This window comes from Dendrosporobacter quercicolus (assembly GCF_900104455.1).
Classification (GTDB): Bacteria; Bacillota; Negativicutes; order DSM-1736; family Dendrosporobacteraceae; genus Dendrosporobacter; species Dendrosporobacter quercicolus.
The window spans coordinates 57,672-115,342 of the sequence record NZ_FNHB01000003.1; the positions used below are offsets into that span (position 1 = coordinate 57,672).

Consider the following 57,671-nt stretch of genomic DNA (forward strand, 5'->3'; position numbering starts at 1 on the left):
GTAGGAAAAACAAGTCTGCCGGTGATTTTAAAACGAGGGCTTTCCGCAACGATTGAAGAGTGGCTGGCGGCGGCTGAATACATTATGTGTGAAGGCAACCGGAATGTAATACTGTGCGAAAGAGGAATAAGAACCTTCGAAAAATATACAAGAAATACCTTAGACCTGAGTGCTGTATTGGCGGTCAAGCAGCTTAGCCATCTGCCGGTGATTGTAGACCCGAGCCATGGCACCGGCAGAAGTGATATGATTTTGCCAATGGCCAAAGCGGCGATGGCCATTGGCGCCGACGGCATTATGATTGAGATTCATCCCAATCCGGGGGAAGCTCTGTCTGATGGAGATCAATCGATCAACTTTGCGGGTTTTACGGATTTGATTGGCGAAGTGCAAAAATTAAAAAAAGTATTTAATTATTGCTAGTAACGAAATGCCCAAAATACGAATCATGGAATTTGACGAGCCGCAATTGGATCAGGATGCTCCCCTTAGCTTACCAACCTGTGAAATACAGGTCTGGCAGGCTTATACACCGGCCTTTAACGCCCGGGTTCAGGAATTGGCGGCGCTCCTTTCCGGCGAGGAAAGCAGGCGGATGGGACGGTTTTATTTTCAACAGGACCGTGTCCGGTTTGCCGTAGCTCATGGAATCCTGCGGAAGTTGATCAGCCGCTACCTGAACACTCGGCCCCGGCGAATTGATTTCCGCAATGGTTCTAAGGGAAAGCCCGAACTGTATGGGCCTTGCGCCGTAGCGGATTTTTTCTTTAACATTTCCCATTCTCATCAACTGGTAGCTTTAGCCTTTTCCAAAATCCGGCATATTGGCGTTGATGTGGAGCATATCCGGGCTATTCCGGACTTTGAAGAAATGGCCGGTTATTATTTTCATCCAACGGAGAGCGCGGTGCTGCAAAGTCTGCCCTGCAGCAAAAAGCAGCAGTATTTTTTTGATTGCTGGACCTGTAAAGAGGCGTTTGTTAAAGCGACGGGAGATGGTTTAAGCCGCCCGCTGCATTCATTTTTTATCTGTGCGGACAATAAAACGGCGCATGGCATTCTTCGTATCAAGGGCGAAGGGGCCGCCGACTGGCGAATTCTGCCCTTCGAGCCTGTCCGGGGTTATGCCGGCGCGGTCGCGTTCAGGGGTAACCCGCCGGGCGGTTAGGCAGAGCGCTTAGGCTGTGGAAAAGCTCTGTGACCGGCTCTTGGTTTTTCGGCCTGCGGCAGGCTGTGTTTTTGGATATTGCCAAATCCAAACTGCGGTTCGGCCGCACTTTCCCATGGCTGCGAAGTCATGGGCTTTTACTATTTTCGGCTTTAATCTGCGGCAGGGTGTCCTGGTTCAGTTTATTCCATAATTTAGAAAAATATCTAGGAAAAATGGAAAAAAGTCCATTTGCCATTAGTTTCCATTTTGTTATACTGGTAAAAAACAAACAGTGATAATGAATATCATTGCTGAAACAAAGAAGAAATTTTCCGGAGGATAGCCGGAAAGGGCCGCCAGACATTGGAGGCCGAATCAGCCGTTTGTTTTTGACAGACTCCGGGTTTAAGCCGGGGAACAGCTATGGAGGCAGGGAAAGGAAGGAAACAATGGATTTTTAAACATAGCAGGAAAGATTGCGCTGGTAACGGGCGGTGCGCAGGGTATCGGGGCGTTGTCGTCCGGGCCTTATGCGCAGCCGGAGCCGCACTGGCCGTGCTGGATCAGAACGAGGCCAAACTCAGCAGTTTGGTGAATGAGCTGAAGGCGGCGGGCTGCCAGGCCGCCGCTTTTGCTGTCGATGTCAGTGACAGCGAAGCGGTGGAGCAGGGGCCGATAAAAATTTAAAGGAGTGATTTAATGTCTATTCCGGCTATTTTACCCTATTCAATGCCTCTGGAAGCCGATTTACCCTCAAACAGAGCCTGGTGGAAGGCTCATTCGCAGCGCGCCGTGCTTCTGATTCATGATATGCAGCAGTATTTTCTTAGTGCCTATCAGCCGGAGGCGTCCCCGGTGGCGGAGCTATTGGAAAATATCAGGCTGTTAAAAACCCGGTGCGCAGAGTTGGGGATACCGGTTGTTTATACGGCCCAGCCCGGTGCGCAGCAGCCCGAAGACCACGCCCTGCTCCGGGATTTTTGGGGACCGGGACTGGCTGATGAGCCTGAGCAGGCCAAAATAGTGGACGCCATTGCGCCCGGTGAAAACGACACGGTACTGACAAAGTGGCGCTACAGCGCCTTTAAACGGACCAAGCTCAGGAAATTTATGCAGGAGCGGGGTCGTGATCAGCTGATCATTTGCGGCGTTTATGCCCACATTGGCTGCCTTTTAACGGCCGGGGACGCATTTATGCAGGATGTCCAGACCTTCTTTGTTGGTGATGCGATGGCCGATTTTTCTTTAGCGCATCATCAGATGGCGCTAAAATATGCGGCGGATAATTGCGCCGTGATCACCTCCACCGCGCTGTTGCTTGACGAACTGAAAAGCAGCAGCCCGTCAGCGCAGAAGTTAGCCGGCGAGGCGGAAGCTCCGGGCCTGACGCTGCAGCAGGTACGTAACCAAGTCGCCGAGCTTTTGGGCGAAACAGCAGCCGATATGAAGGATAGCGAAAATTTAATTGACCGGGGCTTAGATTCAATCCGCATGATGAGCCTGGTGGAAAAATGGCGTAGGGTCAGGGCTGACCTGACGTTTGTAAAGCTGGCGAAAGAGCCGACCATTGCTACCTGGTGGCGGCTGTTGTCTGCGGCAAGATAAAAATCCGGTTGATACCTAAAACCATGAGGAGGTAAGGCTGAATGTCTATTTGTCTGGACGCCCGCCGGGCATTGTCCGGCGCGCAGGCCGGCATCTGGTTTGCGCAACAGCTGGAACCGGACAATCCGGTTTACAATACGGGTGAATATATCGAAATTAAGGGCAGGCTTGATTTGCCTTACTTTGAAATGGCGCTGCGGCAGGCGATTAAGGAAGCGGAAGCCTTGCACGTTCAATTCGGTATTGCCGAACAGGGTCCCTGGCAGGTGATCCGGCCGGCCGCTGACTTTCCCTTGCATTTTTTTGATGTCAGCAATAAAGAGAACCCACGGGAGGATGCCCAAAAGTGGATGCAGGAAGATCTGGCCCGGCCGATTGATCTCAGTCGTGATCCGCTGTTCTGCCAGGCTTTGTTTACCGTCGCGCCGGACCGGTATCTGTGGTATCAGCGAATTCATCACATTGTGATCGATGGCTTCGGGTATTCGCTGATTGCTCAACGGGTAGCCGGCATTTATACGGCGCTGGTCAACCGGCGCAGCTTTGAGGAGGGCGCTTTTGATCCCTTGCATTTGCTGCTGGAAGAAGATGCGGCTTATCGCCGGTCGGAAGATTTTGAGCGCGACCGTCAGTTCTGGCTGGCTCGTTTTGCCGATCAGCCGGAGGTGATTGGTTTAGCGAACGGCGCTCCCGGCACTCCGCAGAGCATTCTGCGCCAGCAGGCAAACCTGCCGCCAGCCTCTGCCCGGAAGCTGGAGGACAAAGCGCGCAATGCCGGAGGAAGCCTGTACGAACTGTTGATTGCGGCTACTGCGGTCTATGTACACCGTTTGACCGGAGCGTCGGATATCATTCTTAGTCTGCCGATGATGGGCCGGCTGGGTTCGGCCTCTCTGAACACGCCCGGCATGGTCATGAACCTGCTGCCGCTTCGTTTGCTGGTGCAGCCGGCTATGGGGCTGGCGGAGCTGGTAAAACAAGTGCTGAAGGAAATCCGCAGGCTGAAGCGGCATCAGTACTACCGTCATGAGGAATTGCGCCGCGATCTTAAGTTGATTGGCAGCAACCAGAGACTGACCGGCCCGCGGGTCAACATTATGCCGTTTCCCTATGGGCTGGACTTTGCCGGCAGTAAAGGGATCACCCATAAGCTGACAACCGGTCCGGTCGATGACTTGGCCATCAATGTCTATGATCAGTCCGACGGCAATGGGCTGCGGATTGACTTTGAAGCTAACCCTGAAATTTATAGCGACGAAGAACTGCTTGTTCATCAACGGCGGTTTTTACAGTTTCTGCAAAGCCTTGCGGTTGCCGGACACGAGCAAAACATCGGCAAGCTGGACATTCTTCTGCCTGAGGAACGCGAGCAGGTTCTGGTGCAGTGGAACCAAACGGCGCAGGCGCTGCCGCCGGCCGGCCTGACAGCGCTGTTTGAGTGGCAGGCTGTAAAGAATGCCGGGCTGACCGCCCTGGTATGCGGCGACAGCGCTTTACGTTATGATGAGTTAAATCAGCGGGTAAACCGTCTGGCGCATCTGCTTATCGATCAGGGACTGGGCCCGGAGCAGTTTGTCGCCCTGGTTCTGCCCCGGTCGATTGAAATGGTGATTGCCATGCTGGCGGTCATCAAGACCGGAGCCGCCTACTTGCCCATTGACCCGGATTATCCGGCTGACCGGATCGCTTTTATGCTGGAGGACGCCAGCCCGGCCGGCCTGATTACCAGTTCGGCGGTTGCAGACCAGGCCCCTGGCAAGCGCGGGCAGTTCCGGCTGGTTCTTGACACGGCGGAGACTGCTGCGGCGCTGGCCGGGTATCCTGATACCAATGCCGGCCTGGGCCGCCAGACGGCCGACCGGCTTGCTCCGGTCTATGTGATTTATACGTCCGGTTCTACCGGTGTGCCGAAAGGCGTCGTTGTTACGGCGGAAGGATTATGGAATTTTATGGCATGCATGCAAAACCGGTTTTTGCTGACCGAACAGGACCGGCTTCTGGCTGTGACGACAATCGCTTTTGATATTTCGGCGTTGGAAATATACCTGCCCCTGATCAGCGGAGCGCGCTGCATTATTGCGAAAAAGGAAGAGGTTCATGATTTGCAGGCGTTAAGCAACAAACTTGAGCAAAATCAAATTACCATTATGCAAGCGACGCCAACGCTCTGGCATGCTCTTATCACACATTATCCCGACAAGCTGCGGGGCCTGAGGGTTCTCGTCGGCGGGGAAGCGCTGCCGGCCGGCCTTGCAGCTTCTTTGCATGAACTGGAATGCCAGGTGACAAATCTGTACGGCCCAACGGAAACGACCATTTGGTCCTCCGCTGCTGCACTTGATTCCGCGCAGGCAGGAGCGCCTTCCATTGGGGGCCCAATCTGGAATACGCAATTGTATGTTCTGGACAGCGGGTTAAAGCCTGTGCCGGCAGGCGTAGATGGCGAGCTGTATATTGCCGGCGCCGGTCTGGCCCGTGGTTATTTCGGCCGGCCGGGGCTGACGGCTGAGCGGTTTGTGGCTGACCCGTACGGAGCGGCGGGCAGCCGGATGTACCGAACCGGTGATCTTGTCCGTTGGCGTTCGGACGGTACCTTGGACTACATTGGCCGTGTCGATCATCAGATCAAAATGCGGGGGTTCCGGATTGAGCCGGGCGAAATTGAGGCCGTGCTGGCCCGGCATGACGACATTGAGCAGGTCAGGGTGATTCTCCGTGAGGACCAGCCGGGCGATAAGCGGTTAGTGGCCTATATCGTGCCGGCCGGACAGGCCGGTTCCGATGCAGCCGCACTGCGCCGTCATGCGGGCAGCCATCTGCCTGACTATATGGTGCCGTCCGCCTTTGTGATCATGGATAAACTGCCCTTGACGCCAAACGGCAAACTCAACCGTAAAGCGCTGCCGGCTCCTGACCGGGCGGCAAGCGCGGCGACTGCCCGCGAACCCCGAACGCCGCAAGAAGAAATTTTGCGCGATTTATTCGCTGAGGTCCTTGGCCTTACGCAACTCGGCATTGATGACAGCTTTTTTGACTTGGGCGGTCATTCGCTGCTGGCTTCAAGTTTGGTTATTCGTATCCGTAACGCACTGGGTGTCGAACTGGGCATAGGCAAAATTTTTGAAACGCCTACTGTCGCCGGCCTTGCCGGGCAGCTTCAGGGCGGCAAACAGGCCCGGTTACCGGTGATCAGGACGGCAAGGCCGGACAAGATTCCCCTTTCTTTTGCCCAGCGCCGGTTATGGTTTTTATACCGTCTGGAAGGGCCCAGCCCCACCTATAATATTCCGGTGGTTATCCGTTTAGCCGGCAAGCTGGACCTGCAGGCCTTCCAAAGCGCTCTCAATGACGTGGTTGAACGTCATGAAGCCCTGCGTACCGTTTTTCCGGAAACCATGGGCATTCCGCATCAGGCTGTTCTTGCTGCGGCTGAGGTAGAGCTGCAGGTTTGCCGCATTGCTGAGGCCCGGCTGGAGGAAGAACTGGCTGCTGCGGTGCGCTATCCTTTCGATCTTGCCACAGAGCCGGCGATCCGGGCGCAGCTGTTTGTCCTTGGCCCCAAGGAGCAGGTACTGCTGCTCTTACTGCATCATATTGCCGGTGACGGCTGGTCGCTTACGCCGCTCACCCGTGATCTTAATGAGGCTTATACCGCACGGTGCAAAGGCGAAGCTCCCCAGTGGACGCCGCTAAAGGTTCAGTATGCCGATTATGCGCTGTGGCAGGAACGCCTGTTAGGCAGGGAAGGCGACGGGGACAGCCTGATTGCCCGGCAGCTCGGCTTTTGGCGGGAGACGCTGGCCGGACTGCCGGATCAGTTGGAATTGCCCTTTGATTACAAACGGCCGGAAGAGGCCAGTTATCGTGGTGAAACCCTGCATTTTTCCGTTAAACCCAAACTGCATCAACGGCTGCTTGCTCTGGCCCGTGATCACCATGTCAGCCTGTTTATGGTGCTGCAGGCCGGACTGGCGGCGCTGCTTACCCGGCTGGGGGCAGGAACTGATATTCCCATCGGCAGCCCGGTTGCCGGGCGCAGCGACGATTCTTTGGGCGATCTTGTCGGCTTGTTTATCAATACCCTGGTGCTGCGTACCGACACGGCCGGCGATCCGAGCTTCCGTGAACTGCTGGCCAGAGTCAGGCAGGCCAGCTTAAACGCTTACGACCATCAGGACTTGCCGTTTGAGCGGCTGGTTGAGGTTCTTAACCCGGCCCGCTCCCGGTCCCGGCATCCTCTGTTTCAGATCATGCTGGCCCTGCATAATACGCCGGAGCCCAAGCTGGAAATGCCTGAACTGCAAACCAGCCTGCGCCTTTATGCTGTCGGTGCGGCCAAGTTTGACCTTACGCTGGAGTTCCGGGAGACGTTCACGGCAGACGGACAGCCGGCGGGGTTAAACGGATTTCTGGAATATAGCACGGATTTGTTCCAACAGAATACGGTCGAAGCAATGACCGGAAGGTTGCTGCGCTTGCTGGAAGCCGCCGCCGTCCAGCCCGGTCAGCCGATTGGGCGGCTGGAGATTCTGGCACCTGAAGAACGGCGCAAGCTGCTGGCCGACTGCAACCGTCAGGCCGAAGCCGTGCCGGAGCATTGTCTGCCGCTGCTGTTTGAGGCGCAGGTACGCCGGACGCCAAACGCTATTGCGGCAGGGTTTAAAGAGGCGGCTCTGACGTATGAGGAGCTAAACCGGCGGGCCAATCAACTTGCCCATTTGCTGATTGCCAGAGGCGTAGGCCCCGAGCAATTTGTTGCTTTGGCCTTGCCGAGGTCCCTGGAAATGCTTGTCGGCCTGCTCGCTGTCCTTAAGGCCGGGGCGGCCTATGTACCAATTGACCTGCAATATCCGAATGAACGGATTGCATTTATGCTCGGCGATGCGCAGCCTGCCTGCCTGATTACCAACGCGGACGGCGCGGCTAAGCTGGCCGGCGTTCATCAGGCGCAGCCGGTCGTTCTTGATGAAGCGGGAACGGCAGCGGAATTAAACCGGCATTCAACCGCCAACCCGCTTGACGCCGACCGCCTTCAGCCATTATCGCCCGCTCATCCGGCGTATATCATTTATACGTCCGGTTCAACAGGCGTTCCCAAGGGCGTAATCATTCCTCATCAGAATGTTGTAAGACTTTTTGGCGCAACTGAACACTGGTTTAAGTTCCGGTCGGATGATGTGTGGACGATGTTCCACTCGTATGCGTTTGATTTTTCAGTATGGGAGCTTTGGGGGCCGCTGCTGTATGGAGGGCGTCTGGTTGTGGTGCCGCACGGGATCAGCCGGTCGCCGGCCGAGTTTCTGCAACTGCTGGTTAGTGAAGCGGTGACCGTACTTAACCAGACGCCCTCCGCTTTTTACCAATTGATGCAGGCCGACCGGGAAAACCCGGAACTGGGTCAGGCGCTCTCCCTGCGCTTTGTGATTTTCGGCGGTGAAGCGCTGGAGCTTAGCCGGCTGGAAGATTGGTACAGCCGTCATCCGGAGAATGCGCCAACGTTAGTTAACATGTATGGAATTACAGAGACAACGGTGCATGTCAGCTACCTTGAGCTGAACAAAAGCATTGCCGCCAAGCGGGGCAACAGCCTGATCGGCTGCGGTATACCGGATTTAGAGGTATATGTACTGGACGCATATCTCCAGCCGGTTCCGCCAGGCGTAGTCGGGGAGCTTTATGTTGGCGGAGCCGGGCTGGCCCGGGGGTATCTAGGTCGTCCCGGCCTGACGGCCGACCGTTTTGTGGCCAATCCTTTTGGCGCGCCGGGCTCCCGGATGTACCGCACAGGTGATTTGGCCCGCCGGCAGACTGATGGTTCCCTGGATTATATGGGCCGCGCCGACCAGCAGATTAAAATTCGCGGCTTTCGCATCGAACCGGGGGAAATTGAGGCTGTACTGGCGCAGCATGCCCGGGTTGAGCAAGTGGCTGTGACAGTGCGGGAAGACCAGCCGGGCGATAAGCGGCTGGTGGCTTATGTCACTGCCCCGGGCGGCTTTGATCCGGCAGAGCTGCGCCGCTATGCGGCCGCTTTTCTGCCTGAGTATATGCTCCCGGCTGCTTTTGTGGAAATTGCGGCGCTGCCGCTGACGCCAAACGGGAAGCTGGACAGCAGGGCCTTGCCCGCGCCGGTGTTTGGCGCGGCCGCCAGGGGGCGGGGCCCCAGAACGCCGCAGGAAGAGGTGCTGCGCGACCTGTTTATGGAGGTGCTTCATTTGCCGCGGGTCGGCATTGACGATGGGTTTTTTGACCTGGGAGGCCATTCGCTGCTGGCGGTCCACTTAATGAGTAAAATTCGCGCCGCCTTGGGCGTTCAGCTAAGTATCGGCAATTTGTTCGAGGCTCCTACGGTTGCCGGTCTGGCCGAGCGTCTGGAAATGGGTTCCAGCAAAAGTGCGCTGGGTGTGCTGCTGCCGCTCAGAAAGCAGGGCGGACAGCTGCCGCTGTTTTGCATCCACCCGGCCGGCGGACTTAGCTGGTGCTATGCCGGACTGATGACGTTTCTGGGAACCGACTATCCCATCTACGGGCTGCAGGCGCGCGGTATTGCCCGGCGCGAGCCAGTGCCGCAGACGCTGGAGGAAATGGCCGCCGATTATATTGCTCATATTCGCACCGTTCAACCGGCCGGACCCTATCAGCTGCTGGGCTGGTCGCTCGGCGGCAACATTGTCCAGGTCATCGCCAGCCAGCTGCAGGAGCAGGGGGACTCAGTGCAGCTTGTTGCCCTGCTGGATGCCTATCCCAGTCCCTTATTGCCGATAAACAGCCCGCCTGATGAGGAGGAGGCGCTGATCGCCCTGCTGGCTCTGGGTGGTTACGATCATGAAGCCCTGGGGGATAAACCGCTGAATCTTGCCGGCGCCATTGAAATGCTCCGCCGCGATGGCAGCGCACTAGCCAGTTTGGATGAAGAGACCATTTTGAGTCTTAAGGAGACCTATGCCAATTCCGCCCGTATTTTAAGTGAACACCAGCCCAGGCCGTTTTACGGAAATGTCCTTTTTTTCCGTTCGACTGTGCTGCCGGAGTGGTTTGCACCCATTTATCCGGAAGCCTGGAAACCTTATATTAAAGGCCGGATTGAACAGTATGATATTCACTGCCGCCATAAGGATATGTGCCAGCCGGGACCGCTTGCCGAAATCGGCCGGATACTCGCCGGCAAATTGCATGAGGCGCAACGGGACGCTGTGATCAACAAGGAGGAGCATATTGATGAACAATCCGTTTGAGAACGAACACGTCGCTTATGTTGTATTAATGAATGACGCAGGCCAGTATTCCCTCTGGCCTGACTTTCTGGACGCACCGGACGGCTGGGCCGCCGTATATGAGGGTGAAAGCCGTCAGGTGTGCCTGGACTACATCAATGCCCAATGGGTTGATATGCGGCCCAATCATCTAAAGGCCGGCCCCGGCCGAAAGGAACAGCAAAATGCGGGGCCGGCTTAGCCCGAAATTAGTGGTGAGCATTGTCTATGTAACCGCCATGTTCATGGCGGCGCTGGACGGGACAATCGTTAATATCGCCCTGGCGGATCTTAGTCATGAGTTCCAAATTTCGCCGGCGGCGACGAGTGGCATTAATGTCGGCTACTTAGTCAGTATTACCGTGTTTCTGCCAATGGCCGGCTGGCTGGGGGACCGGTTCGGGACCAAGCGGATGTTTTTGATTGCCCTGAGCCTGTTTACGTTTGCCTCAGTCTTATGCGGTACCGCCGACCGGCTTGAGACGCTGAATGTGTTTCGCGTCATTCAGGGCGCCGGCGGAGGTCTGCTTACTCCGTTGGGCATGACTATGCTGTTTCGGACATTCCCGCCCGAAGAACGGCTGAAGGTCTCCCGCTCTCTCGTATTTCCCATTGCCGTTGCCCCGGCGCTCGGCCCGGTCATTGGGGGATTTCTGGTGGAACAGTTCTCCTGGCGCTGGGTATTTTACATCAATCTTCCCTTTGGCCTGGCAGCCCTGCTGTTTGGGTTGCTGTTTCTCAACGAACATAAAGAGACTGCGGCGGGTAAACTGGACCTGCCGGGTATCTTGCTGTCCGCTCCCGGCTTTTCCCTGCTGATGTATGCCCTTATTCAGGGTTCAGCCACGGGGTGGAGCTCACCGCTCCTTGGCGGCGCAGCACTGGGGGGAATCCTGCTGATTTGTGCGCTGATTTTTGTGGAGCTGCGGGTGCAACAGCCGATGCTTGATTTTCGCTTATTATCCGAACGGTTGTTTCGCACAATGAGCATCATCTCTTGTTTTGTAGCCGCCGGTTTAATCGGGATGCTGTTTATCTTCCCCTTAATGTATCAAAATGCGCTGCAGGCCTCGGCCTGGGAAAGCGGCCTGATTATTTTTCCTGAAGCATTGGGATTGATGCTTGCTTCGCGGGTGATGCCGTGGTCCTGCAAACGATTGGGGGCGCGTCTGGTTATTTTTCTTGGACTGTTCTGCACAATGGTCATTTTTGGGTTGCTAAGCCTGGCCGGGCCGGCAACCAATCCCTGGCTGCTGAGAGTCTTGTTTTTTCATGCCGGTTTTTTCCTGGGGCATAGTGTGGGTGCCGTACAGGTACTGACTTTTCAGCATATTACCGTTGCTTCCATGGGGCGGGCAACCACCCTGTTCAACGTGCAAAACCGGCTGGGGTCAGCCCTGGGGGTAGCGGCGCTGGCCAGCCTGCTTGGCGCAGTGGGCGGAGCTGCCGGTGACGGGCAGAATCTGCTGGCCGCTTACCGGTTGGCCTTGCTCGGGTCTGCGGCCTTTCTGCTGGCAGCCCTCTGTGTTACGCTGGGTATTCGCAAGGCTGATGTCGAGGCTGCTATGCCCAGGCCGCAGCCCGCCAAACCCCTGGATTTAGCGCCGGTTATGAAAGTGGGCGAATAGCGGCTGCTTAAGAAAAGCGGCACAGAATCCAAAACTAATATCTAACCTTGCCAAGGCAATGAATAAAAAAACAGGCACAGCAAAACTAGAGGACTATGATTCCCTACTTTGTTGCGCCTGTTGATTTTTATGCTGTCTTCTTTTGTGCAGCATCTAGCCGCATTTTGATGCAGCGTCTAAAGGTGACTTCTAACCTTGCAATAAACTGGTTTTTCCAGTTTATTAAGTAAGCAAGGCTTTTTTTGATTCCAAAGCAAGATTAAGAAGTAATCAGCATTTTTTTATTGCTCTTTCTTACCCAGTAACTAGCAAGTAAGCTGCCGCTAAAATTATGCCAGACACTAAAAATTGCTCCCGGTATTGCAGCTACCGGATCCAGATGGACAAGCGCTAATGCTACTGCAAGCCCCGAGTTTTCCATGCCAATTTCATAAGCAATTGCCCGGGCCTTGGACTCACTCATCCCCAATAGCGTAGATGACCAGTACCCCAGCAGCAGTCCGGAGAGATTATGCAAAGCAACGGCTGCCAGTGCCATTACTGCTACCCCGGCTAGCTTGGCGGCATTAAGGGCGACTATGGCGCTAACAGTTATAACAATTGCCACTACGGATAAGGCCGGAATGACCGGCTGCAGCTTACTTACCCATCGGTTTGCCCAAAAGCGAATAGCCATTCCAACAAGGATGGGCACAACCACGATCTTGACAATATCCAGCAGCAAGGCCATTGTATCTACCGGAATGACCGTACCTCCTAACACAAGAAACAAGAGGGGCGTCAACAACGGCGATAACAGCGTATTTACGCTGGAAACAGTGATGGAAAGAGCCGTATCTCCTTTAGCAATGAATGTCATTACATTCGACGCCGTTCCGCTGGGACAGCAGCCGACCAATAATATCCCTGCAGCCAAGGCCGGCTCCAGAGCAAGCACTTTTATAACGACCCACGCAACACCGGGCATAATCAGATAGCGTAGCAAAACGCCATAACATACATCTTTAGGCCTGGAAAGCACCAGCTTAAAATCAGCTGTTGTCATGGTAAGTCCCATGCCAAGCATAATAATGCCTAATAAGTAGGGAATAAATTGGCCGATTGGTTTGATCAATTGAGGCTGAAGAAAAGCAACCACTGCTCCCAGCATCACCCATAACGAAACGGATCCGGTGATAAAGCCGGCAAGCTTAAGCAAATTTGCCATGATATTCGCATCCTCTTCTTTCGCCTGGTATTGCATACGTTCCCGGCTGCCGGGCAAACGCCAGGCTGCGGCTAAGCACCAAAGCCGCAGTCCGCTGCTCGGCGATCAGACCGGCATGGCGCGAACTCTTGGCCAGTCCGTCTTTATCACGTACGATCGGCGTCATGACAATAACTGTAACCACGCTATTCTCCTCCTTAAATGCGACAATGAAAACAACCTCCTTGCCCGCACGAGAGTGGACAAGGAGGTGTCATAATAGCAAAGTTAAACACACCTTCCGTCTCAGTCCGCAGCGGATCTAAGCGGCAACGAGGGTATTCTATTGTCGTAGTTTGCCGGTAAACTCTCATTTCGGTATGACTCGAATGATATCATCCTGTCAGAGCAAAGCCAACATCACTATAATACTAAAGCCAACCACTGTTGACAATAAAAATATTATAGGCACGCCTCTCTTGCGGTGTAAAAAAGACTGACTCAAATAGATTTTAAAACCTATTTGAGTCAGTCTTTTGGGGCGGGAATGTTAGCAATGCCTCTTATGCGTCCACTCATGGGAGCGGGCAGCGATTGTTAGAAGGTCAGTGTTTCGCCCGGCTTAACAAGGGTTACGGGAATCTGCAGGCGTTGCTCGACCGCCGCTTTATACTCTTCAGGATTTTGGGCAATGAGCGGCCAGGTGTTGTAATGCATGGGAATGACTGTTTTGGGTTTCAGCATCGCCGCCGCCTCGACGGCATCGGACGGACCCATAGTAAAATTATCGCCAATCGGCAGCAAGGCGTAATCAATTGCTTCCAGGCGTCCCAGTAAGGCCATATCGCCGAATAAAGAGGTATCGCCGGCGAAGTAAACGGTTTTGCCGAAAAAGTTTACGATAAAGCCGCAGGCATGACCGCCTTCGACTCCGGCGCCATGAAACGCGGGCGTGATACGGACATAACCAAAATCAAAAGCATGTTTTCCGCCGATATGCATGGCATGGGTCTGGCAGTCCTGGCTGCCGCATAATCCGGCAATTTCAGCAGTGGCAATGACGGTTGCACCGTTTTGTTTAGCAATGGCAATCCCGTCGCCCAGGTGGTCAAAATGGCCGTGGGAAATTAGTACATAGTTGCATTTGATATCGGGCGGCTGGGCAATGTTAAACGGGTTGTCGGTTAAAAACGGATCAAAGATCATTGAGGTTTGGTTGTGGGTCAACTGAAAACAGGAATGGCCGAAAAATTTCAGGCTGGTCATAATGAAAGATGCTCCTTTCAGCTTATTCATTTCTTTAAACTTATTATTCGAGTTCCCGTCAAAATTACCTTTGCCGATTTTTGGATTTATATGCAGAATAAGGTAAAAAGTGACTTAAAAATAGTTTTAATTTAAAATAGGGTTGACAATGAACTGCCGGTTTGTTATATTTAACGTCAATAACATGTAAATGCAATGAACAGGAAAAGTAATTCAGCGGCGTTTTGCAGAGAGCCAGGGGTTGGTGCGACCTGGCAAGCGTACTGAATGAAATACACCTTGTGAGCAGCAGGTTGAAAACACACTTTGTGAGTAGACCGCGCCGGCGCGCCTCCGTTATCTTGGGCTAGAGTATCAAACGTGTACTCGAATGGAGCGGCTTGCCAAAAGCAAGCAGGGTGGTACCACGGGTGTTCAGCATCCCGTCCCTGATTTTTCAGGGGCGGGATTTTTGCATTTATTTTCAGCCGGAAAGCGGTATAAAAAGCGGTATAAGTTAAAACTAAGGAGGAAATGATGATGATTATTGTTATGCAACCCCAGGCTACCCGGAAGGAAGTGGACGCTGTGATCAAAAAACTGGCTGAGGCCGGCCTTAAGTACCATTTGTCCCAGGGAGAATCACGAACCATTATCGGCGTGATCGGCGATAAAAAAAGTATCGCCAAATTACCGGTTGACGTTTTTCCGGGGGTTGAAAAATCCGTGGCCGTAACGGAAAGCTATAAACTGGTCAGCCGGGAGTTCAGGCCTGAAGATACTGTGGTCGATGTGCAGGGAGCCAAAATCGGCGGCCGGCATCTGGCGGTTATGGCCGGTCCGTGCGCGGTGGAAAGCCTGGAACAGTTACTGGAAGCCGCCGTCATTGTGAAAAGGGCCGGAGCGCAGTTCTTACGGGGCGGCGCTTTTAAACCGCGTACTTCGCCGTATGATTTTCAAGGGTTGGAGGAAAAGGGCCTGGAAATGCTGGCCGCGGCCAGAGAAAAAACTGGTTTGAAAGTTATCACCGAAGTTGTGGACTCCGCCTCAGTCGGCCTTGTCAGCCAATACGCCGATGTGCTGCAAATCGGTACAAGAAACATGCAAAACTTCAACCTGCTTAAAACAGTCGGCAGGACAGACAAACCTGTGCTGTTAAAACGCGGGCTTGCGGCCACCATCAGCGAGTGGCTGAATGCGGCCGAATATATTATGAGCGAGGGAAACTATAACGTCATCCTGTGCGAACGCGGCATTCGCACGTTTGAAACTTATACCCGCAATACGCTGGATCTGGGAGCGGTGGCGGCCGTAAAAACCTTAAGCCATTTACCGGTCATTGTCGATCCCAGCCATGGCACAGGGCGCTGGAAGATGGTCAGGCCGATGGCCAGGGCCGCAGTTGCCGCCGGAGCGGACGGTCTGATTATTGAGGTGCATCCCAATCCGGCGGAAGCTTTGTGCGACGGCAACCAGTCGCTTACACCGGAAAATTTTTCACTGCTGATGAACGAGATTGGCGCTATTGCCGCAGTTACGGGAAAATCACTCCAATGAAGCAGTTGAATATTGCCATTATCGGTCTGGGCTTGATCGGCGGTTCGCTGGGGCTGGCTATCAAGCACCATTACGGCGCTCAGGTTATGGTGGCAGGCGTTGATCAGGATGCAGGCACGCTTGCTTATGCGCTCGGCAGCGGTGCGGTAGACTCTGCCGGAACCGATAGCCGTACGGCTGCCAGCCAGGCCGACATTGTATTTTTGTGCACACCGGTACTGCAAATTGTACCGGTTGTACAAAATATCATTCCTTGCCTGAAACCGGGGACGATATTGAGCGACGTCGGCAGCACCAAGCAGTATCTGTACGAAAAAATTTCCGGGCTGCTGCCAGCGGATATTCATTATGTAGCCGGCCATCCGATGGCCGGCAGTGAGCAGAGCGGCATTATGGCTGCCGACAAGGATTTATTCCGCGATAAATGTTATATTATTATTCCCGAAACGGCCCGGCTGGCGTCGGCCGCAGAGAAAATCTGCAGCCTTCTATCCTGTACCGGGGCCAAAATAACGGCAATGGAGCTGGCGCAGCATGACCGGTGCGCGGCGGTGATCAGCCATGCGCCTCATGTGACGGCGGCGGCGCTCGTTCATTTGCTGGGCTTAAGGCCGGCTGAGCTGGGGAATAATCTGAAGCTGGCGGGGGGCGGTTTTCGCGATACGACCCGGATTGCCTCATCCAATGCCGATATGTGGGCCGACATCTGCCTGTCCAATCCTGAAGCCATTGCCGACAGTCTGACTCATTTGCAGGGGATTATCGGCCAGGTCATTGCCGACATCCGGCGAGAGGACCGGGAGTCGGTTCATGCATTCTTTAAAACAGCCAAGCTCCGCCGGGATTCGCTGATTCAGGCGTCGTTCTGCCCAAGTGCGGGTAATGCGGAGTAAAATAATCCGATACGAGGAATGCGATTTTGTCAGTCCATAAGACTGTCAAACTGGTTTAGGCTCGGGAAGCTAGCACCGTGCGTCACTTGGTCTAAACTTCTTTTTACCATGAAAAAAATCCTGTTTGTCCTAGAATGAAGAGACTATATAAGGTATGATTTCCTTATTGTAGTAAATGAGAGACACTATCAATAACGATGAATGAAAGCGCAATTGCGGATATTGGCAGCGGTCATACCGGCCCGCAGTGCGGCAAGTGCCTGAAGTGTAATTGGCAACAGCCCGACGGGCTGCCGCCGCGGCTTAGTGTATAGGTAAATGAAATGCTATTTGTCTGTAACGGGCAAATAGCGTTTTTATTAAAGGAAAGCCGGAATTGTAAGCTCGTTAAGTCCACTGAATAACGGGGCTTTTCTAAAATAATGGAAATGGTTGTAAATATGGGGAATGTTCGAGGATGTCCGCCGGTTTGTTATAAAACTGGAGCAGGCTGTTTTTTGCTCTATGCTCCACACCCTTCATCAGCAGGGCTTGCTGCTGGACAAAGCAAGAGGATACGGTTTCGACGAAATTATTTCCGTATCAGCTACTGCGCCGAAGTACAGGGCGCTGGCTTGAGCAGCTTATCGGACAGGGCTGGCTGAAGCGCCGGGAGGACAAGTTTTTTGGCGGATGTGCCTGAGGCAATGCCGGACAAATGCTGGAGCGAGGCGAGAGGATCTGGGACGGCCGGCTTGGTTCACCTTTGGCGATGGACTATCTCATCAGTAATGCTCGGCAGCTGCCGGCGTTGATGAGGGGAGAAAGGCAGGCGGCGCTGTTGCTGTTTCCGGAGGGAAAAATGGACTACGCCAACGCGTTGTACCGGAATTCAATCACAGCCAGGTATCTGACTAAAGCAACAGCGGCGGCCGTCAGTCGCATCTGCGCGGAGAAAATTGCCGCAGGCGGGCAAACTGCCCATCTGGTGGAGATTGGCGCGGGGACAGGGGCGACTACGGCTGTTGTGGCTCCGTGCTTAAAGGCTTGCGCCGGAAAGCTTGCAGTGGACTATCTGTTTACCGATGTATCGCAGTTTTTCCTGGCGGCTGCGCGGGAAACCTTCCGGGATTGCCCGTGGATGCGGTTTGGTCTTGTAAACATCGACCGGGAGTTTGAACAGCAGGGCTTAGCGCCGGAAAGCGCGGATATCGTCATCGCTGCGGGCGTGCTCAATAATGCGTTCAATACCGATCAGACGGCAAAGGATTTACTGCAGCTGTTACCGGACGGCGGCTGGCTGCTGGTTGTCGAGCCGACCCGTGAATTTCCGGAAATGCTGATTTCCCAGGCTTTTATGATGACTCAGCCGGAAGACGACAGGAAAAACACGAAAACAACCTTTCTTTCAGTCCGGCAGTGGGAACATGTTTTTTGGCAAGCCGGAGCGGCTGAGGTACGGTCCCTCCCGTCTGATGAGCATATGCTTGCTCCCATGGAGCAAAAATTTTTTGCAGTGAAAAAAGACAGCCGCACAAGGCTGAAACAGGAGGAGAGTTTATGACATTAAGCGGCGGGAGTAGAGTCAGCGAATTGGTGGCGCGTATTCGAAAAGGCGGCGTAGCCTTCCTTATGGGAGGAAAACGGCAAGCTGCGGTACAGAGCGCCGCAGGGGCTGCTGGGCGGAAGTGATTTGCAGCTGCTTAAGGAATATAAGGCCGATATTTTAGGATTGCTCCGGACGGAAGCAAAGCAAAAGTCGGTGGTGTGCCGTCCCGAGGCCAGGTATGAGCCTTTCCCCTGATCGACGTACAGTCCGCCTATCTGCTGGGACGCAGCGAAGTCTTTGAATACGGCGGCAAGTTCGGCTTTCTGCCGGGAATAACGGAAATGACACTTAAAATATGATATTTTATCCTAGAGTCTAATAAATTAAGGAGGAACGTTATTTGTCTGTAACGGCAAATAGCGTGGATAATTGCCAGTGAGTCAGAGATTATTGGTGTGTTAATTCTTTGAATAACAATTGTTTTAATATAAATGGAAATGGTTGTAAAAAAAGAAGATGTTTGCTATAATTATCGATGAAAATGATTATCAATGTATTGTGTGCGTAAATAAGCGAAAAGAAGGGAGCAATAAGCTGTCCAGCATTGATCTTTGTATGAGTATGATTCAGTTGGCTTGACTAAGGAACAGTTGCTTTAGACTTTAGACATAAATTCATAGTCCGGAGGTAGCAATGAAGGAGGAAAACGCCAATTCAAAGGTTTGCATATTTAACCCGGGAGACGAGAATTGTCCATTGTGCAATAGGCTTAACCGTGTTTATACAAACAATTTGTTTGAAACTGAGATTGCAATTCCGGCAGTAGTCGGGCAGGGTTATTATCGTAAAATTGTTCTTAATCCTTCAATGAAAGTGTTAATCGGTGATATGACTTTTCATCAAAAAATAACCATGAGCGGTAAACAAGACAGCTCGCTATATAATTTTGCTTTTTGCCTTGGCGAAGGTTTCCTGTGGAGAGTGGAAGGTAATAACCAGGAATATGAAATAAGCTGCGGGGAAAGTTTCGTTTTTGACCGGAGTCATGGCGGAAGCATTCTGAGCACCTGTTTTCCTGGGCAACGGGTTTTGGGTCTGAACATTGAATTAGGCACTGAAACAATAACAAATTTAATTCAGCACCAGCGAATAAAAGAAGGAAAAAGTTTTTCTTATGGCAGCAGGGTGGTTTGCAGCGGAGAATTTTCCCCCGCTGTCCGGCTTATTCTAAACGAATTAATGAACTGTCATTATCGGGACCAATTAAAGAAAATGTATCTTGAAGGTAAAATAATGGAACTGGTCGCTGTTTATTTAAATGAGGTTGTCTTTGGAAGCAGAGTCTGCTCTCACATCCGCTTATCTTCGTGTGATGTAGAGGCGTTGCGCCAGGCTAGGGGGATTCTTGATAAAAATATTACATCACCGCCAACGATTGGGAAATTGGCAAAATTGATTTGTCTAAATGAATATAAATTAAAAAAGGGATTCAAAGAATTATTCGGTATGCCGGTTCATGCCTACATTATTGACAAACGGCTGGAAATGGCGCGCTTTTTTATAGAGGATAAAAAGCTGCGTGTGACTGAAGCGGCTTTGCTGGTAGGTTATAATGATCTCAGTTATTTTGCAGAGAAATTCCGGAAAAAATATGGCGTTAATCCTTCGGAATATAGTAAAAATTTATCATAGTATAGAGTGAAAGAGCATTTTGGGTGCAGAAAAGAATTTACTTTGCGCATCTAAAATGCTTTTTGCCATTATCTTGATCCTTTTGCCTACAATAAAGAGAAGAACAATAGAAAGTGTAATTGATAAAAAACGATGGAAACCAAAGGCGTTAAACGGGGCAAGGGCAACAGTTCACGTAACTGCTTTTTTTTTGCGGGTAGATACGCAATACAGAGGAGAAACCACATGATCAGTTTCTCATGGATAGAACCAGAAAAATGGCGTTCTGCGCTGATCGCGGCGGCCTTTTTTTCATTGGCTTTTGTCGAAGGAAAAACTATACTGATCGTCTTCAGTCGCGGCCTAGAAGGCTACCTAATACTTTTCACCATACTTTTTATCCCATTTGCCATAGAACAAAATAGGTAAATCATGGTAATATACTAAAAGAATAATGATTATCAATATCAATGCGGGAGTGTATTATGAACAATCAATCAACCGTTACGCCCTGGCTGCTCACCCGCCCTGACGCCAGGGATATCATCCGCGTTTTCTGCCTGCCGTACGCCGGCGGCGGAGCGTCTGTGTACCGGGGCTGGGCCAAGGAACTGCCTGAAGGGGCGGGCATTTATCCCATTCAGCTTCCGGGCCGGGAAAACCGGATTGCCGAACCGCCGGCGCGTGATATGACAACGCTGGTTCATGAGATTTCCCGGGCTATTGTCCCTTATTTGCAGCAGCCGTTCATTTTGTTCGGCCACAGCCTGGGGGCTCGGCTGGCGTTTGAGATTGCCCGGAACATCCGCCGTAAATGGAATTTACAGCCCAGCCGTCTGATTGTCTCCGGCAGCCGTGCGCCGGAAATACCTGAGCCCAAGCCGCTGCACGGCTTGCCGGACAGCGCGTTTATCGAGGAACTGCGCCGTTTTTCGGGAACGCCGGAAGCTGTTTTGCAGAGCCGCGAGCTGATGGAGCTTTTTCTGCCGGTGCTGCGGGCCGATTTTACGGTTGATGAAACTTACGTCTATTCGGCTGATAAACCGCTGGAATGCCCGATTTCGGCTTTCGGGGGAACCAAAGACCCGGAAGCCGGCTCTAAAGAGGTGCAAGGCTGGGCGCGGCATACTAGTTGCTCTTTTTCACTGGAAATGCTGGAGGGAGGGCACTTCTTTCTGCAAACGGCCAGACCGGCGCTGCTGCGGTCGGTTGGTAAAATTCTTCTGGGGCATCTGGCCGCTGCGGCCGTTGCCGGAAAAAAGGAGGTTAACGCAGGCTTATGATACCGTTGCTGGAAGACATACGGGCGATTTACCGGCATGACCCTGCCTGCCGGAACCTGGAGTTTTTGCTTTATCCATCCCTGCATGTAATTACCGTGCACAGAATTGTTATCCATCCGCTTTACCGCCTGGGAATGCCCTTTCTGCCGCGTATGTTTTCCCAGCTGATGCGTTTTTTTACCGGTATTGAAATTCATCCGGGGGCGAAAATCGGATCAGGTTTTTTTTGTGATCACGGCTGCGGGGTAGTCATTGGGGAAACGGTGGAAATAGGGCGCAACTGTACTTTGTTTCACGGCGTTACCCTTGGCGGAACCGGCAAAGCCAAACGCAAGCGCCATCCCACCATCGGCGATCATGTCTACATCGGGCATGGCGTAACCATTCTGGGGCCGGTGATGATCGGCAGCAACAGCAAAATTGGCGCCCAGACGGTAATTGTCAACCGGGATGTTCCCGAGCATTGCACTGTCATCGGCTCGCCGCCTAAAATTATCAAACTGGCTGGAAATAAGACGGAAATCGATCTTCCTGTTTCAGACTACAGATATGCTGAGAGACAGCAGGAAGGCAATGAGAAAAAAACGGTGGAACAGGTCTGCCTGGACAAGCCGTAACCGACTTGGAGGAGGAATTGGGAAAATGGAAGCAAACAGGAAATGGCCTGCCTATGCAGAGCAATACGAACGGCTGGGATATTGGGAGCCGCTTACACTTGGCCGGCAGCTTGCGTTATGGGCTGAGGAGCATGCGGACCGCATCGCCCTGGTTGATGGGGAGACGCGCCTTACCTACCGGGAGCTTGACCGAAAGGCCGGTGAGCTGGCTGCGGGTTTTTTTCAGCGGGGCATTAAAAAAGGCGACCATGTGGTTGTTCAGCTGCCCAACCGGATTTCTTTTATACTGACTTGTTTCGCCTTGTTTCGTCTTGGCGCACTGCCGGTGATGGCCCTGCCGGCGCACCGGGAAGCCGAGCTGGACGGCATTTTTTCTCTGACCCAGCCGGTTGCCTATATTATTCCCGAAACATTTTTGGGGTTTGACTATCAAAATATGGCGGAGCGTTTGGCAAAACGGCATTCGTCCGTTCAATTGATCATCCTCGACGGCGAGAATGGGAGAAGCCATGTCCGGCTTAGGGACATCAGCGGCCCTCCGGTTGATTTTGTCTCTCCTTCCCACCGGGATATTGCGCTGCTGCTCTTATCGGGCGGAACCACCGGAACGCCCAAGCTGATTCCCCGAACCCATGCCGATTACGCTTATAATGCCAAGGCTTGCGCGCGGCGCTGCAAACTCGGCTCTCACAGCGTCTACCTTGCCGTTTTGCCGGCAGCCCACAATTTTCCGCTGTGCTGCCCGGGCATTCTTGGTACGCTGTCGGCCGGCGGCCGGGTGGTTTTATGTCCGACCACCAGCTGCGAGGAAGCTTTTCCGCTAATTGAGAAGGAAGGGGTTACCATTACCGCGCTCGTTCCCGCGCTGGTCAATATGTGGCTGGATGTCCTGGAATGGGATACCTCCAGCGATATTTCCAGCCTGGAAGTGCTGCAGGTGGGAGGAGCGATGCTGGACGCCAACATTGCGAGGCGCATTACCCGCGAGATGGGGTGCAAACTGCAGCAGGTTTTCGGCATTGCCGAAGGCTTGATCTGCTGCACCTCGCTCGACGATGACGAGGAAACCATTCTCGGTTGCCAGGGGCGTCCTTTAGCGGCTGATGATGAGATCAGGATCGTCGACCACAACGGGCAGGCGGTCGTTCCCGGAGAATACGGCGAACTGCTGGTGCGGGGACCTTATACGATCAGGGGCTATTACCGCGCGCCGGAACAAAACAGCAAATGCTTTACCGCCGATGGCTTTTATTGTTCCGGGGATAAGGCGAGAATAACGCCGGAAGGCAATATCCAAATCGGCGGACGGATCAAAGAACAAATCAACCGGGCCGGGGAAAAAATTATGCCGGCGGAAATCGAAGCGCATCTTCTGGCTCATCCGGACATCCGGGACGCCGCTGTGGTCGGCCTGGCCGATGAAAACCTCGGGGAGCGAAGCTGCGCCTTCCTAATGACCGAGGACGAAGCGCTGACCCTTAGCGCCATTCATCAGTATTTACGGGACCGGGGCGTCGCCCGCTACAAACTGCCGGATCAAATGGAACGGGTTGAATACTGGCCGCTGACCAGCGTCGGCAAGGTGGATAAAATGAAGCTGAAACAAATGGCGGAGTATAAGGCGCAGCCGGGAGAAGTGAAACCAATCGCCTACCGGGAAGAGCGCGTGCCTTATGGCGGGAACATTTATCTGGCGGCGGCGCAAATCGCCGAAGCTTTTGACGAGCCGTATCTGCTTTATGAAACCGGGCAGGAGCTTTCTGTGGGGCTGGGCGTCCACGCCCTGCTCACGGTTGAGCCGGACTATACGACACTGGCAGTGGATAACAAAGTGGTGAAGCTGAACAATCAAGACCTGAGCAATACCATTGACAAGGCTTTAGACCAGGTCCGGCTTAGAAACTGGCGTGCTTACGGCATTGCCAATTTCGCTCTGGCCCGCCATTACTGGCAGTTGCCGCTGCTGGAGGAGGATAACTGCCTGCTGAAGCTGGTCATTCCCAAAGTCGAAGTCAGATTCAGCAAAGGCGAGGTTCTATGGCGGGCCCTGGACGAGGAAAGCTTTCGCCAAACCGGCGAACTGGTAACAAGCATTGCGGACGGCGGACGGCGCGAAGCGGAACAGGCCCTGCTCCAGCGTTTGAACACCCAAAAAGTGGAAACGCCCGGCGTCAGGACTCATAACGCCGAAAGCTACCAGCAGGTGGTGGCGGAGGCGGTACGGGAAATCCGGGAGCGTAAATACCAAAAAGTCATTTTGTCCCGTAAAATTCCGCTCGGTACAAAAATCGATATGGTTGCCAGCTATATTGCGGGACGCCAGGTAAATTCGCCCGCCAGGTCATTTTTGCTAAACCTCGATGGTTTACAGGCGGCCGGATTTAGCCCGGAGACGGTGGTCGAGGTGGACCGGGACGGCTGGGTAAGCACGCAGCCCCTGGCCGGAACACGGGCGCTGGGCGACCAGGAGGAGGAAACGCGCCGGCTGAGAGAGGAATTGCTGCATGATCCCAAGGAGGTTGCCGAGCATGCAGTTTCGGTCAAGCTGGCCTTTGAGGAAATGCGCAGCATTTGCAGCGCCGATACGACTGCAGTCAGCGAATTCATGTCGGTACTGAGCCGCGGCACGGTACAGCATATTGCTTCACGACTGACCGGTAAGCTAAAACCCGGCTGCAATTCGTGGCATGCCTTTCAGGCGCTGTTTCCCGCCGTAACGGCTTCCGGCATTCCGAAAAAGGAAGCCCTTGAGGCGATCGGCCGTCTGGAAGGGCAGGCGAGAAATCTATACAGCGGCTGCGTCCTGATTTATGACAGTGACGGGGCCCTGGACGCCGCTTTGGTGTTACGGACAATTTTCCAACAAGACAATCAGGCCTGGCTGCATGCCGGAGCGGGTATTGTGGAAATGTCGGCGCCATCCAGGGAAATTGAAGAAACCAGAGAGAAGCTCAGCAGCGTCTCCCGACGCCTGGTTGCTGCTTTGCAGTTCTAAAGGAAAGAGAGGAATTTGTTATATGAACAATCGGCCAAACAGCGCCAAGGCTTCAGACCGCATACCGCCCGAATATGAAGAAGTAAAAGCACAGATTCGGGCGATGCTGCCCGCAGCCGCCCAATTTGACGAGCAGCAAAACTTAATCGAACTAGGTCTGGATTCACTGCAAATGATGAGGCTGGTCAATCAGTGGCGCCGCCGGGGCTGCCAGGTCACTTTCGCCGAGCTGATTGGCGATCCCTCATTGAACGCCTGGTGGTCGTTGCTCCAGAGAACCCGGCTCCCCGGAGACTGCCGGGAAAGCGGGGAACAGCCCGCAACCGCAGCGCCTTTTCCTCTTACTGACGTACAATACGCTTACTGGGTCGGCCGGCAGGACGACCAGGCGCTCGGCGGTGTAGGCTGCCATGCTTATCTGGAGATCGACGGCGGCAATATTGACCGGGAGCGTTTGGCGGCGGCCTGGACAACGCTGCTGGACCACCACGGAATGCTCCGGGCCAAATTTCTGGCTGACGGTCTCCAGCAAGTAATGGAAGTTTCCGGGGCGCAGCCGCTTGAGGTCAATGATTTGCGCTCAGCTTCCACAGAGGAATGCCGGCGGGAATTGAAGCGCATCCGCGGCCGGCTGTCCCACCGGCGGCTGGCCGTGGAAAAAGGCGAGGTTGCCGGGCTGTCGCTCAGTTTGCTGCCGGGAGGGCGCGCACGTCTGCATTTTGATATTGATTTGCTGGTGGCTGATGTCCAAAGCCTGCAAATACTGCTGCGGGATTTAGCGGCTGCTTATGCGCGCGGCGTCCGGCCGCCTGCACCCCGGAACTGGAGCTTTGGCCGGTATTTACGGGACGAGGAGCAGCGCCGGGCTGCGGACCGGGAAACCGCCGCCCGCTACTGGCAGGAGCGTCTGGACTCTCTGCCCGGCGCTCCCGGACTGCCGTTGCAGGAAAAACCGGAACGGCTGAAATTTCCGGTGTTTCAGAGACGAACTTATTTTATCCGGGAAGCGCAATGGAAATCGCTGCAGCAGCTCTCCGCCGGGTATCGGGTCACCCCGGCCATGACGCTGCTGGCCGCTTACGCCGAAGTCCTTGATCGGTGGAGTACAACTTCCCGGTTTTTGATTAATATTCCCCTGTTTGACCGTCAGACCGGGGAAGCCGGACTGGAGGAGGTCGTGGCTGATTTTACCAATCTGCTGCTGCTGGCAGTGGATTGTTCTTCGCCGCAATGCTTTGTGGAGCGGGCGAGAAGCATTCAGGCGCAGTTTCATCAGGATGCGGCGCATACCGTTTATTCAGGGGTTCAGGTCCAGCGGGATCTGGCCCGCCTTCGTCCGGGAGAACGCTATGTTGCGCCCGTGGTCTTTGCGTGCAATCTGGGTTCTCCGCTGATTAACGAAGAGTGTGAAAGTACGCTGGGCCGGCTGGGTTACATGATTTCGCAGACGCCTCAGGTATGGCTTGATTTTCAGCTGTATGAAACGGACGGCGGGCTTTTGCTGGCCTGGGATGCGGTGGAAGAGCTGTTTGCCGACAGCGTAATCGACCGGATGTTTGACGCCTATGCCCGCCTGATTGAATGGCTGGCGGAGGGAAAGAACAACTGGCTGCTTTATCCGACGGTTTTCCAACGAAATACGGCAATGGAACAGGCTTTAACCGGTTTTTCGGAATTGCCTCCTGCGTGTCGTCTGCATGACGGCTTTTTTGCGCTTGCCGCCGCTCAGCCGCACAAGACGGCGCTCGTCAACAGCGCTGACGATACCTGCATCACCTATGGCGAATTGGCGGACTATGCCTTGCGGACGGCGGCCCTGCTGGAACAAAACGGCGTCAGGCCCGGAGATGCCGTTGCCGTAACCCTGCCGCGCTCACCGGAGCAAATTGCCGCTGTATTGGGCGTATTGGCGACCGGCGCCTGCTATGCGCCGGTCAGTGTGGCCCAGCCGCCTGCCCGCCGGGCCAATATTCACCAAAAGGCGGACATCCGGTTTGCCCTTACCGGCCGGAGCGTCGCCCCGACGGTGGAATGGCCGCCCGGAACCAGGGTGCTGCCGCTGGAGGACGGAGCCGGGCTTATGCCTCTGGCGGAGCCTGCGGCGGGGCCGGTGGATGATCCCGCCTACATTATCTTTACTTCAGGCTCCACCGGAGAACCGAAAGGCGTACAGATCAGCCATGCCGGGGCGTTTAATACCATAGTGGATATCAACCGGCGTTACCGGGTCGGCGAACAGGACCGTATTCTGGCTGTTTCGGCGCTGGATTTTGATTTGTCCGTTTATGATATTTTTGGCTTACTGAATGTGGGCGGTTCGCTTGTTGTGCTGCCGGAAGGCGTCCGGCGTGAGGCCGGGCAATGGCTGAAACTGCTGGATAAATACCAGGTAACGCTTTGGAACTCGGTGCCTGTGCTGCTTGATATGCTGCTGGTGGCCGCTCAAAATGCAGAAACCGGGTTGCCGCTCCGGCTGGTCATGCTTTCCGGCGACTGGATTGGTCTAGATTTGCCGCCTAGGCTAAATGAGCTTGCCCCACAGTGCCGGCTGGTTGCCATGGGTGGAGCGACGGAGGCATCAATTTGGTCGAACTATTTTGATGTAGCCCTGCCGCTGCCGGAAAACTGGACTTCCGTTCCGTACGGACGCCCGCTAAGCAACCAAAAGTACCGGATTGTCGACGGCAAAGGCAGGGACTGCCCGGACTGGGTTGCCGGCGAGCTGTGGATCGGCGGGGCAGGCGTTGCTCTTGGCTACAAGGGCGATCCTAAACTTACCGCCGAACGGTTTGTTGATTACAGCGGCTCCCGCTGGTACCGTACCGGGGACCTGGGAAGGTACTGGCCGGACGGAAATATTGAGTTTCTGGGCAGGAAGGATTTTCAGGTGAAAATCAAAGGTCACCGCATTGAATTGGGTGAGATTGAGGTCGCTTTAAGGGAACATCCGGAAGTCCGGAACGCGGTCGTTCAGGCTGTGGGACCGGCTAAGGGTAACAAACAACTCATTGGCTATGTGGTCCCAAAACGTCAGCGGCAGTCTCAGTTATGGGAAGCAGCGGACGCTGACGGCGCGGCTGAGATTTGGCAGGAATTGTTGCAGGCAGGTCATGAAGGGAGCCGTGAACTGCCGGCCGGATTGAGGCCGGAGCAATTTGCAGAATTCCATTCTTTTTTGGAGAACCTGTCATTGGACTGCATCTGCCATGCGTTTGAGCAGACGGGAGTTTTCAGAGCTGGCCGAGACCGTTATACGCTGGAGGAATTGCTGCGTGAGGGTCGCATTGCGCAGCGTTATCACGTTTTAATTGCCGGCTGGTTAGAAATTATGGCAGATGAGGGGCTGCTCGTAAGGGAGGCAACGGGCGTTTTTCGCCGTCTCCATTCAACTGCGGTCCGGACAGGGAAAGCGTGGCAGGAGCTTTCGCCGGAATGGCGGGCCTACGCCCGGGGGATTTTACAGTATATCCAGGAAATTGGCGAATACCATGCTGGCTTATTGACAGGCAGGGTAGACCCGCTGGGGCTGTTTTTTACGGAGAAATCCCGGTTGTCTCCGGAACAGCTGTTGCGTCAGCTTCCCGGCGTTGATTATCGAAATAGCATTGCTAAAACCCTTCTCGGGGCAGCCATCCGGCAAAAAGCCGGGGCAGGGCCGGTCCAAATATTGCAAATCGGCGCAAGAAGTTCCGGTTTAACCCGCGAACTGACGACATTGCTGCCACCTGGGAACGCCGTGTACACCTGCACCGATTCTTCTGCCTTTTTTCTGAATGAAGTCAAACAAGGCCTCGAAGACCGGAATGGGCTTGCGTTCAGTCTGCTGGATATTGAAGAAGACCCGCAAGTCCAGGGCTATGTGCTTCATCATTATGATATTATTGTCGCTCCTGACTCCCTGCACCGGACCAGGCATATCGGAAGCACGCTGGCGCATGTGGAAGCCCTGCTGGCCCCCGCCGGCTTACTGCTGATGATGGAAAAGACGGTAAACAGCCGCCTGCAACAGGTCGGCACCGCTTTTCTGGAAGATGGTTTTACCCGGTTTGAGGATGAACGGAAGGGAACGCGCCTTCCGCTGCTATCGTCGGTTCAGTGGGAGGAAGCGTTGCAGCGGAAAGGGTATGGCGGGATTGCTGTTTTTCCTGGTGCGGAGGAAGCTGCGGCTTGCTTTGGACAGCAGGTGATTGTCGCTCTGGCGCCCCAGTCTGTGCATCGTTTTCATCCGGAAAAACTAACTGATTTTTTGCAGCGGAAACTGCCGGACTATATGGTTCCCTCGGCCTTTATCCCGCTGGCTGCACTGCCGGTGACCGCCAACGGCAAAGTTGACCGCCAGGCGTTGCCTGCGCCTGTTATTGCGCAAGAGGGGGCGGGAAAATTATTTACCGAGTTAAAAACAGAGACGCAACAACGGCTGGCCGTGATTTGGCGCAGTATTTTCAGTCTGGATCGCATCGGGGCGGACGACAACTATTTTGCACTGGGCGGAGATTCACTGCTTGCCACCAAGCTGAGTGGCATGATCCGCAGCTCTTTTGGCACTGAAATGAGTCTGGCCAGCATTTTTGAACTGCCAACAATCGCTCAGATGGCCGTGCATATTGAGAGGCTGCTGGAGAAAACGCCGGATCAATCCGAGTTTGGTCAACTGCCGGTCCTTGTCCCCGCTCCCGGAGAGCAATTTCTACCCTTCCCCTTGACCGACATTCAGCAGGCTTACTGGTTTGGGCGGAGCGGGATATATTCGCTGGGCAATGTATCCACCCACTGTTACTTTGAAATTGAAGAGTCTGGGCTGGATGTTAATCGAGTTACTGACGCCTGGCGGCGTTTAATTGACCACCATGCCATGATGCGGGCGGTAATGATGCCTGACGGACAAAGTCAACGGGTTTTGCAGGAAGTGCCTCCTTATCATATCGTAACTTTGGATTTGCGGAACAGTAATGCCGGGGAAGTTGAAGCCGGGTTAAGCCGTATTCGGGAGAAAATGTCCCATCAGGTTCTGGATGCCGGCCAGTGGCCGTTATTTGAAGTTAGGGCGTCTTTGTTTGGTGAGAACCGCGTCCGGCTGCATGTCAGCTTTGACAACCTTATTTTTGACGGCTGGAGCATGTTTCACCTTCTCAGCGAATGGGGCCGGCTTTACCGCCAGCCGGAAGACGAACTGCAGATGGTGGACGTATCTTTCCGGGACTATGTATTGGCCCTGGAACGTCTCAAGGATTCCGGTTTATACCAGCGTGATCGGCAATACTGGTTTAACCGTTTGGCCGACCTGCCGCCAGGGCCTGAACTGCCCCTGGCGCAAAATCCAGATTTTCTTCACCGGCAACGGTTTACCCGTTTGTCTTCCAGCCTGAACAACGGTGCATGGCGACGGTTAAAGGAGCGGGCGGCAGCAGCGGGGTTAACTCCCTCCGGTGTTTTGCTTACCGCATATGCCGAGGTTCTTAGCATTTGGAGCAAACGTCCGCAATTTACCATCAATCTGACGCAGTTTAACCGGCTGCCATTGCACCCGCAAGTAAGCCGTATTGTCGGTGATTTTACTACACTGACATTGCTGGCGGTAGATCATTCCAGCGGCAAGACCTTCCTTGAACGGAGCCGAAATCTGCAGCAGCAGCTTTGGCAGGACTTGGACCATGCCTACGTCGGCGGCGTAGAAGTTCAACGGGAATTGGCCAGGCAGCGCGGGGATCAGCAAGGGGCGGCAATGCCTGTCGTGTTTACCAGCGCATTGGGGGTTAATCAGTGGAACGGCGAGGATACAAGTGAAAGATGGCTGGGTAAGCTGATCTATAACATTACCCAAACCCCGCAGGTGTGGCTGGATCACCAGGTTGTGGAGCAGAATGGGGAGCTGCTCTTAATTTGGGATGCTGTAGCGGGATTATTTCCGCCGGGGCTGCTGGAGGATATGTTCGGTTCTTATTGCCAGTTGCTGGAACGTCTGGCTGATGAGGAAACGGTCTGGCGGGAAAAAACGCCCAATCTTGCTTTAGTTCCTAGGCTGCACGCAAGAGTACAAGCGAATGATACGGGTGTGCTTCTGCCACAGGAACGGCTGGAAAGTTTATTTGAAAAACAGGTTATTCGGCAGCCGGAGAAACCTGCCGTACATTCACCCGGGCTTACTTTGTCTTACCGGGAACTGGCCGGTCGCGCCAGCGGGGTTGAAGCCTGCCTGCGGGCCAAAAGGGTTCGCCCGAATACGCTGGTAGCGGTGGTTATGGAGAAAGGCTGGGAGCAGGTTGTGGCGGCGCTTGGCATTCTCAAATCAGGAGCGGCTTATTTGCCGATAGATCCGGCCTATCCGGAGGAGCGCCGCCAAGAATTGTTGCAGAACGGCCATTGCAGCATTGTTCTTACTCAATCCAGGCTGGAAAAGAAGCTTAACTGGCCGGAAGAAGTTGAACGCATATTGGTCGATCAACTGAAAGCGGCAGATCGTACAGGCGATCTGCCGACGCCTACAGGGTCGGTGACGGATCTGGCCTATGTGATTTACACCTCCGGTTCGACGGGCGTACCTAATGGGGTTATGATTGATCACCAGGGAGCGGTAAACACCATACTGGATATTAACCGGCGTTTTGCCGTTGGTCCGCAAGACCGGATATTAGCTCTCTCTAATTTCAATTTTGACCTTTCGGTATACGATATTTTCGGAATGCTGTCAGCCGGGGCTGCAATCATCCTACCGAAAGCGGAGCAAAGCAAAGATCCTGCTCACTGGCTTGCATTGCTGCGCGAGCAAAAGGCAACCGTATGGAATACTGTGCCTGCGCTGATGCAAATGCTGCTGGAATACGTTTCCTGCAGAGCAGAAACAATGCCCGCATCGCTGCGCCTGGTATTATTAAGCGGCGACTGGGTGCCGGTGACTATGCCGGACAAAATCAAGACACTGTTCCCCGGTGTTGACGTGGTCAGCCTGGGCGGAGCCACAGAGGCCTCAATCTGGTCTAATCTGTATCATATTCAGAAAGTAGATCCTGAGTGGAAAAGCATCCCTTATGGCCGGCCTCTGGCCAATCAGCGCTATTATGTTTTGAACCAGTTTATGGGGGACTGCCCTGTTTGGGTGCCGGGTCAGCTCTATATTGGCGGCGCTGGTCTGGCCAAAGGCTATTGGAACAATGAGGCAATCACCAGAGAACGGTTTATTGATCACCCCCGGACAGGAGAACGTCTCTACTTCACCGGTGATCTGGGCCGTTATTTACCTGACGGCGACATTGAATTCCTGGGCCGGGAAGATTTTCAAGTAAAAATCAGGGGTCACCGGATCGAACTGGGCGAGATCGAAGCAGTGATGAGGCGTATTAACGGGATGAAAGACGCGGTTGTGGGAGCAACGGGGGAACTTTTAACGGGATACGTAGTTCTTAAGCCGGAGGAAGGAACGAAACTGTTTACCACGGATTGCGCTGATTCCCGCGATTGCGCCTTACGCTGGCACACCATCAAGAAAGCCGGGCAATTCCAGGCTGCCCAAATTCCATCCGGCTTGGATGTTGAGGAAGTGAAGACATTTCTGGAGTCTGCCGAACAGATAAGTTTGGCCTTCATTTGCCGTATGCTGGCTAAGCTGGGAATATTCCGCAATGAAAGAGAACAGTATTCCCTTGATGAATTGATGGAGCGGTTTAAGCTGCAGCGGCGCTACCGACCGCTGATTGGGCATTGGCTGAATATTCTTATTGAAGAGCGAATAGTGGAAAAAGATGAAGCCGGTCTTTATCTCAATCACCATTCTTTACCGGCGCTGTTGCCTAAGCTAGACAAAGAAGGGAATTTTCCGGGCTTATCGGAAACGGCGGCAACGCTAGCTACAGCGTTTAAGCGCGATGATTCTGTTTATCTGGAGCTGCTGCAAGGAACACTTGATCCGCTTGAGCTTTTTGTCCGGGAAGATGCTTTTCTGACGCCTGACGCTATGAACCAGTTTAACCTTGCCCGGGGGTATTATACCGAACTTGCCCGTGCGACGTTCAGCGCCGTGCTTAACACTTATCCGTCTGACAAGGAAATACGGGTGATGGAAATCGGGGGGAGGACGGGCAACTTGGCCGGAGAGCTTGTCAAACTGCTTACTCCCGGCAAGGACCGCTATCTTTATACCGATGAATCCGCCTATTTTACAGACCAGGCAAAAGGCAGACTTAGCGAATTTCCTCCTATGGAATACGGGCTGTTAGACATGAATAAAGCGCCGCTTCAACAAGGCTACGAGCCTCATGCGTATGATGTGATCATTGCGGATAATACCTTGCATCGGACCAGAAATGTGAGAACAGTGCTGGAGCACATAAAAACGATGCTGGCGCCCGGCGGAATCCTGCTTTTTACAGAAACAACGCGCAACAACCGCCTGATGATGACCACCACCGGCTTCTTTGCAGATGGATTCAGCCAGCTTGAGGACGAACGCAGTCTGAGCGGTATTCCTTTGCTTACGGCAGAAAAGTGGCGTGAAGTCTTGTCTGAGAAAGGTTTTGCGAAAACGATAGCTTTTCCGGCGAATGGCCAGACCGCTGAACAATTCGGTCAACATCTGCTTATGGCGCAGGCGCAGGAAGCAGTCAGCGTTTTTAAACCATCAAATCTGGCTGATGAAATACGGTGCAAGCTGCCCGCTTACATGGTGCCGACCACTTATATTCTCTTGGAAAAGCTGCCGTTAACCGCCAATGGGAAAGTGGACCGGAAAGCCTTAGCACAGCTTGGCAAGGAGAAAGCAGGCTTGCCTGTGAAAACCCACACTCCGCCTGCTACCGAAACGCAAATGAAACTGGCAAGCGCTTGGAAAGAAGTGCTGAATTGTCAGCAGGTAGGAATTCATGATAGTTTTTTTGAGCTGGGAGGGGATTCTTTACGGGCAATTCAATGCATTAATTTGTTAAAAACAAAATACAGCCTGGAGCTTTCACTGCCGGAGCTTTTCGAAACGCCTGATATTGAACGTCTGGCCAGGCTTGTTGAAGTAAGCGGCAGCGGGGGGGGCGAATTGACGGCCGATTGTGAAGAAGGAGTAATATAACCGTGCGCTAACTATCGTATGCCGTTTTTAGGAAGCGGTTTAAGCAGAAGGCGGGGCTTCGTCATGGTCCTATCAGGAACATTTCAGTCTGGATGCTGGAAGGAGAATGATCATTGGATAAAAAAACAATAGGGATTTTGGGAGCGACAGGCTATGTGGGTCAAGAGGCGGTCAGAACTCTGCTCGCGTTTACAGGTCATAATATCGTTCTGGGCGGGCGGAATATAACTAAAATCTGCCAGCTTTTTCCTGAAACAACTGCAAAAGGCGACTGCTTCCAGGTGGATATTTATGACCGGCAAATGCTTCACCGCTTTTGCGGTAATTGTGATATCGTTGTCAATTGCGCGGGACCGGCAAATAAAATTTCAGATACGATTGCCCAGGCCGCGATAGAGCAAAGGGTTCATTACGTTGATGCTTCCGGCGGCGAGGTATTGCTGCAGCAATTACGGCGGAGAGAGCAGGAAATAGTGAAAAACAATTTATTGTTTGTTGTCGCCTCCGGGGTGTACCCTGGTTTATCCGAGCTGTTTCCGGCTTACATTGCCGAAAAGTATTTTGATGATATGGATTCACTGGAACTGTTTTTTGCTGGTCAGGGGGCGTTTTCCCTGAATGCAGCCTATGACATTGTATGCGGTATTGAAGCGGACAGCGGATCAGGCATGACCTGCTATCAGCATGGCGCGGTAAAAAGGATCAGCGGCAATTTTCACACTAGCTACACGCTGCCGTATCCCGCCGGCCAGCTTGATACTTATCCGGTGATCAGCCGGGAATTTGAGCAGATGGCCAAATGTTATCCTATTCAATCGGCTCGTTTTTACAATACGTATGCCAATAAAGCCGCATTCCATACGTTGGTGATGATTAAAGCAATGAAACAATATAAGACTGAAGAACAGAAAAAAGCTTCTGCAAAAAAACTGGCGGAACAATTCGATATCAGGAGAAAAGCGATTGACGATTTTACTATGTTTCATTTAATTGCGGCCGGAAATAAAAGCGGCCGGCGTGTACGGCTAGCCGCCAACCTGCTGTATAGAAGCGATTGGAATGCTCTATCCGGTAAGGTTGCTGCAAATGTAGCCAGAATGATCATTGAAGGAAAGCAGGAGAAAAGCGGTTGTTTTTTTGCAGCCGAAGGGGTCGAAGCGGCTAAAGTGGTCGAGGCATTAACCGAACAAAATATTGAGCTGAAACTACACTAACGGAGAATAAAGCGGAGGTGGGACGAATTGAGCGGCAATCAGCAGTTGCGAACCGTGGTATGCGGTTCGCGGTTTGGACAATTCTATATGGAAGCGCTGAATGCACTGCCGGGGCAGTTTAAATTAACAGGTTTGCTGGCGAAAGGCAGTGTGCGTTCACAAAAATGCGCCGAACGCTACGGTATTGAGCTGTATACCGACGTCGGCCAGCTGCCTGCCGACACTGACCTCGCCTGCGTGGTGCTGCGTTCCGGCGTTATGGGCGGTGATGGCACTGCGGTGTCGTTAAGCTTGTTAAGTCGCGGCATTCACGTTATTCAGGAGCAGCCTGTTCATCATAAAGATTTGGCTGATTGTCTGAGAATGGCGCGAAAAAACGGCGTATACTTCCGAACCGGCGATCTATACGTACATTTACCTGCCGTGCGCCGATTTATTGCTTGCGCACGGCATATACTGGAGCTGCAGCAAGCGTTGTACCTTGACGCCGCCTGCGCCACTCAGGTTTCTTTCCCCCTGATGCACATTTTGCTGGACGCATTGCCGTCCCTGCGTCCCTGGAAGGTAAATCAGGCGGTTAAAAATGAGGGGCCTTTTCAGCTATTAACTGGTGTTCTAGGCAATATTCCTATGATCTTGAGAGCACATAATGAAGTAGATCCCCAGGATTCCGACAACCATCTTCACTTGCTGCACCGCCTGACCATCGGAGTTGACGGCGGTAGTTTATCGCTTGTGGATACGCACGGACCGGTTATTTGGCAACCGCGTTTACATGTTCCTGAGCATCACGATCTTGCCGGTGAGTTTTCCGTCTCTCCGCCCGGCTATTTATTGGAGCATAGCACGCAGCTTTTGGGACCGGCGCCGGCCGACAGCTATCAGGACATTCTTCTGCGCCAATGGCCTCAGGCAATTGGCCGGGATCTGACTATGATGAGAGACATGATACGGGAAGGATCATCCATGGATACAAGAGCGCAGCAGGAATTGCTTGTCGCCCGTCTGTGGCAGGATGTGACCGGCGCATTAGGCTATCCGGTCCTGCGTTCCCACCACATCCACCAGCCGCTGGCATCGGACGTATTGCACCAAACGGCTGCGGCTGTTGACGAAGAGCGGGAGGAATGCGCCGGAGGCAAGCCGCTGGCAGGGATGGCGGGCCTTAATGCCGGTCAGGTGCGTGAATGCCTTAACCGTCTGGAAGAGGCAGCCTTGTCTTCCATGTTATTTGCGTTGCAGTCGCAGGGAACGCTGGATAAGGCAAAGCAGAAATACCGCATAGAGGATATCTTCTCGACTGTACAGGTGGCTTCCCGCCATCAACACTTAGTTTTGCGCTGGCTGCAGCTGCTTGCCGAGCGTGGCTGGCTCACCCGGTATGACGGTTGCTTTGGGGGGGGCGCACCGGTGACAGCGGCGATGATGCTTAACCGGTGGGAATTGGTGAAAGAGGCGTGGAACGGAAAACTGGGCTCGCCTCTCACCATAGAATATTTGATCAGCAATGCTGAACAACTTCCCCAGTTGCTGAGCGGCGCACAGCAAGCGGCATTGTTATTATTTCCCGAGGGGCGCATGGACATCGCCAGCGCCTTGTACCGTGATACTATGATCGCACGCTTTCTTAACCAGGCGGTCGCGGAGACGGTAATGGACATTGTCAATAGCAGTAAGAGGGAAAAATTGCATCTACTGGAGCTTGGCGCCGGGACTGGAGCTACTACTGATGTGGTTGTCAACAGCTTAAACGCTGCCGCAGAGCAAATTAGTTTTGACTACTTATTTACCGACATTTCAAATTTTTTTCTGGCCCAAGCGCGTCAACGTTTTAAAAAATGTCCCTGGATGGAGTTTCGTGTTGTCAACATTGACGAGAACCTTTTTTCTCAGGGTCTGACCGAACCCTTTGATATCGTGATTGCGGCAGGTATGCTGAACAATGCCCGCAACGTGAATCAGACCATGCAGAATCTTATGCTTGCTCTTGCGCCGGGAGGATGGCTGTTAATCACGGAGCCTGTGCGCGAGTTTCCGGAAATGCTGATTTCACAGGCATTTATGATGACCCGCCCGGAAGATGACAGGAAAAATACAAAAACAACTTTTTTATCCACAGAGCAGTGGTTGCATGTATTTCGCCAAGCCGGCGCGCAGGATGTTAAGATGCTGCCTGGCGAGGAACATCCGCTTGCTCTGATGGGACAAAAACTATTTATTGTGCGGAAAGGAGTGTAATTTATGCTGCAGAAGGCTAAAGTCAATCCGGCGGAATTGCTGACACGACTGCGCAGCGAAGGCGCTTCGGTATGGGCGGAGCAAGGCAAGCTGCATTACCGGGCGCCAAAAGGCTTGTTAAAAAATAGTGATTTGCAGGCGCTAAAAGATTACAAAAACGATCTTTTGCATTTGCTGCAGTCCGAAGCTGTACCGGCCACCGTCACGTCGGCACCTGAAGAGCGGTTTGACCCATTCCCCCTTACCGATGTACAGTCGGCTTATTTATTAGGACGGCAGGGACTGTTCAGCTACGGCGGTGTGGCCTGCCATATCTATATGGAACTGAATTATCAGGAACTCGACCCCAAACGAACAGAGGCAGTCTGGAATCAGCTTATCCAAAGGCATGATATGCTGAGATCGACCATACATCCGGAGGGATACCAGCAGGTCAGGCGGTCGGTTTCTGATTTTGCAATCACTTTTAGTGACGCCAGTGGCTGGGATGAGGAAAAGTCAGCGTACAAATTTAAAGAAATCCGGGAAGAAATGGGACACCGCCTCTACCGGACCGATCAATGGCCGTTGTTTGATATTGCCGTCACCAAAACCCGCAACTACACGGTGCTGCACCTTTCTATGGATTTGCTGATTGCCGATTGGTTTAGCATTTGGAAACTTCTAGAGGAATTTGAGGTGCTTTATCAAGCGCCTGAGCGGCGCTTGCCCGAGCTTACAATTCATTTTCGTGACTATCTGCTTGCTGAACGGAATATGCGGGAAGGCACGGCCTATTTGCGCGATAAAGCCTACTGGCTTCAGCGGATAGCCGCTTTACCATCAGCTCCGGTTCTGCCTTTAGCCAGGCAACAGGAAAAAACTGCAGCCGTAAGATTTCGGCGGCGTATGCTGCGTTTGAATAAAAAGAGCTGGGACAGTCTTAAGCAATATGCCCAGCAGGCGGGCTTAACGCCAACAGCAGTAGTATTAGCCGCCTATGCGGCTGTAATCGAAAGATGGAGCGAGAACAGGGAGTTTTGTCTGAATCTTACTTTGCTGAACCGGTTGCCGCTGCATCCGCAGGTTAACGATATTGTAGGCGATTTCACATCTGTCAGCTTGCTGGCAATTGACTGGCACAGCAAAAATTCCTTTACAGAGCAGGCGAAACGCTTACAGAAACAATTACTAAGGGATTTGGAGCATCGTCTATTTTCCGGAGTGGAAGTTCTGCGGGAAGTAGCGCGCCGGAGCGGTCGGGAAGCCGCCTTGATGCCGTTGGTGTTTACCAGCGCTATCGGCCTGGTTGAGGCTTCAGCAGAAAAGCGTCTGCAGGGCGAACTGGGCGGGTTCGGCGTTAGCCAGACTCCACAGGTTTTCATTGATTGTCAGGCGATGGACAGTCCGGCCGGGCTGCAAGTCAACTGGGATGTACGTGAAGGCGTTTTTCCGGACGGAATGGCGGACGATATGTTCGCTGCGTTTGAAAAACTGTTGCGGGCGCTGGCCGGAACACGACAGGTCTGGGAAACGGAAGAAAACGTAGCTTTGCCTGATTGGCAATTGGCTGAAAGACAAAAAATCAATGCCACCAAAGAAATTTTTCCGGTGCGGCAACTGCATCGTCAGGTGCTGGCTCAGGCGGAAAAAACGCCGGATCTTGCAGCGGTTATTGATTCCGGGGAACAGGTCAGTTATGCTCAGCTGGTTCAACGGGCGGCGGCTGTGGCGGAAGAATTAAAGCAGCGGGGTTGTACGGTTCAGGACCGGGTAGCAATTGTTATGGATAAGGGCGTGCACCAAGTTACGGCAGTACTCGGGGTATTGCTGGCAGAAGCCGTTTATGTTCCAATTGACATAAAGCAGCCGGAATTGCGGCGGGCGGTTATGCTGGAGCAGGCAAATGTGCGGTTTGCTTTGACGTGCTCAGCCGCTTGGTTAAGCTGGCCGGAGACGGTACAAACAATAGAAGTGGACAAATTAGAGGCGCGGCGTACTCCCGTCGTTTCAGGTGAAGAGCATCTTGATTTGCCTGCTTATATTATCTATACTTCCGGCTCCACCGGAACCCCCAAGGGCGTAGTGATCAGCCACCGTGCGGCCGCCAATACCGTAGCTGATATAAATCGCCGCTTCGGGGTTACTCAGAGCGACAGGGTCCTAGGCTTGGCCCTGCTGAGTTTTGACCTGTCGGTGTATGATATCTTTGGTCCCTTGATAGCAGGAGGCGCTGTGGTTTATCCCGATTCTGACAGACGCAACGATCCGTCACACTGGGTTGAGCTTATGTCCCGGTATGAGGTTACTGTGTGGAACTCCGTACCGGCCTTGATGCAGATGCTGATTACTTATTTACATTCAGAGCAGACGGCCTCGCTGCCGCAATTGCGTCTGGCCCTGCTTTCCGGCGACTGGATTCCGCTGACTCTGCCGGATATGGTTGGTCAACGTTTGCCGGGCGTGCAGGTTGTTAGCCTGGGTGGCGCCACTGAAGCGGCCATTTGGTCTATTTATCATGTCTATAAGGGGCTTGAAGACGGATGGTGCAGCATTCCCTACGGCCGACCGCTGGCAAACCAAGGGTTTCGTGTGCTGGATACGGCCAAGCGTGATTGTCCTGTATGGGTTGCCGGAGAACTGTATATTACAGGTTTGGGTTTGGCAGAAGGCTACCTGGGCGATCCTGAAATTACCACAGAACGTTTTTTCCTCCATCCTGAAGATGGACAGCGGCTTTACCGCACCGGGGATCTGGGGCGATATACACCTGGCGGCGAGATTGAGTTCCTGGGACGGAGAGACAATCAGGTTAAAATCAAAGGGCATCGAATTGAGCTTGGTGAAATTGAGGCCGTGCTGCTAAAACATCCGGCTGTTTCAGCCGCCGGCGTTACAATTGATGGCTCCGGTAATGATAAAGAGTTATTGGCTGTTGCCGAAATCCGTACGCAAGAACGGCAAAGCGATGCGGAGCAATCGGCATTTCAGGCCTTAACAGCCGGAATTAATGAACTGGCCGATGCTGTAGCAACCGGTCTCGACAAGGCTGAGGTTGATTGGGCGGCACAATGCCTTGAACAAGCAGCTCTCCATACAATGCTGTATACGCTAAGGCGTTTAGGGCTGTTTTCCAGTTGTGATGCTGCCTATACTATTGAAGACATTCTGCAGGCCGATGGCATACTGCCTCCATTTCACTGGCTGGTACGGCGCTGGATCGCCAAGCTGGCCGATGCCGGTTTGCTGCTGGAAAACCCTGAACAACAGTTTAGCTGCCCGAACGCTGCCGACATAAAGACAGTAGCTGGATATTGGCGGCAGGCTGAGGCGGCTTGGAATGAAAAGCTTGGCTCGGCGAAGTTTATCGCCTATATTCGTCGTAATGCCGATGAACTGCTGAATTTGCTGAGCGGGCGGCAGGATCCGGCATCCCTGTTGTTTCCGGAAGGCAGAACTGAATATGTGCAGGCTATCTATATTGATCATGTAATGGCCAACTATCTGAATGACTGCATGAGTACACTTTTAAAACGCATTGCAGCAGGCAAGCCGGGTCAGCCATTACGGATTTTGGAGGTTGGAGCCGGCACAGGAGCGACTACGGAAAGGATACTGCAAGCTCTTGATGGAGTAGAAATCGATTATCTTTTTACTGATGCCGTGTCCTTTTTTCTTCCAGCGGCCAAATCTCGCTTCGGACAGTTCCCGGGAGTCCGCTTTGGTATTTTTGATGTAGATAAGGACTATCGGGCGCAAGGTTTGACGCCAAACAGCTTCGATGTTGTATTAGCCGCCGGGGTACTGGAAAACGCCCGTGATATTCCGGCTAGCATGAACCGGGTAAAGGAGCTGCTTTGTCCGGGCGGCTGGCTGGTATTTACCGAACCAACGGAGGAACACGCCTGGATTCTAATTTCTCAAGCGTTTATGATGACAGAACCCGGGGATAGCTTGCGGGCGGGATATTCTTCTTATCTGAACCGGCGCGATTGGCTGGAGGTGCTAAAAGAGTACGGTGATGGACCTGTTTTAGCCCTGCCTGAGGCAGGCCATAAGCTTACTGCTTTGGGCGTCCATCTATTCGCCAAACGGTTAAAACAGGACAAGATTCCGGTTTGCGCGCCGGAATTAATGGAGTTTCTTGCTAACCGCCTGCCGGGTTATATGCTGCCCTCCCATCTGCAGATTGCTGACGAACTGCCGCTTACAGGGAATGGAAAGCTTGACAGAAAGGAATTGGCCAAGTGGCGACCTGCCCAAATTGCAGGAAATTTGGACACGGAACCGTCTGAAAAAAGCAAGGATTTGCTTGAAGCACAGCTTGCCAGACTCTGGTCTGAGGCGTTAGGCGTTTCTGCGCTGGGAAGAAATCAAAACTTCTACGATTATGGCGCTGACTCTTTGATCATGGCGCAAGTGGCCGGGAGGTTGCGGGACCGGTTTATGGCGGATGCTGCTTACGGCCAAATTCCGTATGACGTTTTACTTAGGCAAATGCTCAACTTTCCAACAATTGCCGGTTTAGCCGAGTTTATCCGTTCCTATCGCCAGAAAACGGAGCTTTCCAATGATAAGCTGTTGCCGGAAGCGCAAAGCACAAGCTCCAGCAATGCGGTGCTTACTAATTTCGGCGGAGAGGAGACCGGGCTGCTCAGAGTTGTTTTCCACGCCGTTCTAGGTACGATGGACACCTTCCGGCGGCTGTTGGAACATCTTAAAGCGCAGAATCTGGGCTGCGTAATGGGGGTTGCTATCGCGGATACTGAACGGTACTGCGCGCATGAACCGGAGAAACTCATAGAAGCCGTAGCCGATGATTATGCCTCGCGCCTGCTCGCCAGCGGCTACAAGAAAATGCAGCTGATCGGTTATTCTATGGGAGGGTTGATCGCCGTTGAAGTTGCCAGGCGTTTGGTGGAAAATGGGGTAGACCTGGCGGATTTGGTACTTATTGATATTCCGCCTATGCTTTTTGAGATTAAGGATGACCTTCTTATAGAAGCGCTGTTTGTCGCCAATCTGAAGATCAGCTTTGAACAGGCTGGGTTTGGCGCAGTTGGACAGTCGGCTTTGGCGCGGGGTTTTTTACAGCTTCTTGCAAAGCATGACAACCATGTTCCGCCAGGAGCTGTTTGCACAATTGGCGGTGATGAAGAACTGGATCAGGTTGGCGCGTTATTCCGGCGCTTGTCGCTTCTTAGTAAAAGAGAACGTTTTACAGCTTATGTCAATACAATGAATACTGTTCATGGTGAGCAAATGCCGGTCGAAATGGCTGAAGGTCTGTTTCAGGTTTATTGTCAGAGTTTCAAGGCTGCGTGCTTTACACCTGCGCCTTATCTGGGGAATATCCGTTTGCTACTGACTTTGGAACCCTTTAGCTTTTTGCCTGGACCAAATGAAATGACCGCTGACTTCTGGCGGGAAATTTGTCTTGGCGACTTGGACGTGGCCGAAATCGAAGGGAACCATTTTACTTGCATTGAGGAAGAACCTAAGGTGAGTAACCTTGCTCAAATGATAGCAGCACCCTTAAACCGGGATTGAACACTCATACGTTATGGTCCTGAGCATAATATCGTCCGGTAATTCGCAGTGCCGGACGATATCCTCTTTTTAAGCCGTGAGGTATGTTTGCTGGCAAATAGTAAAAAATCCGTTTACTGTTCATCAAATCCGTTTACAGGTAGAAGCGTTCTTTTTTAACTAGGTATAATTAAACAATGAAACAGATAATCGTTATCAAATTTGCGGAAAGGAGGACATGATGACAGAGGTCATTGATTTTAAGGCGTCCAAGCCTGATCCGCGGGTATGGCTGTTTTTAATTATCATCGTCTCATTACTGACTTTTTTGTGCGGCAGCCGGCTTGAACTGTTTGTTTTATTTATCTTTCTTAGCGCTGTTATGGCCTGGCAAAAAATGACGGCGGCAGCGCTTGCTTTTAGCGCAGCCTATGCGGTGCTGCTGGTGCTCATTGAATTTTTCCGCTTTTTGCCGGTACAATCGGTCAGTATGGTATTTTCAATGCTCATTCTTCTGATTTTCCGACTTATTCCTGTTTACATGGCTTACGTCATCCTTTTGGAAAGAGCTCCTTTGAATGAACTAATGACCGCTCTGGGGCAGATGCACATACCGAAAATGCTCATCATTCCTTTGGCGGTGGTTTATCGCTATATTCCCACGCTGCAGGGGGAAATCAAGTATATCAGGGACAGTATGACAATGAGAGGACTTAACGTTTCCTTCGCCGGAATGGCGTTGCACCCTGGGCGGACGGTTGAAATGATGATGATTCCGCTGCTGATCCGCAGCGCCAAGTTGGCGGATGAATTGTCGGCGGCGGCGTTGTGCAAGGGACTTGATGAGCGATGTGCCAGGACCTCCTTCAGCGAAGTCCGGTTTGAGAAAAGCGATGCCGTTTGCTGTAGTGTTTGGGCAATGATTGCCGCGCTGTTTGTTTTGTTTCATTATCTACCATTTAGATAGAAGCCTATCCGGAAAAAACGCTGCAGCAGTTGTTTTTGAGGTTTGCATAGAAAGGGGAACGGGAAAAGACGGTGATTCAATTCCAGCATGTATACGTGACTTACAGGAGCAGCGGCAGGGAATCGCTTACCGATTTCAGTCTGCAGGTCAAACCAGGGGAATTTGTTGTCCTGGCTGGCAAGAGCGGCTGTGGAAAAACGACGGCAACCCGTTTGATAAACGGCCTGATTCCCCATTTTTTTGACGCTGAATTACGGGGCGAGGTTATTATCGGGGGCCGGAATGTCAAGACAGCGTCCATCCGGGAAATCGCCCGCACGACGGGTTCTGTTTTTCAGGACCCGCGTTCCCAGTTTTTTACCTTGCAGGTACTGAGTGAGCTTGCTTTTCCCAGTGAAAACTATGGGCTCGATCGGCGCGTCATGCAGGAGCAAATTCAAACGGCTGTTCGGGAACTGGGCCTCGGCGGATTGCTGACCAGATCGCTGTTCGCTCTCTCCAGCGGAGAAAAGCAAAAAGTGGCGATCGCCTCCGTTTATGCGCTGGGGCCGCAAGTTTACGTTTTGGATGAACCGTCCGCCAATTTGGATGACGCTGGAACGGAGCAGCTTGCGGCGATATTGAAAACACTCAAAGCCCAGGGCCATACGATCATTATTGCCGAGCACAGGCTTTCCTACTTGAAAGGGTCGGCCGACCGCGTAGTTCTTCTGGAGGGCGGGCTATGGAAAGAGGAATACAGCGCTAACTCTTTTTTTACAAAACCGGCGCAGTGGCTGCGTAATAAGGGCTTTCGCGGCCTGGACAGGCCGGTCCTGCGCCCGGGAATCAAGGAGACTGGCTCGGCAGTGAAGGCGCCTTTTTTAGAGGCTGTGGATATCTCCTTTGGCTACAACAGAGGAACACCGGTTTTGAATGATATTTCTTTACAGGCTGATCGCGGAGAAGTCATTGGTATTATGGGGACAAACGGGGCAGGGAAAAGCACATTGCTGCGGGTGCTGATGGGACTGGAAAAACCGGCCAAAGGAAAAATTCTGATTGACGGGGTTCCGGCCGGCAGCCGGACTCGCCGGCGCCAGTCCTTCTATGTGATGCAGGATGTGGACTATCAGCTGTTTGCACCAAGTGTATGGGAGGAACTTTTGCTGGGCAGCAAGGCATCCGCCGATATGGTGAACAAGGCGGAAGAGTATCTTCGCTTCTTTCAGCTTGACTGCGTAAAATCAGCTCATCCCGCGGCTCTTTCCGGTGGACAAAAGCAGCGTCTGGCAATTGCTGTGGCTTGTATGCGAAATGCCGGTTTATTGTTTCTGGATGAGCCTACCAGCGGACTGGATGGAGAAAACATGGCCAAAGTCAGCGGCATGATCAAGAAACTGGCCCGGGATGGGCGTTGTATTTTTGTAATTACTCACGACACTGAGTTTGCAGCAGCCACTTTTGACCAGATTTACCATTTGTCGGAACACGGTCGGCTGAGCGACCGGCATTTGCCGGAGCTTTATAAATACGAAGAAAGGGAGGAATTGCCATAGCTCCGCAAAATAATCAGGCTGTACGTTACTTAATTACCATTGGTATTTTTAATGCGTTATTTATTGGAATTTGCCTATTGCTGGGTTTTACTATTGGACTGGTTCCGGTGATTTTGGTTTTAATGCCGATCCTTTTAGCCATTCCGGGAGGCATTATTTTTATGCTGATGATCGCTAAAGCGCCGCTGCATGGAATTTTCATCATTAGCGGAGCGCTGCTGGGGCTGGTTATGCTGAATATGGCTCCGGCCGGCGTTTTTGGACTGAGTATTTTTGCCGGAGGCGTTTTGGCCGAGGGCGTCTTTCGACTGCTGGGCCGGAAAAGCTTTGCCGCCGCCGCAACCGGCTTTGCCTGCTATATGCTGGGCTTCGCCGTCGGGGAGGGCTTTCCCCTTACCTTTATGAAAGAGGCTTATCTGGCGCAGCAGGCGCCGAACGGAAGCGAACAACTGGCGGTGCTGCAGGGCTGCCTGGATTTGATGAATCCGGCCATGTTTGCGCTTATCTGCCTGCTGACGGTTGTTTCCGCTTATTTGGGCAGTCTATGGGGCAGGCGGCTGATTCAGTCGCATTTTAGTAAAGCCGGCATTGTATAATTTTAAATAATCTCACAGATGATTTTTTAGTGGTGTGACTAATGAATGGGGTGGTTTATGATGAAAAAAAGACAAAAACGGCGTTTGGCCTGCGTTCTGGCAGGCGGGGTAGTACTGCTTTATAGTACGGCGGCTTTTGCCGCCGAAGAGCAGGAACAGGAGTTCAGTTTTGACGAGTATGTAGTGACGGCCAGCAGGATGCCGATGAAAAAGACGGAAACAGGCGCCAGCATAACGGTGGTTACGCGCGAGGAAATTGAAAGAAGCGGAGCCGTCAGCGTTCCTGACGCCCTGAAAAACACCACCATAAGTATACAGAACGACCGTACCGCCAGTGTTCCGACCATTAATGGCGACGTCCGCGTGCTGGTGCTGGTCGACGGGCGTGAAGTCAACTGGAAGGGCGGCGGCATGCATATGGGGCAGTCGGGCGCCGATATGGGCAATCTTCCTCCTGTGGACAACATTGAACGAATTGAAATTGTTCGGGGACCGGCTTCCGCGCTGTACGGCAGCGACGCGGTAGGCGGGGTAATCAACATTATCACGCGCAAAAGCGACGGTCCGGTGACCCGTTATTCAGCGGAAGCCGGCAACTGGGGACTGCGCCGTTACCGGCTGACAACCGAGGACAGCAACGGCGATGTCAGTTTCCGTCTGAATGTTGAACGGGAACGTCAGGATGACTACCAGTTTCACAGCGGCTTCAGCGGCAAAAAGGATGCAAGGGCGGCCAACACCGCGCTTGACCAGGATAAAGTGAATTTCCGGCTGGACAAGGAGTTGGGCAATGGCCGTTTGCTGACGCTGACGGTTGATCATATGGACGGGCAAAAGGGCTTTAACGTTATGCCTGATTATGATGTTTATGTTGCTTCCGGCGGAAATACTAACTATTTCGCTAATATAGTCAAAACTTATACGGAAAACAACGTTTCGCTGACGTATCGCTGGAATCAGGGAGAAAAAGCCAACAGCTTTATCCGGGTATACCGCAATTACTTGAGTTATGATTATAACAATCATATGAACATGTTTTATCCGGACTATTATTTTAACAGTCAGTCCTATACCAATCAGGCCGACGGCGCCGAATGGCAGCAGACCTGGCAGCTCAGCGGCAGTCATACTCTGCTGGGCGGCGCTTCCTGGCGGCAGGTGACGGCTGACTCCAAGGAGTATGATATTCCCTTTATGGGGGTAACGGGCTACAATTATAAGGGCAAAAAGATTTCCAACCGGGCCTTTTTTGTGGAGAACAACTGGCGGCTGCCGCAGAACTGGTCGCTGACGGCCGGGGTGCGCTATGACGATTATACCCTGTTCGGCGATAAAACCACGGCCAGAGTTACGGCAAACCGCGAGTTAAACGAGACGACCAATGTGTATGCATCCTGGGGCCAGATTTTCAAAACGCCGTTTATTGCCGATGTTTACGGCAGCGGCTTCATGGTTCCCAATTTGAAGCTTAAGCCGGAAACGGGCGATGTGATCACGCTGGGCGTGAATACCCGCCTGAGTCAGGGCACCGAGCTGCAGGCGAGCGTGTTCAGCAGCCGGCTTGACGATGCGCTTGACTTTGTTGAGGTTGGCCAGAATAAGTATCAATGGAGAAATGTCAATGAGCTGAAGCGAAAGGGCCTGGACCTGAGCCTCAAGCACAGACTGTCGCCGCAGTGGCAGGCAACAGCAGGCTATTCTTATATAAAAATTGAGGAAGACGGAGAAACCAAGAGGGAAGAAATCAACAACAACGAGCCACATGGCTACCGGCTGGGATTGCAGTATGAACAGGACAAATGGGCGGCTGATTTCGCGCTTCGGGGAGCTACCGGGCGAAATCGTCAGGCCTTTACGGCCTCAAATTACTGGGTGACCGACCTGGGGGTAATTTATAAACCTAATCCGACCACCCGTATTTATCTGAAGGTGTTCAACCTGACGGACGAAGCTTATGAACTGCATGGCGCTTACGGCAATTCCAGCGGATTTACCGGCTTGTATCCGATGCCGGGCAGACAGGTTGTCTTAGGTATTGATCAGCGGATATAATGTAAGAAGTCAGCAGAGAAGCAATTGCTTTTCTGCTGACTTTTATGCATCCACAGGCAACATTTTACGAATAAACTTCATATGCCGCCTAATGAAATGACCGGGCTTGCAGTGATCGGCCCTGATTGCGATCATTTGGCAGGTGGCAGTAAGCATTCCTCATCAAATTGCCTTGAATCTCAAATTTAATAATGCTATAATTGATAATAATAATCATCCGCCGGTAGTTTTTGCTTGTTTCAGGGAATGTCCTGTGTTGTGCGGCGGAGCCGCCAGGCGCAGTTTGAGCAAAGGGAGGGTATGATGAGCGGATTGCAAAGCAGGGAGACAAAAAGTAAAGCGACGGAAGAACACTGGGTTTTGGCTGATAACAGTAAATATGTGTTATATTCGCCCGGCAGCAATACCAATTGTATTCGGATGTCTTCAACGTTTGGCGATGGACAGGTCATAAGCCTGTATACCGGGTCTTTCGCTCAAATCAAAGAAACTGAACTGAATTTTTGTGACAGCATCTGCGGCGGGGCCAGTTTTAACCGGCCACGTGTAGTGCTGTATTTTTGTCTGTCAGGGGAATTTGCCCTGGAAGAAGAAGAACTCACGGTAAATACCACTCAGTTTCTGGCTTTTAACGCCAGAGATTTGAGGCAGGTAAAATTTCAGCCCAATCTCCGTTACAAAATTATCACGGTGGAATTTGATCCCGCTAAGGTTGGGGGAATAAGCGGCAATTACTTTCAGGGAAAAAGCACGGCTTTTGCCACTTATCAGTTGTCGCCTGCGCTCAAGACCGTGTTGCATCAACTTATTCATTGTCCTTACCAGCAATCGGTAAAACGCATTTATATGGAAGGGAAGCTGCTGGAATTGCTGGCTATTTATCTGAATGAGACAGTAGAGCAAAGAGGAAGGACGGTCAATGATGGTACAAACCTGTCCCGGCAGGATGTAACCAGTATTGTTCAGGCCAGGCAAATCCTAGACCGTAATTTCATTTCACCGCCGACCCTGGCGGTTTTAGCCAAGCAGATTTGTCTTAATGAATTTAAACTAAAAATTGGCTTTAAGCAGCTGTTTGGGCAAACGGTGCATGCTTATATTGTAGACAAGCGGCTGGAATTAGCCAGGCAATTACTGGAAGAGAAAAAACTGAAAGCAGGGGAAGCGGCTTCTTTTATTGGTTATTCCAATGCGAGCTATTTTGCCCTGGCCTTTCGTAAGAAATTCGGCGTTAGTCCCAGTGAATATCTGAACCGGTAACTGCAATGGTGTTCTCTTCATGCGTTTTACAACCAAAGACGGCTACCGATTGCCGTCTTTATCTTCTATAGTCATTTTCTTTTGCGACAGCTTTTTTCGACTCATATACTCCAACCTTCGGCTGCTTGCCGCAGGGCTAAGAAGCGTTTGTAAACGCCTTCCTGTCGGAGCAGTTCCTCATGAGTTCCTTGTTGTGCGATGCACCCGTCAGCCACGACCAGGATCTGATCGGCATTTTGGATGGTGGCCAGGCGGTGGGCAATGACAATCATCGTTTTGCCCTGCACTAAGCTGCTGATTGCCTGTTGAATGGCGTGTTCGTTTTCCGGGTCCACGCTGGCGGTGGCTTCATCCAGCAGGATAATGGGAGCGTTTTTCAGCATTGCCCTGGCGATGGAGATCCGCTGCTTTTCACCGCCCGAAAGCGTGCACCCGCCGTCGCCGATGACGGTGTCGTACTGGTCGGGAAGCGCCATAATAAAGTCATGGCAGCAGGCTTTTTGGGCAGCGGCGATAATTTCCGCATCGCTGGCTTCCGGTTTGCCGAAGCGGATGTTATTCCGTAGGGTATCACGGAATAAATAGACGTTTTGAAATACCATGGCGATATTTTTCAGCAGGCTGTCGCAGGTCATCGTCTTTACATCGACGCCGCCTACGGCGATGCTGCCCTGATCGACGTCATAAAACCTGGCGAGCAGATTGCAAATTGTCGTTTTGCCACTGCCTGATGGGCCGACAATGGCGGCCGTCGTATTTTCCGGGATGAAGAACGACACTTTTTTTAATACCGCCCGCTGTTCATACGCAAAGGTTACATTCTGGAACCGGATATCATAGGCGGATGGTTCTATATTCCGGCCATTTTGATCAATGTAGGCCGCAGCTTCGATTCCGGCTAGCTTATCCAGTACGGCGTCGATGATTCTCAGAACATGCGCGGCGTTATTGACAGATTCAATTTGCCCGAAGATGACAAAGGAGAAAATAGCCGTCATGAGCATGATCGGAAGCTCCATTGTTCCGTTCAGCGTAAATAGTGCCGCAGCCAGAACCATTGTTGTAGCCGCCACCCTAAGCGCCAGCAAATGGAGACAATTGTAAGGAACAAAGTTTTTTTCGATTTTTTCGCTGATAGTTTTGTTCAGGCGATAGGCCCGCGCAATTCCCTCTCTGGATACTCCGCTTTGATGAAACGCCTTTACTACCGGCATTCCCCGAATATATTCAAAGGTAGCTGCCACCATATTGTCCTGCGCCTGCTGCCGGACAGGAGCGTTTTTCCAGCTTTTCTTCGACAGCAAACTCAAAAACAGGGCTGACAGCAAAATTCCGGCCGCTGCAATGAGAGAAATCCATATATTGTAAAAAGATAAGCAAAACACCAGGGTCAGGGCGCTGATATAGCCGTTTACCACAGTGTCAATCATTTTCATGCCGAACAGCTCCAGAAATGACAGATCGGTGGTGATAGCCGCAGCGATTTCACCGGCACTTTTCTCATTGAAGAAACTCAGGGAAACCCGTTTTAGGGCAGCGCCAATTGCCAGTCGCTGTTCAGCCGCCGTTTCATAGCCTACGCTCTCCTGCGCGGCGGCCCGCAGATAGGCAAACCAGAATCTGCCGGCAACGGCGAAAAGGACAAAGCCTGCCAGACTAAGAATGTGGGCTGAGGTCAGTTCAGCCGCACCGTTTCTGTCCTCTAGAATGAGGCTGAGTCCGTAAGCGGCGGCCATGATCGGCAGAGCGGTAAACATGGTATGAAAAAAAGAATAGATAAAGCCAGCATACAAGCGGCTTTTGCGCTGCCCGGACCAGGCAATGATCCGTTTGACGGCTTTATACACAATGCTTCACCTCGCTAGTCACCGGTTCGGTCTGGTTGGCCGCCCAGCGTTTGGCGCCGATATGGGCTGTCCACATCGCTTGATACAGCTTGCAGCTCGCAAGCAGCTCAGCATGCTTGCCGGTAGCGGCAATGCGGCCTTTTTCCATGACGATGATCTGGTCGGCATGTTTGATGGTGGAAAGTCTGTGGGCTATGACCAGCAAAGTTTTACCTTTGGTGAGCGCGGCAATGGCTGTTTGCAGCTTGGCTTCGCTTTCCGGATCGGTAAAGGCGGTGGCTTCATCCAGGATGACGACTGGCGCATTTTTCAGCATCGCCCTGGCAATGGCGATGCGCTGTTTTTCGCCGCCCGATAGTTTTTTTCCCGCTTCCCCGGCAGCGGTATCATACCCTTTTTCCAGCCGGCTGATGAACTCATCACAACAGGCCGCTCGCGCCGCCGCCAGCACATCTTCGTCGGAAGCCCGGGGATTTCCCATGCGAATATTGTCCCGCAGCGAACAATTGAACAGGAAATTATCCTGCGTTACAAAACTGATAGTATTGGCAAGCTGGGTCGGCGGCAACTGCTGAATTGGCATTCCGTCAATGGTGATTTGGCCGCCGCCGGCATCCCAAAACCGGGCAATCAGCCGCGCCACTGTTGATTTGCCCCCTCCGGAGGGGCCAACCAGTGCCGTAAAGCTGCCCTGGGGGAGCTTTACATTGATGTTGTGCAGCACGTTTTCTGTCGTGTCGGCCGGGGAAGATCCAACCCTGTTGTAGGAAAAATTTACATGAGCCAGTTCAATATCGAATCCGTTCAGTTGCACCGGCTTGTCTGCTTCTGGGAGTTCCGCCAGCTTGAGCAGTACGTCGGCATCCTTCACTGCGTGTTCTATCGCTTTGGCGTCATTGACAAGCACCGTAAAGCTGGTCAATGGACCGACGATGCCCAGAGATAAGATCAAGCACATGGTAAGGTCTCCCGGGCTTAGTGAGCCGTTAAGGTACAGAATCATGCCGGCCGGCAGCGTCCCCAGCAGGGTGGAAGGAAGGACCGAACCGCCAAAGTTCATGGGCTTCCAGGTGCTGCGGAACCAGTTGAGGGTATACTTTTTAAACGATTCTACCGCCTGTTCGAACTTCTCATAAGAGGCGGCGGACTGGTTAAACGCCTTAATGACTTCAATTCCTTCAATGTATTCGACAATGACGCTGTTTACCTGATTGCTCGCCGCCATATAATCGGCGTACCGGCGGTTGAACCTTCTCAGCATGACTGCATAGGCCGCAGCGGCGATTGGGACGGTGAGCATGGCCGCCAAAGCCATACGCCAGTCAATCATCATAAGATAGGCAAACACGGCCAGCGGCAGCAGCAGATTGGAGATGCCTTCGGGAATCATATGGGCCAGCGGGACTTCAATGCTTTCCACCCGGTCGATAATAATATTTTTCAGTTTACCGGCCGGCTGGTTCAGCACCGTGCCGAGGGGAGCCTTCAGCAGTTTGTCGGCAATCCGCAAGCGCATGTTTTCCAGGATGCTGTAAGCGGAATAATGAGCCAACAGCGTTGACAGGGCATAAAACAGAAGTTTAATAACATGGCCGGCAAGGCAGACGGCCACCCAGAGCCAAATAGCGGCAACCGTGGGGCGACCGTCAAGGAACAAAAGGATGATCTGATATACGCCGATATAAGGCAGCAACCCGCCGGCGACGCTGAAGATGGCGCACAGTACCGCAGTCGTCATCTTCCAGCGGCACTCCGCGGCAAAAGAAAAAACCGTTCTCAACCAATGCTTTGTTTGCACGGTATTCACTCCTCAGTGTTTAATATATTGGGAACTATGCGTCTCCCATAAAACTATACTACGGATTGACCGTAAACAACGGTCAATCCGTAGTATAGTTGGTTTTGTTGCCAGTATCTACTCCATAAGCAGGGCAGTCGCTCCATTCAGACAACAGATTTCCGGTATTCCTGGGGTGACCGTCCGGTCACCAATTTAAAGGCGGCAGCAAATTTACTAGCATTGTCGTAACCGACTTTGCCGGCGATTACAGCAATGCTGTCCTTGCTCTGGCGCAACATCAGCGCCGCCGCCTGCATCCGGTAGGAGCGCAGGTAGGCTTGAACGGAACAGCCGTAAACGCCTTTAAAACAAAGCTTTAGCGTAGTGAGGGGAAGACAGAAGCGATCTGACAGTTCCTTAAGCGTAAAGCGGCGGTCAAGATTTTCACAGATGTAATTCATGACCGCCTTTACGGCGTTTACCTGACTCCGGGGGAAATAGCGGCGCTCATCGCCGCTGTCGGAGGGCGCTTCAACAGTGCTCAAAAACAGCAGCAGTTCCAGCACCTTGATTTTAAAGTAGGTTTTTTTGATTTGCTCAGGCACAGTGTAAAGCTCGGAGAAAATATGCTGAATGGAGTCTTGCGCGCGCATAATAAAGGGTCGTTTACCGGTGCAGAATTTTTCGCGCAAGGTAGTTATATCAACCGGAAACCCTTCAGAAACAGCGGCTAGCGCTGGTAATGCTTCGTCAATATAGATTGCCACTGTAATTCCATGATAATGGCTGAGAGGAAAGCCGAAGCCGGCCGTATGGTTGTCTTTTGAACTAATCTGCAGGTCGCCTTGGGCTAAATACAGATAGGAGCCGTTCTGAAATTCCCACTCAATGCGCCCCTCCCGGCAGTGATCAATACCCAGCATGTTTACTTTCGGCTGAAATTCGGAAAAACAGCCGGGCATATGAAAATCATTATAGATCAGATCAATGCCGGGAAACACCTGGTAGCAGGTCATAGTACCCTCGCCGGATCCGTCTTTCATTTGATATACGGTACATGCTTCATTTTGCTTGACCACCGTGATGTTCTTACCGTAACTGTTTTTTTCTTTCCGTGAGACTTCCATGTTACCTCACCCTTATATCTATTGTTAATCTTATTGTTCTAGCTGATTATTGATATTTCCTTTATCCCTGCGGCAACTCTTGAGCAGTTACCGCAAGCTTAAAGATCGGGACAGGGCGTAGCTCTATTATGTTTTTGGGCATTGACTTATTAAATGGAAATACGTGTTGATAACCTGTTCCTTGACACTGTTGATGCTCAAATAATGGTATGGAAAATGCAAGCTAACACTCATGATAGTGTAAGCTTGCATTTTTAACGTTTATTTCTGCTATTGAATTTTAAATAACTTTCCGAAAAGCCCCGTCCAAGGCGAAGCATTTGGCTGGGGGTTCTCAGGAAACAAACACCGGACACAGCCCGATCATGCTGCCAACCACTACATAAATAATGAAGATGCCTGTGGCGTAAATCGCGCTCTTCTTTTGCCACTGCCACATGTCAACATCGGTCAGCCGCAGCAAGACATAAATAAAGGGAACAAGTGGGCTCAGCAGATGAAAGGCCTGCCCGTAAAGCGAGGCAAATCCCAACTGCAGCGGTGTAAAGCCATAATTGAACCCGGCTTTGGCTAAAACGGGCAAAACGCCGTAATAAAAAGCGTCATTGCTTAAAAATACCGTTCCCGGACTGGCAATGACCGCGGTCAGCAAGCCCCAGTATTTACCCAGGCTCTCAGGAATGATTGCCGCCATACTGTCTGAAATGGCGTTGGACATGCCGGTGCCGTTGAGAATGCCCATGAAGATGCCGGCGCTGATAATCACCAGGCTGACCTGCAGCGCATCAGGGGCATTGGCTTCAATTCTGGCCCGCTGTTCTTTAACATCCGGATAATTGACCAATAAGGCCAGGGTAGTGCCGAGGAGAAAGACAATGGCGGACTTTATTGAGCCCTCAACCAACAACACAATGGCCACGATGACAATCACGAGATTTATCCACAGCATCTTAGGGCGGCGAAGGCTTTGCACAGCGGGGTCCGTAATTGTCATCATAGCATTAAGCTGTGCATCGTCAAACTGCGTAATGCCTAAGCGTTTTCTTTCTTTCAGTCCCATATACACAGCTACGCCAAGCATGTACAGTTCAGCGGCAATCATGATCGGCACAAGGCCGCGCAGAACTTCAGCTTCATTCAGGCCTAACGCCACAATCGCCCGGGCCGTGGGGCCTCCCCACGGCAGCAAATTCAGGACCGAATGGGAAAGAATGGTCAAAACAGCCAGATCAAGCATTTTCATATTGAGTTTTTTATAAATCGGCACCATGGCCGAGCAGACAATAATCATGGTGGACGTACCGTCGCCGTTCAGGGATACGCCTGCTGACAGCAGCACTGTCGCTACCATTACTTTTAACGGGTCGCCTTTGGCAAAGCGGATCATCGCATTGGAAAGGGGATCGAATAAACCGGCGTCAATCATTGTTGTGAAGAACAGGACGGCAAATAACAGCATGATTGCGGTAACGGAAGTGGTTTTTAAACCTTCCAGGGCAAATTTGCCAATATCAGGAGACCATAGGCCCAGTAAAGCGCCGATAATGCCAAACAAGACCGGTACGACAGCAAGTGCAACAAAGGGAGTCAGTTTTTTCTTCATAATCAAAATCATGAATACCGCGATTAATGCGTATGCCATGAAAGTTACCATTAGAGTTCGCTCCTTTTTATTTAAATCTTAGCTAAAACCTTGCGGCCGACACTGCAGCCGGCCGGGCTTTACCCTGCATAATAATTGACCAGGCAGCCCGCCAGAATAATTGCCCGATCTTCCTGCGAAAGATTATGCAACTGCAATTCAACCGGTTTACGGCCTGAGCTGTTGATGATATGCGCCTGTACCCGCTCCGCTCCGCCGGCAATGGCCTCGCGGATCGCCGGTATATACAGCAGATCATCGACGGCGAACGCTTCTTTTAAGCCGGCGTCGACGGTAAATGGAATCATTCCCCAGTTGATCAGATTGCTGCGATAGCGTTTGGTCGCATATTCGAGCGCAATATTGGCATCCCCACCCAGTACTCGCTGACAAGAAGCGGCTTGCTCCCGGGCCGAGCCGTCGCCGGGTTTTCTGGCGAAGATTACGCTGCCAATTCCGGTATGAGCGACAAGCCCGGTCTCATCTTCAGCGTTAGACTCCGCCGCAACGGGTTCGAAAAACTTTTTTACTTCCGGTGTGATCAGACCGGCCTGCCGCTGGCGTTCCAGTTCCTGAATCGCCTTGGCCCGTCCCACATACTGCGGATCTTTGCGTCCCAGTGTAAATTCCGCCAGCCGCAGCGGGTTGGAACGAAATGAAGAGGTCTCGCCGGAGGGAATCAATTCGTCGGTGGTTGTGACTTCATCCTGTAAAACGGCAGCGATTTTCAGCAGCAGGTTAGCAGGCAGCGGCCGGATGGCTGGCCAGTCGGCGATATTGGGGCCAAGCACCAGCTTGGTCTCTTGTTCCGGCTTGCCAAATCCCTGGTAAACCCGGCTCCGGTAGCTGCGGGAATCAAAGCGGTAGGGCGCAGGCGCAGCGGGAAAATCGACTTCCGTCGCCGCCGTCAGGATGCCGCCGCGCAAAGCGGTTGCGGCGATTGACCGCGCATCCATTAAGGCAACCGAGGCAATCTGTCCCTCTGTGGGCTTTGAGCCTTCCCGGCTGGGGAAATTACGGGTGGTGTGACGGATGCTCAGACCGTTATGGGACGGCACATCGCCGGCGCCGAAACAGGGTCCGCAGAACGCGGTCCGGATACTGGCTCCAGCCTGCATCAGACTGGCAATTGAGCCATTGCTGACCAGCTCCAGATTTACCGGCTGACTGGCCGGATATACACTCAGCGAAAACTCGCCGCTGCCGGTCTCTTTTCCGGCCAGCAGGCGGGCCATAGCAGCGATGTTTTCAAATGTTCCCCCGGCGCAGCCGGCGACAACTCCCTGGTCGACATGCAGCTGTCCATTGACCAGTTTATCGGTCAGAGTGAAGTTAACGCGAGAATTCTCGAGCTGCGCCCGGGCGCCGATTTCCACCTGCCGCAGGATATCGGCCGGATTGCGCTTCAATTCGGCAATGGTCCAGACATTGCTGGGATGAAACGGCAAAGCAATCATTGGCTCGATCAGGCTTAAATCTACCTTGACCAGGCCGTCGTAATAGGCGACGGCGCCCGGCGTCAGACGGCGGTAGGCCTCGGGCCGTCCGTGAATCTCATAGTATTGGCGGATTGTTTCGTCGGTTTCCCAGATGGACGACAAACAGGTTGTTTCCGTTGTCATCACATCAATGCCATTGCGAAAATCAGCCGACAAAGCGGCAATCCCCGGTCCGACGAACTCCAGGATTTTGTTTTTGACAAATCCGTCGGCAAACACGGCGCCGATGATGGACAGGGCCACGTCCTGCGGTCCGACGCCATGGCGCGGACTGCCCTCCAGATACACAGCCACCACGTCCGGATAAGCAAGATCATAGGTTTTTGACAATAATTGCTTAGCCAGCTCACCGCCGCCTTCGCCGACGGCCAGCGTTCCCAGCGCACCGTAGCGGGTATGGCTGTCCGAACCGAGAATCATCTTGCCGCAGCCTGTCATCATTTCCCGCATGTACTGATGAATGACCGCCTGATGGGCCGGCACGTAGATACCGCCGTATTTACGGGCTGCGGTCAGGCCAAAAACATGATCATCTTCGTTGATCGTACCGCCAACCGCACAAAGGCTGTTGTGGCAGTTGGTCAGCACATAGGGCAGCGGAAACTCCTGCAGGCCGCTGGCGCGGGCCGTCTGAATAATGCCGACATAGGTAATGTCATGAGAGGCCAGGCAGTCAAATTTCAGTTTAAGGCCATGATCATCGGCCGCCGTGTTGTGAGCAGCCAAAATCTGATAGGCGA

At 52.6% G+C, this 57,671-nt stretch carries 34 protein-coding genes and 1 other annotated feature (2 of these 35 cut by a window edge); of the genes, 26 read left to right on the forward strand and 8 right to left on the reverse strand.

All coding sequences use genetic code 11. The annotated features are described in order from the left end of the window. From BLR06_RS08455 to BLR06_RS08490, 7 genes are all read left to right on the forward strand, one after another. Positions 1–423 carry the 3' portion of a bifunctional 3-deoxy-7-phosphoheptulonate synthase/chorismate mutase gene (locus BLR06_RS08455; protein ID WP_092071350.1) on the forward strand. 393 nt of this gene lie to the left of the window's left edge, so only the last 423 of its 816 coding nucleotides appear in the window; the start codon falls outside the window, past its left edge; it ends in the stop codon at positions 421–423. 7 nt (positions 424–430) lie between these two features. Continuing rightward, positions 431–1,168, forward strand: a complete 738-nt coding sequence (locus BLR06_RS08460) for a 4'-phosphopantetheinyl transferase family protein (protein ID WP_092071353.1) — start codon at positions 431–433, stop codon at positions 1,166–1,168. 405 nt (positions 1,169–1,573) lie between these two features. Further along, positions 1,574–1,837, forward strand: a complete 264-nt coding sequence (locus BLR06_RS08470; protein ID WP_092071359.1) for an SDR family NAD(P)-dependent oxidoreductase — start codon at positions 1,574–1,576, stop codon at positions 1,835–1,837. Positions 1,838–1,849: 12 nt separating this feature from the next. Further along, a complete protein-coding gene (locus BLR06_RS08475) occupies positions 1,850–2,755 on the forward strand; it encodes an isochorismatase (RefSeq protein ID WP_092071362.1) in 906 nt (301 codons plus the stop codon). A gap of 41 nt (positions 2,756–2,796) precedes the next feature. Further along, a complete protein-coding gene (locus BLR06_RS08480) occupies positions 2,797–9,990 on the forward strand; it encodes an amino acid adenylation domain-containing protein (protein WP_092071365.1) in 7,194 nt (2,397 codons plus the stop codon). After that, entirely contained in the window at positions 9,974–10,210 is a 237-nt protein-coding gene (locus BLR06_RS08485) for an MbtH family protein (protein ID WP_092071368.1), read from the forward strand. The genes BLR06_RS08480 and BLR06_RS08485 overlap by 17 nt, the downstream gene beginning before the upstream one ends. Then, the gene (locus tag BLR06_RS08490) at positions 10,194–11,636 is read left to right on the forward strand and encodes a DHA2 family efflux MFS transporter permease subunit (protein WP_092071371.1); all 1,443 of its coding nucleotides are present in this window, start codon (positions 10,194–10,196) and stop codon (positions 11,634–11,636) included. Before BLR06_RS08485 ends, BLR06_RS08490 begins: the two co-directional genes overlap by 17 nt. 259 nt (positions 11,637–11,895) lie before the next feature. Here BLR06_RS08490 and BLR06_RS08495 read toward each other — a convergent pair whose 3' ends face one another. The 3 genes from BLR06_RS08495 to BLR06_RS08505 all read right to left on the reverse strand — a co-directional run bounded on the left by BLR06_RS08495 (position 11,896) and on the right by BLR06_RS08505 (position 14,088). After that, positions 11,896–12,843 (reverse strand): bile acid:sodium symporter family protein, encoded by a 948-nt coding sequence (locus BLR06_RS08495; protein ID WP_092071374.1) that lies wholly within the window; start codon positions 12,841–12,843, stop codon positions 11,896–11,898. Next, positions 12,827–13,054: a pantoate--beta-alanine ligase gene (locus tag BLR06_RS08500; protein WP_092071377.1), complete on the reverse strand. Its 228-nt coding sequence runs from the start codon at positions 13,052–13,054 to the stop codon at positions 12,827–12,829. The genes BLR06_RS08495 and BLR06_RS08500 overlap by 17 nt, the downstream gene beginning before the upstream one ends. Positions 13,055–13,419: 365 nt before the next feature. Beyond that, complete coding sequence (locus BLR06_RS08505) at positions 13,420–14,088, reverse strand: metal-dependent hydrolase (protein WP_092071380.1); 669 nt, start codon at positions 14,086–14,088, stop codon at positions 13,420–13,422. Between the two features lie 186 nt (positions 14,089–14,274). Then, positions 14,275–14,521 (forward strand) — a binding site (T-box leader). Positions 14,522–14,607: 86 nt separating this feature from the next. Between BLR06_RS08505 and aroF the strand changes: the two genes are divergently transcribed. The 19 genes from aroF (at position 14,608) to BLR06_RS08595 (ending at position 49,036) form a co-directional block, all read left to right on the forward strand. Then, positions 14,608–15,624, forward strand: a complete 1,017-nt coding sequence (gene aroF / locus BLR06_RS08510; protein WP_092071383.1) for a 3-deoxy-7-phosphoheptulonate synthase — start codon at positions 14,608–14,610, stop codon at positions 15,622–15,624. Beyond that, complete coding sequence (locus BLR06_RS08515) at positions 15,621–16,517, forward strand: prephenate dehydrogenase (RefSeq protein WP_092071386.1); 897 nt, start codon at positions 15,621–15,623, stop codon at positions 16,515–16,517. The genes aroF and BLR06_RS08515 overlap by 4 nt, the downstream gene beginning before the upstream one ends. Before the next feature lie 447 nt (positions 16,518–16,964). After that, positions 16,965–17,135, forward strand: coding sequence for a hypothetical protein (locus BLR06_RS19995; RefSeq protein ID WP_245698082.1), 171 nt, complete (start codon positions 16,965–16,967; stop codon positions 17,133–17,135). Positions 17,136–17,214: 79 nt separating this feature from the next. Continuing rightward, positions 17,215–18,060, forward strand: a complete 846-nt coding sequence (locus BLR06_RS08520; RefSeq protein ID WP_245698083.1) for a class I SAM-dependent methyltransferase — start codon at positions 17,215–17,217, stop codon at positions 18,058–18,060. Between the two features lie 114 nt (positions 18,061–18,174). Then, the gene (locus BLR06_RS20360) at positions 18,175–18,300 is read left to right on the forward strand and encodes a hypothetical protein (RefSeq protein ID WP_423069634.1); all 126 of its coding nucleotides are present in this window, start codon (positions 18,175–18,177) and stop codon (positions 18,298–18,300) included. Positions 18,301–19,134: 834 nt separating this feature from the next. Then, the gene (locus BLR06_RS19765; protein ID WP_217636867.1) at positions 19,135–19,737 is read left to right on the forward strand and encodes a helix-turn-helix transcriptional regulator; all 603 of its coding nucleotides are present in this window, start codon (positions 19,135–19,137) and stop codon (positions 19,735–19,737) included. A 225-nt stretch (positions 19,738–19,962) separates the two neighbouring features. Further along, on the forward strand, positions 19,963–20,145 hold the full coding sequence (locus BLR06_RS08535; RefSeq protein ID WP_092071391.1) for a hypothetical protein: 183 nt from the start codon (positions 19,963–19,965) through the stop codon (positions 20,143–20,145). Positions 20,146–20,201: 56 nt separating this feature from the next. Continuing rightward, on the forward strand, positions 20,202–20,999 hold the full coding sequence (locus BLR06_RS08540) for a thioesterase II family protein (RefSeq protein WP_092071394.1): 798 nt from the start codon (positions 20,202–20,204) through the stop codon (positions 20,997–20,999). After that, a complete protein-coding gene (epsC, locus tag BLR06_RS08545) occupies positions 20,996–21,616 on the forward strand; it encodes a serine O-acetyltransferase EpsC (RefSeq protein ID WP_092071396.1) in 621 nt (206 codons plus the stop codon). Before BLR06_RS08540 ends, epsC begins: the two co-directional genes overlap by 4 nt. A 25-nt stretch (positions 21,617–21,641) precedes the next feature. Then, the gene (locus BLR06_RS20245) at positions 21,642–24,611 is read left to right on the forward strand and encodes a salicylate synthase (protein ID WP_092071398.1); all 2,970 of its coding nucleotides are present in this window, start codon (positions 21,642–21,644) and stop codon (positions 24,609–24,611) included. Between the two features lie 22 nt (positions 24,612–24,633). Continuing rightward, complete coding sequence (locus BLR06_RS08555; protein WP_092071402.1) at positions 24,634–33,663, forward strand: non-ribosomal peptide synthetase; 9,030 nt, start codon at positions 24,634–24,636, stop codon at positions 33,661–33,663. Between the two features lie 113 nt (positions 33,664–33,776). Then, a complete protein-coding gene (locus tag BLR06_RS08560; RefSeq protein ID WP_092071405.1) occupies positions 33,777–34,877 on the forward strand; it encodes a saccharopine dehydrogenase family protein in 1,101 nt (366 codons plus the stop codon). Positions 34,878–34,904: 27 nt separating this feature from the next. After that, positions 34,905–37,115: a bifunctional Gfo/Idh/MocA family oxidoreductase/class I SAM-dependent methyltransferase gene (locus BLR06_RS08565; protein WP_092071408.1), complete on the forward strand. Its 2,211-nt coding sequence runs from the start codon at positions 34,905–34,907 to the stop codon at positions 37,113–37,115. A gap of 3 nt (positions 37,116–37,118) precedes the next feature. Continuing rightward, on the forward strand, positions 37,119–42,644 hold the full coding sequence (locus tag BLR06_RS08570; RefSeq protein WP_092071411.1) for a non-ribosomal peptide synthetase: 5,526 nt from the start codon (positions 37,119–37,121) through the stop codon (positions 42,642–42,644). A gap of 217 nt (positions 42,645–42,861) precedes the next feature. Beyond that, the gene (locus BLR06_RS08575; RefSeq protein WP_245698084.1) at positions 42,862–43,590 is read left to right on the forward strand and encodes an energy-coupling factor transporter transmembrane component T; all 729 of its coding nucleotides are present in this window, start codon (positions 42,862–42,864) and stop codon (positions 43,588–43,590) included. 71 nt (positions 43,591–43,661) lie between these two features. Continuing rightward, positions 43,662–45,128 (forward strand): ABC transporter ATP-binding protein, encoded by a 1,467-nt coding sequence (locus BLR06_RS08580; protein WP_092071417.1) that lies wholly within the window; start codon positions 43,662–43,664, stop codon positions 45,126–45,128. 32 nt (positions 45,129–45,160) lie between these two features. Further along, complete coding sequence (locus tag BLR06_RS08585) at positions 45,161–45,724, forward strand: MptD family putative ECF transporter S component (protein WP_281242276.1); 564 nt, start codon at positions 45,161–45,163, stop codon at positions 45,722–45,724. Between the two features lie 57 nt (positions 45,725–45,781). Next, on the forward strand, positions 45,782–47,776 hold the full coding sequence (locus BLR06_RS08590) for a TonB-dependent receptor plug domain-containing protein (RefSeq protein WP_245698086.1): 1,995 nt from the start codon (positions 45,782–45,784) through the stop codon (positions 47,774–47,776). A gap of 300 nt (positions 47,777–48,076) precedes the next feature. After that, complete coding sequence (locus tag BLR06_RS08595) at positions 48,077–49,036, forward strand: helix-turn-helix domain-containing protein (RefSeq protein WP_245698087.1); 960 nt, start codon at positions 48,077–48,079, stop codon at positions 49,034–49,036. A 101-nt stretch (positions 49,037–49,137) separates the two neighbouring features. On the opposite strand, the gene BLR06_RS08600 is transcribed toward BLR06_RS08595, so the two are convergent. From BLR06_RS08600 to BLR06_RS08620, 5 genes are all read right to left on the reverse strand, one after another. Then, a complete protein-coding gene (locus tag BLR06_RS08600; RefSeq protein WP_092071428.1) occupies positions 49,138–50,883 on the reverse strand; it encodes an ABC transporter ATP-binding protein in 1,746 nt (581 codons plus the stop codon). Further along, positions 50,876–52,681 (reverse strand): ABC transporter ATP-binding protein, encoded by a 1,806-nt coding sequence (locus BLR06_RS08605; RefSeq protein ID WP_092071431.1) that lies wholly within the window; start codon positions 52,679–52,681, stop codon positions 50,876–50,878. The genes BLR06_RS08600 and BLR06_RS08605 overlap by 8 nt, the downstream gene beginning before the upstream one ends. 146 nt (positions 52,682–52,827) lie before the next feature. After that, positions 52,828–53,790: a helix-turn-helix domain-containing protein gene (locus BLR06_RS08610; protein ID WP_092071435.1), complete on the reverse strand. Its 963-nt coding sequence runs from the start codon at positions 53,788–53,790 to the stop codon at positions 52,828–52,830. Between the two features lie 334 nt (positions 53,791–54,124). Beyond that, a complete protein-coding gene (locus BLR06_RS08615; RefSeq protein ID WP_092071438.1) occupies positions 54,125–55,444 on the reverse strand; it encodes a CitMHS family transporter in 1,320 nt (439 codons plus the stop codon). 68 nt (positions 55,445–55,512) lie between these two features. Beyond that, positions 55,513–57,671, reverse strand: partial view of a hydratase gene (locus BLR06_RS08620; protein ID WP_092071441.1) — the 3' portion only. The gene runs 166 nt beyond the window's last position; the window shows 2,159 of its 2,325 coding nt (coding positions 167–2,325); its start codon lies beyond the right edge, outside the window; its stop codon occupies positions 55,513–55,515.

Excerpts from the sequence above, each read along its gene's own strand:
- BLR06_RS19995 (WP_245698082.1), top strand. The coding sequence starts at position 16,965 with ATGTTCGAGGATGTCCGCCGGTTTGTTATAAAACTGGAGCAGGCTGTT.
- BLR06_RS08540 (WP_092071394.1), top strand. The coding sequence starts at position 20,202 with ATGAACAATCAATCAACCGTTACGCCCTGGCTGCTCACCCGCCCTGAC.
- aroF (WP_092071383.1), top strand. The coding sequence starts at position 14,608 with ATGATTATTGTTATGCAACCCCAGGCTACCCGGAAGGAAGTGGACGCT.
- BLR06_RS08570 (WP_092071411.1), top strand. The coding sequence starts at position 37,119 with ATGCTGCAGAAGGCTAAAGTCAATCCGGCGGAATTGCTGACACGACTG.
- BLR06_RS08590 (WP_245698086.1), top strand. The coding sequence starts at position 45,782 with ATGATGAAAAAAAGACAAAAACGGCGTTTGGCCTGCGTTCTGGCAGGC.
- BLR06_RS20245 (WP_092071398.1), top strand. The coding sequence starts at position 21,642 with ATGGAAGCAAACAGGAAATGGCCTGCCTATGCAGAGCAATACGAACGG.
- epsC (WP_092071396.1), top strand. The coding sequence starts at position 20,996 with ATGATACCGTTGCTGGAAGACATACGGGCGATTTACCGGCATGACCCT.
- BLR06_RS08615 (WP_092071438.1), bottom strand. The coding sequence starts at position 55,444 with ATGGTAACTTTCATGGCATACGCATTAATCGCGGTATTCATGATTTTG.
- BLR06_RS08480 (WP_092071365.1), top strand. The coding sequence starts at position 2,797 with ATGTCTATTTGTCTGGACGCCCGCCGGGCATTGTCCGGCGCGCAGGCC.
- BLR06_RS08490 (WP_092071371.1), top strand. The coding sequence starts at position 10,194 with ATGCGGGGCCGGCTTAGCCCGAAATTAGTGGTGAGCATTGTCTATGTA.
- BLR06_RS08460 (WP_092071353.1), top strand. The coding sequence starts at position 431 with ATGCCCAAAATACGAATCATGGAATTTGACGAGCCGCAATTGGATCAG.
- BLR06_RS08520 (WP_245698083.1), top strand. The coding sequence starts at position 17,215 with ATGCTGGAGCGAGGCGAGAGGATCTGGGACGGCCGGCTTGGTTCACCT.
- BLR06_RS08535 (WP_092071391.1), top strand. The coding sequence starts at position 19,963 with ATGATCAGTTTCTCATGGATAGAACCAGAAAAATGGCGTTCTGCGCTG.
- BLR06_RS08475 (WP_092071362.1), top strand. The coding sequence starts at position 1,850 with ATGTCTATTCCGGCTATTTTACCCTATTCAATGCCTCTGGAAGCCGAT.
- BLR06_RS08495 (WP_092071374.1), bottom strand. The coding sequence starts at position 12,843 with ATGGCAAATTTGCTTAAGCTTGCCGGCTTTATCACCGGATCCGTTTCG.
- BLR06_RS08555 (WP_092071402.1), top strand. The coding sequence starts at position 24,634 with ATGAACAATCGGCCAAACAGCGCCAAGGCTTCAGACCGCATACCGCCC.
- BLR06_RS08470 (WP_092071359.1), top strand. The coding sequence starts at position 1,574 with ATGGAGGCAGGGAAAGGAAGGAAACAATGGATTTTTAAACATAGCAGG.
- BLR06_RS08485 (WP_092071368.1), top strand. The coding sequence starts at position 9,974 with ATGAACAATCCGTTTGAGAACGAACACGTCGCTTATGTTGTATTAATG.
- BLR06_RS08505 (WP_092071380.1), bottom strand. The coding sequence starts at position 14,088 with ATGACCAGCCTGAAATTTTTCGGCCATTCCTGTTTTCAGTTGACCCAC.
- BLR06_RS08595 (WP_245698087.1), top strand. The coding sequence starts at position 48,077 with ATGATGAGCGGATTGCAAAGCAGGGAGACAAAAAGTAAAGCGACGGAA.
- BLR06_RS08575 (WP_245698084.1), top strand. The coding sequence starts at position 42,862 with ATGATGACAGAGGTCATTGATTTTAAGGCGTCCAAGCCTGATCCGCGG.
- BLR06_RS08610 (WP_092071435.1), bottom strand. The coding sequence starts at position 53,790 with ATGGAAGTCTCACGGAAAGAAAAAAACAGTTACGGTAAGAACATCACG.
- BLR06_RS08515 (WP_092071386.1), top strand. The coding sequence starts at position 15,621 with ATGAAGCAGTTGAATATTGCCATTATCGGTCTGGGCTTGATCGGCGGT.